Annotated in this window: 54 protein-coding genes, 2 pseudogenes and 3 other annotated features (1 of these 59 running past the window's edge); of the genes and pseudogenes, 5 read left to right on the top strand and 51 right to left on the bottom strand. The window is 41.9% G+C overall.

The window, feature by feature from the left end; translation table 11 throughout:
* Positions 1-568, bottom strand: partial view of an L-aspartate oxidase gene (gene nadB / locus ACSBQP_RS00280; RefSeq protein WP_427213899.1) — the beginning only. Its footprint begins 1004 nt before the window's first position; the window shows 568 of its 1572 coding nt (coding positions 1-568); the start codon lies at positions 566-568; the stop codon falls past the left edge of the window.
* A gap of 92 nt (positions 569-660) precedes the next feature.
* On the opposite strand from nadB, the gene ACSBQP_RS00275 reads away from it, so the two are divergent.
* Together ACSBQP_RS00275 and ACSBQP_RS00270 are read left to right on the top strand one after the other, a co-directional pair.
* On the top strand, positions 661-1809 hold the full coding sequence (locus ACSBQP_RS00275; protein WP_076822346.1) for an IscS subfamily cysteine desulfurase: 1149 nt from the start codon (positions 661-663) through the stop codon (positions 1807-1809).
* A gap of 2 nt (positions 1810-1811) precedes the next feature.
* Positions 1812-2351 carry a transcription repressor NadR gene (locus ACSBQP_RS00270; protein ID WP_017367723.1) on the top strand — a complete coding sequence of 180 codons (540 nt, stop codon included), beginning with the start codon at positions 1812-1814 and terminating at the stop codon, positions 2349-2351.
* Between the two features lie 24 nt (positions 2352-2375).
* Here ACSBQP_RS00270 and pheA read toward each other — a convergent pair whose 3' ends face one another.
* The 20 genes from pheA to ACSBQP_RS00170 form a co-directional block, all read right to left on the bottom strand.
* Positions 2376-3254 (bottom strand): prephenate dehydratase, encoded by an 879-nt coding sequence (gene pheA, locus ACSBQP_RS00265; RefSeq protein WP_017367724.1) that lies wholly within the window; start codon positions 3252-3254, stop codon positions 2376-2378.
* Between the two features lie 18 nt (positions 3255-3272).
* On the bottom strand, positions 3273-3716 hold the full coding sequence (locus ACSBQP_RS00260) for an ACT domain-containing protein (RefSeq protein WP_008342790.1): 444 nt from the start codon (positions 3714-3716) through the stop codon (positions 3273-3275).
* Positions 3717-3771: 55 nt separating this feature from the next.
* A complete protein-coding gene (gene obgE / locus ACSBQP_RS00255; protein WP_007501521.1) occupies positions 3772-5058 on the bottom strand; it encodes a GTPase ObgE in 1287 nt (428 codons plus the stop codon).
* A gap of 21 nt (positions 5059-5079) precedes the next feature.
* Positions 5080-5673, bottom strand: coding sequence for a sporulation initiation phosphotransferase B (locus tag ACSBQP_RS00250; RefSeq protein WP_007501522.1), 594 nt, complete (start codon positions 5671-5673; stop codon positions 5080-5082).
* Between the two features lie 277 nt (positions 5674-5950).
* Positions 5951-6235 (bottom strand): 50S ribosomal protein L27, encoded by a 285-nt coding sequence (gene rpmA / locus ACSBQP_RS00245; RefSeq protein ID WP_003216586.1) that lies wholly within the window; start codon positions 6233-6235, stop codon positions 5951-5953.
* A 12-nt stretch (positions 6236-6247) separates the two neighbouring features.
* Positions 6248-6586, bottom strand: a complete 339-nt coding sequence (locus tag ACSBQP_RS00240) for a ribosomal-processing cysteine protease Prp (RefSeq protein WP_007501524.1) — start codon at positions 6584-6586, stop codon at positions 6248-6250.
* 14 nt (positions 6587-6600) lie between these two features.
* Positions 6601-6909: a 50S ribosomal protein L21 gene (gene rplU, locus ACSBQP_RS00235; protein ID WP_003216781.1), complete on the bottom strand. Its 309-nt coding sequence runs from the start codon at positions 6907-6909 to the stop codon at positions 6601-6603.
* A 12-nt stretch (positions 6910-6921) separates the two neighbouring features.
* Positions 6922-6995: a sequence feature (ribosomal protein L21 leader region), on the bottom strand.
* A gap of 66 nt (positions 6996-7061) precedes the next feature.
* Complete coding sequence (locus ACSBQP_RS00230) at positions 7062-7931, bottom strand: M50 family metallopeptidase (protein WP_041506793.1); 870 nt, start codon at positions 7929-7931, stop codon at positions 7062-7064.
* On the bottom strand, positions 7924-8715 hold the full coding sequence (locus tag ACSBQP_RS00225) for a peptidoglycan DD-metalloendopeptidase family protein (protein WP_435028082.1): 792 nt from the start codon (positions 8713-8715) through the stop codon (positions 7924-7926). Before ACSBQP_RS00225 ends, ACSBQP_RS00230 begins: the two co-directional genes overlap by 8 nt.
* Before the next feature lie 109 nt (positions 8716-8824).
* The gene (minD, locus tag ACSBQP_RS00220; RefSeq protein ID WP_017358134.1) at positions 8825-9628 is read right to left on the bottom strand and encodes a septum site-determining protein MinD; all 804 of its coding nucleotides are present in this window, start codon (positions 9626-9628) and stop codon (positions 8825-8827) included.
* A 2-nt stretch (positions 9629-9630) separates the two neighbouring features.
* The gene (minC, locus tag ACSBQP_RS00215; protein ID WP_007501533.1) at positions 9631-10314 is read right to left on the bottom strand and encodes a septum site-determining protein MinC; all 684 of its coding nucleotides are present in this window, start codon (positions 10312-10314) and stop codon (positions 9631-9633) included.
* Between the two features lie 54 nt (positions 10315-10368).
* Complete coding sequence (gene mreD / locus ACSBQP_RS00210; RefSeq protein WP_048002775.1) at positions 10369-10887, bottom strand: rod shape-determining protein MreD; 519 nt, start codon at positions 10885-10887, stop codon at positions 10369-10371.
* Positions 10884-11783: a rod shape-determining protein MreC gene (gene mreC, locus ACSBQP_RS00205; RefSeq protein WP_007501536.1), complete on the bottom strand. Its 900-nt coding sequence runs from the start codon at positions 11781-11783 to the stop codon at positions 10884-10886. The genes mreD and mreC overlap by 4 nt, the downstream gene beginning before the upstream one ends.
* Positions 11784-11810: 27 nt before the next feature.
* Positions 11811-12830, bottom strand: coding sequence for a rod shape-determining protein (locus ACSBQP_RS00200; RefSeq protein ID WP_007501538.1), 1020 nt, complete (start codon positions 12828-12830; stop codon positions 11811-11813).
* A gap of 90 nt (positions 12831-12920) precedes the next feature.
* Positions 12921-13595 (bottom strand): RadC family protein, encoded by a 675-nt coding sequence (gene radC / locus ACSBQP_RS00195; protein WP_026050121.1) that lies wholly within the window; start codon positions 13593-13595, stop codon positions 12921-12923.
* 48 nt (positions 13596-13643) lie between these two features.
* Entirely contained in the window at positions 13644-14213 is a 570-nt protein-coding gene (locus ACSBQP_RS00190) for a Maf family protein (RefSeq protein ID WP_046527127.1), read from the bottom strand.
* A gap of 177 nt (positions 14214-14390) precedes the next feature.
* The gene (locus ACSBQP_RS00185; protein ID WP_046527137.1) at positions 14391-15407 is read right to left on the bottom strand and encodes an SPOR domain-containing protein; all 1017 of its coding nucleotides are present in this window, start codon (positions 15405-15407) and stop codon (positions 14391-14393) included.
* Between the two features lie 157 nt (positions 15408-15564).
* Entirely contained in the window at positions 15565-16296 is a 732-nt protein-coding gene (locus ACSBQP_RS00180; protein WP_050827521.1) for a prepilin peptidase, read from the bottom strand.
* Positions 16297-16448: 152 nt separating this feature from the next.
* Positions 16449-17750: a bifunctional folylpolyglutamate synthase/dihydrofolate synthase gene (locus ACSBQP_RS00175; protein ID WP_050827523.1), complete on the bottom strand. Its 1302-nt coding sequence runs from the start codon at positions 17748-17750 to the stop codon at positions 16449-16451.
* A gap of 65 nt (positions 17751-17815) precedes the next feature.
* Positions 17816-20458, bottom strand: coding sequence for a valine--tRNA ligase (locus ACSBQP_RS00170; protein ID WP_008342812.1), 2643 nt, complete (start codon positions 20456-20458; stop codon positions 17816-17818).
* Between the two features lie 59 nt (positions 20459-20517).
* Positions 20518-20747 (bottom strand) — a binding site (T-box leader).
* A 169-nt stretch (positions 20748-20916) separates the two neighbouring features.
* Between ACSBQP_RS00170 and ACSBQP_RS00165 the strand changes: the two genes are divergently transcribed.
* Positions 20917-21105, top strand: coding sequence for a hypothetical protein (locus ACSBQP_RS00165; RefSeq protein ID WP_003216497.1), 189 nt, complete (start codon positions 20917-20919; stop codon positions 21103-21105).
* A gap of 82 nt (positions 21106-21187) precedes the next feature.
* Here the strand turns inward: ACSBQP_RS00165 and ysxE are convergent, their stop codons facing one another.
* From ysxE to hemA, 8 genes and pseudogenes are all read right to left on the bottom strand, one after another.
* Complete coding sequence (ysxE, locus tag ACSBQP_RS00160; protein ID WP_008342818.1) at positions 21188-22219, bottom strand: spore coat protein YsxE; 1032 nt, start codon at positions 22217-22219, stop codon at positions 21188-21190.
* Between the two features lie 802 nt (positions 22220-23021).
* Positions 23022-23501: pseudogene (locus ACSBQP_RS00155) on the bottom strand (LysM peptidoglycan-binding domain-containing protein); the annotation flags it as partial.
* A gap of 331 nt (positions 23502-23832) precedes the next feature.
* A complete protein-coding gene (gene hemL / locus ACSBQP_RS00150; RefSeq protein ID WP_017358142.1) occupies positions 23833-25125 on the bottom strand; it encodes a glutamate-1-semialdehyde 2,1-aminomutase in 1293 nt (430 codons plus the stop codon).
* A 27-nt stretch (positions 25126-25152) separates the two neighbouring features.
* Entirely contained in the window at positions 25153-26124 is a 972-nt protein-coding gene (hemB, locus tag ACSBQP_RS00145) for a porphobilinogen synthase (RefSeq protein ID WP_007501555.1), read from the bottom strand.
* On the bottom strand, positions 26121-26912 hold the full coding sequence (locus ACSBQP_RS00140; RefSeq protein WP_008342826.1) for a uroporphyrinogen-III synthase: 792 nt from the start codon (positions 26910-26912) through the stop codon (positions 26121-26123). The genes hemB and ACSBQP_RS00140 overlap by 4 nt, the downstream gene beginning before the upstream one ends.
* Positions 26909-27844: a hydroxymethylbilane synthase gene (hemC, locus tag ACSBQP_RS00135; protein WP_008342828.1), complete on the bottom strand. Its 936-nt coding sequence runs from the start codon at positions 27842-27844 to the stop codon at positions 26909-26911. Before hemC ends, ACSBQP_RS00140 begins: the two co-directional genes overlap by 4 nt.
* A 37-nt stretch (positions 27845-27881) precedes the next feature.
* A complete protein-coding gene (locus ACSBQP_RS00130; RefSeq protein ID WP_435028081.1) occupies positions 27882-28712 on the bottom strand; it encodes a cytochrome c biogenesis protein in 831 nt (276 codons plus the stop codon).
* 7 nt (positions 28713-28719) lie between these two features.
* On the bottom strand, positions 28720-30087 hold the full coding sequence (hemA, locus tag ACSBQP_RS00125; protein WP_048003357.1) for a glutamyl-tRNA reductase: 1368 nt from the start codon (positions 30085-30087) through the stop codon (positions 28720-28722).
* Positions 30088-30327: 240 nt separating this feature from the next.
* On the opposite strand from hemA, the gene ACSBQP_RS00120 reads away from it, so the two are divergent.
* On the top strand, positions 30328-30813 hold the full coding sequence (locus ACSBQP_RS00120) for a hypothetical protein (protein WP_017358144.1): 486 nt from the start codon (positions 30328-30330) through the stop codon (positions 30811-30813).
* 43 nt (positions 30814-30856) lie between these two features.
* Here ACSBQP_RS00120 and yihA read toward each other — a convergent pair whose 3' ends face one another.
* The 14 genes from yihA to ilvE form a co-directional block, all read right to left on the bottom strand.
* Complete coding sequence (yihA, locus tag ACSBQP_RS00115; protein ID WP_007501562.1) at positions 30857-31444, bottom strand: ribosome biogenesis GTP-binding protein YihA/YsxC; 588 nt, start codon at positions 31442-31444, stop codon at positions 30857-30859.
* Complete coding sequence (gene lon, locus ACSBQP_RS00110; protein WP_007501564.1) at positions 31441-33765, bottom strand: endopeptidase La; 2325 nt, start codon at positions 33763-33765, stop codon at positions 31441-31443. The genes yihA and lon overlap by 4 nt, the downstream gene beginning before the upstream one ends.
* A gap of 171 nt (positions 33766-33936) precedes the next feature.
* Positions 33937-35598 (bottom strand): ATP-dependent protease LonB, encoded by a 1662-nt coding sequence (lonB, locus tag ACSBQP_RS00105; protein WP_007501566.1) that lies wholly within the window; start codon positions 35596-35598, stop codon positions 33937-33939.
* Positions 35599-35736: 138 nt separating this feature from the next.
* Entirely contained in the window at positions 35737-37002 is a 1266-nt protein-coding gene (gene clpX, locus ACSBQP_RS00100; RefSeq protein ID WP_017358145.1) for an ATP-dependent protease ATP-binding subunit ClpX, read from the bottom strand.
* Between the two features lie 251 nt (positions 37003-37253).
* Complete coding sequence (gene tig / locus ACSBQP_RS00095; protein WP_035701776.1) at positions 37254-38528, bottom strand: trigger factor; 1275 nt, start codon at positions 38526-38528, stop codon at positions 37254-37256.
* Positions 38529-38768: 240 nt separating this feature from the next.
* A complete protein-coding gene (gene ddcA, locus ACSBQP_RS00090; RefSeq protein WP_007501571.1) occupies positions 38769-39776 on the bottom strand; it encodes a DNA damage checkpoint antagonist DdcA in 1008 nt (335 codons plus the stop codon).
* 123 nt (positions 39777-39899) lie between these two features.
* Positions 39900-40499, bottom strand: a complete 600-nt coding sequence (leuD, locus tag ACSBQP_RS00085) for a 3-isopropylmalate dehydratase small subunit (RefSeq protein WP_008342843.1) — start codon at positions 40497-40499, stop codon at positions 39900-39902.
* A 15-nt stretch (positions 40500-40514) separates the two neighbouring features.
* Positions 40515-41930: a 3-isopropylmalate dehydratase large subunit gene (gene leuC / locus ACSBQP_RS00080; RefSeq protein WP_007501575.1), complete on the bottom strand. Its 1416-nt coding sequence runs from the start codon at positions 41928-41930 to the stop codon at positions 40515-40517.
* Positions 41931-41972: 42 nt separating this feature from the next.
* On the bottom strand, positions 41973-43070 hold the full coding sequence (gene leuB / locus ACSBQP_RS00075; RefSeq protein ID WP_435028078.1) for a 3-isopropylmalate dehydrogenase: 1098 nt from the start codon (positions 43068-43070) through the stop codon (positions 41973-41975).
* An 18-nt stretch (positions 43071-43088) separates the two neighbouring features.
* Entirely contained in the window at positions 43089-44642 is a 1554-nt protein-coding gene (locus ACSBQP_RS00070) for a 2-isopropylmalate synthase (RefSeq protein WP_008342850.1), read from the bottom strand.
* Entirely contained in the window at positions 44629-45657 is a 1029-nt protein-coding gene (gene ilvC / locus ACSBQP_RS00065) for a ketol-acid reductoisomerase (RefSeq protein WP_007501581.1), read from the bottom strand. Before ilvC ends, ACSBQP_RS00070 begins: the two co-directional genes overlap by 14 nt.
* Before the next feature lie 18 nt (positions 45658-45675).
* Positions 45676-46194: an acetolactate synthase small subunit gene (ilvN, locus tag ACSBQP_RS00060; RefSeq protein ID WP_007501584.1), complete on the bottom strand. Its 519-nt coding sequence runs from the start codon at positions 46192-46194 to the stop codon at positions 45676-45678.
* Positions 46191-47915, bottom strand: coding sequence for an acetolactate synthase large subunit (gene ilvB / locus ACSBQP_RS00055; protein WP_008342854.1), 1725 nt, complete (start codon positions 47913-47915; stop codon positions 46191-46193). Before ilvB ends, ilvN begins: the two co-directional genes overlap by 4 nt.
* Positions 47916-48037: 122 nt before the next feature.
* Positions 48038-48285 (bottom strand) — a binding site (T-box leader).
* An 8-nt stretch (positions 48286-48293) separates the two neighbouring features.
* Positions 48294-49208, bottom strand: coding sequence for a branched-chain-amino-acid transaminase (gene ilvE, locus ACSBQP_RS00050; protein WP_435028076.1), 915 nt, complete (start codon positions 49206-49208; stop codon positions 48294-48296).
* 432 nt (positions 49209-49640) lie between these two features.
* Here ilvE and ACSBQP_RS00045 point away from each other — a divergent pair, with 432 nt between their 5' ends.
* Complete coding sequence (locus tag ACSBQP_RS00045) at positions 49641-50684, top strand: lactonase family protein (RefSeq protein ID WP_268448764.1); 1044 nt, start codon at positions 49641-49643, stop codon at positions 50682-50684.
* Between the two features lie 16 nt (positions 50685-50700).
* Here ACSBQP_RS00045 and ACSBQP_RS00040 read toward each other — a convergent pair.
* The 8 genes and pseudogenes from ACSBQP_RS00040 to ACSBQP_RS00005 form a co-directional block, all read right to left on the bottom strand.
* Positions 50701-50894 (bottom strand): annotated as a pseudogene (locus ACSBQP_RS00040) (hypothetical protein).
* Positions 50872-51291, bottom strand: a complete 420-nt coding sequence (locus tag ACSBQP_RS00035; protein WP_008342863.1) for a YkvA family protein — start codon at positions 51289-51291, stop codon at positions 50872-50874. Before ACSBQP_RS00035 ends, ACSBQP_RS00040 begins: the two are co-directional and overlap by 23 nt.
* Positions 51292-51386: 95 nt before the next feature.
* Positions 51387-52553: a D-alanyl-lipoteichoic acid biosynthesis protein DltD gene (gene dltD / locus ACSBQP_RS00030; protein ID WP_144739842.1), complete on the bottom strand. Its 1167-nt coding sequence runs from the start codon at positions 52551-52553 to the stop codon at positions 51387-51389.
* Complete coding sequence (gene dltC / locus ACSBQP_RS00025) at positions 52553-52789, bottom strand: D-alanine--poly(phosphoribitol) ligase subunit 2 (RefSeq protein WP_003216498.1); 237 nt, start codon at positions 52787-52789, stop codon at positions 52553-52555. The genes dltD and dltC overlap by 1 nt, the downstream gene beginning before the upstream one ends.
* 21 nt (positions 52790-52810) lie before the next feature.
* Positions 52811-53995 (bottom strand): D-alanyl-lipoteichoic acid biosynthesis protein DltB, encoded by a 1185-nt coding sequence (gene dltB, locus ACSBQP_RS00020; protein ID WP_035391213.1) that lies wholly within the window; start codon positions 53993-53995, stop codon positions 52811-52813.
* Positions 53992-55497 carry a D-alanine--poly(phosphoribitol) ligase subunit DltA gene (gene dltA / locus ACSBQP_RS00015; protein WP_435028075.1) on the bottom strand — a complete coding sequence of 502 codons (1506 nt, stop codon included), beginning with the start codon at positions 55495-55497 and terminating at the stop codon, positions 53992-53994. The genes dltB and dltA overlap by 4 nt, the downstream gene beginning before the upstream one ends.
* A 14-nt stretch (positions 55498-55511) precedes the next feature.
* Positions 55512-55661, bottom strand: coding sequence for a teichoic acid D-Ala incorporation-associated protein DltX (locus ACSBQP_RS00010; RefSeq protein WP_024427820.1), 150 nt, complete (start codon positions 55659-55661; stop codon positions 55512-55514).
* 254 nt (positions 55662-55915) lie between these two features.
* Positions 55916-57193 (bottom strand): Kelch repeat-containing protein, encoded by a 1278-nt coding sequence (locus ACSBQP_RS00005; RefSeq protein ID WP_217816000.1) that lies wholly within the window; start codon positions 57191-57193, stop codon positions 55916-55918.
* Positions 57194-57671: the final 478 nt, after the last annotated feature.

The following is a 57671-nucleotide window of genomic DNA, read 5'->3' as shown; positions in this document are numbered from 1 at the left end:
AGCCGCCAGTGGATAATACAACTGCATCTGCGGTCATTGTATGTACATGACCTTTTTCGTCTTTCCACACGACACCGGTACATACCCCTTCATGAACCAATAGATCCATGACATGATGGTTTTCATATACATGAATGTGTGAGCCGAGCTTCCCTTTCAAAAACTGCACGAGGGTTTTTCCTGTTTGATCTCCCCCTGCATGCAGAATACGATGGGTCGTATGGGCTCCCTCTTTACCTAACTGCGGAATTCCCGTTTCATCTCGATCAAATGGGCAGCCCTCTTCTACGAGCTTCTTTACAAGATCTTTTCCATGACGGACGATCTCCTGTACAGTTTTGTCATCATTGTGACCACATCCCGCAGCTAAAGTGTCTTGCACATGCTGCTCGACAGAATCATGTGCGGAAAATGCTACAGCGATTCCCCCTTGTGCGAGCATGGAATTACTAGAGGAAAATTGTTTTTTTGTCATCATGATGACTTGGCAGTTCTCTGAGATCGTATTCACAAAGGAAAGAGCCGCAATGCCCGACCCCACCACAATGACTTTTTTGATAGATGACACAATTGCCCCTCCTATCATTTACACCTGTCTTGACACATATCATTACACAACACTACAATAAATACAAGAAAAAATTTTCACACAGGAGATGGATGGATTTGATTTATTTAGATTATGCAGCTTCTACACCTGTTTCTGAGGAATCACTGCATGTATTTCAGCAGTTGAGCAAAGAATGTTACGGAAATGCGAGCAGCCTGCATGATGCAGGAGGAAGAGCAAATGAAATCTTGGCTTACAGCAGACAATCACTTGCAGCGATTCTAGGGGGCGAACCTGATAGTATTTACTTTACAAGTGGCGGAACTGAATCCAATATCCTTGCGATTCAATCGATCATAAATGGGCTACCTCCACATAAACAGCATGTCATTACCACATCAGTAGAGCACCCTTCTGTTCATCATGCGGTCAATGCCTTGCAGCGTCTCGGTGTGAAGGTGACGGTCATAGAACCGAATCAAGAAGGAATTATCACAAAGGAGATTCTCAAACAGGCTCTATTGCCTGAAACCGGACTAGTATCCATCCAGCATGCCAACTCAGAAACTGGGATTATTCAGCCATTAGCTGAATTAGCAACGCTCTTAAAAGAAAGAGACATTCTTTTTCATACAGATGCAGTGCAAACATTCGGAAAAATGCATGTGTCGATTAAAGAACTAGGGGTTGATGCCCTCTCCATTTCGAGTCATAAAGTGTATGCACCTAAGGGCGCCGGTGCTGTCTATATGGGGGCACATGTCCCTTGGAAGCCTATATATCAAGATACTGTTCAGGAAAATGGTCTACGCCCAGGGACAGTGAACGTTCCATGCATCGGTGCTTTTGTAGCCGCAAGCGAGCAAATCATGCTGAAAATAGATCAACAGCAACAGCTAGATATTCAGCTTCGTGATTATTTTCTTCAGCAGCTAAAAAAACGGAAGCTGCCTGTCCGCATGCTGCAAGAAAGTGACCAGCGCCGCACGCTCCCTCATATTATTGGTTGTTTTTTTGAAGGGTTTGAAGGACAATATGTAATGTTAGCTTGTAATCGGCAGGGAATTTGTATATCTACTGGAAGTGCCTGCGCTTCTGGTTATCATCACCCTTCCCCTGCTGTAAAGGCATTACATGTATCAGATCGTGATGCCCTTCAATTCATTCGACTATCATTTGGACGAGGATCATCAAAGGATGACATCGATCTGCTTTTGCATACATTTGAAAGCTTGCAAAAGGAGAAGAAAGGAGCATAACCGTGGAACAAGAGAGAAAACTCATTGGCGAAGAAAGAAGAAACGCCATTTTAAAGTGGCTGAAAGAGACAGATACACCACTCACCGGAAGTTTTTTAGCTAAAAAAGCCGCTGTCTCACGACAAGTCATTGTACAAGATATTTCATTACTCAAAGCAAAAAACGAACCCATTATTGCCACAAGCCAAGGCTATGTGTATATGGCGCAGCATACACCGGAAACTGAAATTGAACAGATTATCGCTTGCAAGCACGATCCTCATCGTACAGAAGAGGAGCTGACACTGATTGTAGACTACGGTGTAACGGTGAAAGACGTGATCATTGAGCACCCTGTCTACGGGGAGCTGACGGCCTCTATTCGAGTGAGTACGCGCAAACAAGTGGCGGACTTCGTTCATCATATTTCTAATACGGGCGCCTCCTACTTATCAGAGCTGACAGACGGCGTACACTTACATACCCTTACTTCATACAGCCAAAAGCAGCTTGACCAAGCCATTCAAGCGCTTGATGACGCTGGATTTCTCATTAAAGACTAAAAAAATAGTGTCCCCTGTAGGACACTATTTTTCATTCGTTAATTCATATGTTTGATAGCTGCCGAGTAGTTTCACTTCACAGCCAATCGCTTCTAATTCTTGAATGGCGCCAGGGACAAGTACATCATCCATCTCTTTTTCGATATCAATGATAAATAAATAGTGTCCAAGGCCTGTTTTTGTCGGACGCGATTCAATTTTGGACAAATTGAGATTCCGCCATGAAAAAGCTGATAACACGCGGTGCAATGCACCTGACTGATCATCCTTTGGCAGGCTGACAACAATGGTCGTTTTTGGCTTTGAAGAAAAACCAGAATTCATTGGGAACGATGCCTTCGCCTCTTTATGTAAAATAACAAAGCGTGTATGATTGTGCGGATAATCATGAATGTCTTTTTTCGCAATCGTCAATCCGTACGTTTCTGCGGCGATTTCATTCGCAATCGCACCAACAGCTTCATCTGGATGCTCACTGATGTATTTCGCTGCATAGCCTGTTGATTCCACTGGCCGATGCGGAATATCAGGGAACTGCTTCTTCAAAAATTGATGACACTGCGCAATGGCGTGCGGATGTGACTGAATCACATCTAATGTCTCCCAGCTCTCCGCTCTCGATGGATGGACAAGCAGGTGCTGGCGAATCGGTGCTGTCATTTCGCCCACAATGGACAAAGCGTCCTCATGAATTAAATAATCAATCGTTAAGTTCACAGATCCTTCGAGTGCATTTTCAAGTGGAACGACCGCCAAATCTACTTCTCCCTTTGACACGGCATCCATACATTGCGGTATGGTTGCATAAGCCCGTTGCTCTGCATCTTTTGGAAAACAAGAACAGACAGCCAAATGAGTAAATGTGGCCTCTGGTCCAAAGTAACCTACCGTTAATTGCTTCATCTGCTATGATCTCTCCTTTTACGCCCCAGAACCTAGAATTTCAACTTTTTCGACAAATTCGAGTTTTCTTAATTGATTCATGACTGTATTGATATCATCTGCCATGCCGGCCGTACTGATCGACAGGGTGACATTCGCTCTTCCTTGCAGCGGAATCGTTTGGTGAATGGATAACACATTACAGCCAGAGTCAGCCACAATTTGCAGCAGCCTAGACAAAGCCCCAGACCGATCCTCCAGGTGGAAAAACAATGTGATGATCTGCTCTTTGACCATTGTATAAAATGGAAAAACAGCATCTCGATATTTATAAAAAGCACTGCGGCTTAAATCCGCTTTTTGAACAGCATCGGCAACTGAATCCGCTTTTTTGCGATCGAGAAGCTTTTTGACTTCAAGCGTTTTTCGCATCGCATCCGGAAGTACATCCTCTCTTACTAAATAGAACGTTTCTTCTTTCACCTGTTTTCTCCCCTTTTAAAAACGGGAGAGCCCATGAACTGGACCCTCCTTTTGATCAATCGATAAATTCAAATTCAAATTCAAGCAGACGAATGATGTCTCCATCTTTTGCACCACGTTCACGCAGGGCATCATCAACGCCCATTCCGCGCAGCTGTCTAGAGAATCGTTTCACTGACTCGTCTCTTGAGAAATCTGTCATCTTAAACAGTCGCTCAAGTGCTTTACCAGTTAAGACAAACGTACCATCAGGATCTCTTGAGATCTCAAATGCTGCTTCTCCTTCATCAAACTTGTACATCACACGGTTATCAGAGAGCTCTTCTTCATTGTAGAGCGGGAATTCCGGTGTTGTTTCAAGCTGATTGGCGATTTCAAATAAGAGCTCACGAAGCCCTTCTCTTGTGATCGCACTAATTGGGAACACTTTATAGTCATCTGTTAATTTTTCTTTAAATGCCGCTAGATTGTCAGCTGCATCCGGCATGTCCATTTTGTTCGCTACAATGATTTGCGGACGCTCTGTCAATCTCATATTGTATTGCTCAAGCTCTTCGTTAATCGTCACGTAATCTTCGTATGGGTCACGCCCCTCAAGTCCAGACATATCAATGACATGGACAATGACACGTGTACGTTCAATGTGGCGTAAAAATTGATGACCTAAGCCAACACCTTCGTGCGCTCCTTCGATCAGTCCTGGCAGATCCGCCATGACAAAGCTTCGGTTATCGTCTGTTTCAACCACTCCGAGGTTTGGCACAAGCGTTGTAAAATGATAATCCGCAATTTTTGGTTTCGCAGAAGAGACAATCGAAAGCAGCGTTGACTTCCCGACACTTGGGAAACCAACAAGTCCAACATCTGCAAGTACTTTTAATTCTAAGATGACGTCACGTTCTTTACCTGGCTCACCGTTTTCAGACAGCTGTGGTGCAGGGTTTGCTGGTGTTGCGAAGCGTGAATTTCCACGTCCGCCACGTCCACCTTTGGCAATCACAGCCCGCTGTCCATGCTCTGTCAAGTCAGCTAGTACTTGTTCCGTCTCAGCATCTGTCACAACTGTACCCGGCGGAACTTTAACAATCATTTCTTCCGCATTTCGGCCATGCTGGTTTTTACTCATTCCATGCTCACCGCGGTCCGCCTTGAAATGACGCTTATAACGAAAGTCCATTAACGTTCTGAGTCCTTCGTCTACTTCAAATACTACATCTGCACCATTTCCGCCGTCGCCGCCTGCTGGCCCGCCTTTTGGCACATATTTTTCACGACGGAACGCCACCATACCGTTTCCGCCGTCACCGCCTTTAACATACACTTTAACCTGATCTACAAACATAACTTCCTCCGTTTCTCTGCATCACATATCTCGTTCTTGCCTCAAACAAAGCTCAATCATGGACTCATGATTCGTCACATGAAATTGCGTTATACTCATACATGGATAGTTTGCGTCATGAAACGCATTTAACGCATCCAAACTTGTTAATTTTCCTTTGAAATCAAAATATAAGATCACATCATTCTCTTCATGATCCGTTTGGAAAGTGACCGTTAAATGATTTTCAGTTTTTTGGCAAACTGATTGATCGAATATCGAAAACAACTCCCGTGATACCGTTAGCAGCTGCGATTCATATGCTGATAAGTCTCGGGTTTCACCAAGCACTTCATATTCTAGGGTGATAAAATGCGACTCCCAATTAAAGGTTAGAAAGTAATAGGCCAATTGGGGAATTTTTAAATTTGAGAGTTTGGATTCATGCTGTGCTTCAATGACCATTTCTTCTATTATTTCAAACACTCGGTCATATTTTTCTAATGTCAAGTTGCCTTTGATTAACTGCAATTTATTCATCCAGTCGTGTCTTGAACGACTAAGCAGATGGATCAATTCATTCGTTAATGCAACGTGAGTTAATTTTTCGTTTTGTTTACTTGGTATCTCTTCCATTATCGCACTCCCAATCGTTTGGTCTCTCTTTTAGGAGTCTTATCATCAATATGTCTCCCTGAATTATAACAGAGAAGACAGCTTAGAAAAACACTAGTTATGTGAGGAAAGGTTGTTTTTTCTGATCGTATAGGAGAAAATGAGGCAAAGTCAGCAAACATTCTTTGATATTCTATGGAGTGCATCTTCTTTTATCATCTTCGGTACCACTTGTAAAAACGTAAAAGCTCCCTAAATAGTGAAAAAAACTCCAGTCAATGACCGGAGTTTTTAGCAATTATTGTGCCGCAGGATATACGCTCACTTTTTTACGGTCACGACCGAAACGTTCGAATTTAACCGTTCCGTCGATTTTAGCGAAAAGAGTGTCGTCGCCTCCGCGTCCAACGTTTTCACCTGGATAGATTTTCGTTCCACGTTGACGATAAAGGATAGAACCACCAGTTACGAATTGACCATCAGCACGTTTAGCGCCTAAACGTTTAGACTCAGAGTCACGTCCGTTCTTTGTAGAACCTACCCCTTTTTTAGATGCGAAAAATTGAAGATCTAATCTAAGCATGAAGTTCACCTCCTATTTTTTTGTAGATATTCTCACATAATCGTGATAATCTCGTTCAATTGTTTCTAAGGAAACGACCATGCCTTCTAAAAGCAACTGGGCTTTTTCAAAGGTGACTGGATCTGTATCAGCTGGCAGTTCAAAAGAGAAATACCCGCCTTCATCTCCAATATCAAGCAGTGGATCCATTCCTGTCAGTGCAATAATTGAATTGACTGACCCGAAAACAACAGCAGATACACCTGCACAAACGAGATCCTGACCTTTTTCAGCAAACTCGGCATGTCCAGTCATTTGAAAAGACGTAATGCTTTCATCTGCTGGCGACCGAGTAATGGTTGCTTTGATCATATCACTCACACGCCTTAAGCGTTGATTTTTTCGATAACAACTTTAGTGTAAGGTTGACGATGACCTTGTTTCTTGTGGTTGTTTTTCTTCGGTTTGTACTTGAACACAGTAATTTTCTTACCGCGACCTTGTTTTTCAACTTTAGCCGTTACTGTTGCTCCAGCAACTGAAGGGTTACCCACTTTGACAGTGTCTCCGCCGACAAACAATACGTTTTCGAAAGTAACTGTTTCACCTGCTTCAGCAGCTAGTTTTTCAACATAAACAGTTTGACCTTCTTCAACTTTTACTTGTTTACCACCAGTTTCGATAATTGCGTACATCTCTGCACCTCCTAATAAACTCAGACTCGCCGAATACAGGGGGCCAATAGGCACTTTACACCTGCTCCGCGCGGTTGTAGCACGGGTGCTACATATCCATAACATTAAAAAATATATCAAATTAGACGCTGAATGTCAATGTATTTTCACCATTAGTACGGTAAAAGAAGATCTTCCATGGAAGAGGTGGTTCTTCGATCTGAAAAATAAGCATGGAGCAATTCATTTTCATCGAGCTGGCTCATTTTCACACCATTCCGTTCGATAATAATGGGATGCTTACAGCCCCTTTGGAATCGCGCCATCACTTCATATATTTTCTCCTCAGCACCCGCTCTCAGTGGAATGAGTTTCTCTACCTTTTGCTCTTTTTTACCATAATAACGTTCTAGTAAAAAACGTACCCTGATATAATGCCGCTGCCGGTGTTCCATCACAAGCGAGTAGGCTAAAAAAGTGAGCAGGATCCAGCCGTTGAATTGCAGCGGAGCAAAACAGAGCAACCCTGCTGTCAAAAGACCGAAAAAAATGAGAGAGCCTTTTATTGCAAGGGCATGTGCCTGTTGAAAAGGGTAAAAAACAGATAAGAGCAAAAAGAATAATTTCCCGCCATCAAGTGGCCAAATGGGCAAAAGGTTCACTAGAAAAATCGCTACATTATAAAAAGTAAACATCGTAAAGACGTCATATGAGATAAGTGAGGCTTCCATGAGAAGCCAGGCGACGAGCTGGAGCGGGACATGCTGAAGCGGTCCGCATAAAATGACCGCCAGCTCTTCTTTTAGCGGACGGTTCCCGTGCTCTTCTACTTCTACCGCCCCGCCAAATGGCAGTAAAAAAATCCGCCGAATCCGCCAGTGATAATAACAAGCAGCCGCTGCATGTCCAAGCTCATGGACACAGACGATAATGAGCAGACAAAGCAGCGGCTTAATTTGACCTGATAGCATGGCAAATGCCATGACTATCCAAAGGAGCGGGTGAACATGGACCTTTGTCAGCATGAGCAGCCATCTATTCAAAGGTCATCACCTGAATGGGATCAATAAACTGTTCATTTTGCTTAATGGCAAAGTAATATGTCCCCTTGCCTTGTTCATCAAGCGCAATTTGACCAATTTTTTCCCCTTTATCGACAAAATCGTATAAAGCCACATCAGCTTCTTTTAGTTGGCCGTACCAGCTGTAGCTGTTATCTGCATGCTGCACCACGACGGTGAGCCCTGTATCACTTTTCTTTTTCACTTCTACGACATAGCCTTCTTTCATACTATCGATGGCTTCAGCAGATGTTTCAACTTTCACTCCGGCACCATTTTGCGTAAAGGATTCCTGCACTTTTCCAGAGGCAGGGACAGCCAGCTCTTGATTGGCTTGTACGTCCTTTTGCCCTTCTTTTCTATCGGTTAAAAAGGAAAGTGGGTTTCCGACAGTTTTCTCAAACCACCGGTTGGCGGCGGCAAATTGGAAATCTTGTTCAAACGTTTGACTGATCATCGGCTTCAGCTGCTGAAAAGGCCCCGCCTGCCCTTTAAATGAAATAGCGGCAATCAGTACAAGAGAGGCAGAAAGTAAACATTTAAGCACAAATGTATTTGAATGAAATAACGGATGGCGAAATTTTTTCGGCTGATGAGAATTTGACTCGTAGGAAGCCGAGCCAGAATGCTTTTCTTCTTCTGTCAACATGACCCATGGTGGAATATCATCTTTCTTCTTGAAAGCTGCCTTCTTAGGGGCAGCAGCTGGCTGCTTCATTTTACGGCGCTGCGCTATTTTCTTTCGATACTCGTCCACTCTTTTCATAAGATCACCCTTTACATACAAACAGTTTGTACATTTTATGTGGCGACATCATATGATATGCAACAAAAAGACCGATTCTCATCGAATCGGTCTCATCTCAAGTAAATCATTATGCTCTTACACCGAAAAATGCTTTCAGCTTTGCAAACATCCCTTTGTTTTCTTCTTCAAAGGATTGAAGAGGAACAGATTCACCTAGTACGCGGCGAGCAATATTGCGATACGCAATGGAAACTTTATTTTTAGCATCCATGACAATCGGTTCACCATTGTTTGAAGCCTTAATGACATCATCATCATCGGCTACAATGCCGAGAAGATCAATTGATAAATGATGGACAACTTCATCCACATCCATCGAATCGCCATTTTTCGCCATGTGTGTACGAATGCGGTTCACAATCAAACGAGGCGGTTCAATATCCTCTTGTTCCAGCAAGCCGATAATTCGGTCTGCATCTCTCACAGCTGAGATTTCAGGTGTCGTGACCACAATCGCTTTGTCAGCACCTGATACAGCATTTTTAAAGCCTTGCTCAATTCCAGCAGGGCAATCAATGACAACATAATCAAAGTCTTGTTTCAATGATTGAATTAATTCTTTGATCTGCTCCGGCTCTACCGCCGTTTTATCGCTTGTTTGAGCAGCAGGTAAAAGATACAAAAGATCCTCGAACCGCTTATCCTTCACAAGCGCTTGGTGAATCTTGCATCTTCCTTCTACTACATCGACTAGATCATAAATAATGCGGTTCTCAAGCCCCATCACGACATCTAAATTCCGAAGGCCGATGTCGGTATCAACTAGACACACTTTTTTTCCTTGAATTGCTAGTGCTGTGCCTAAGTTTGCAGATGTTGTTGTTTTGCCAACGCCGCCTTTTCCTGAGGTAATCACAATAGCCTCGCCCAATTTCACATTCCTCCCTCAAGCCTTGTCAGATTAGGTCTTATATGAGCCAATTGCTGCAGGCGTTCAATGATCATATTGCCATCTATATCTAAATAAGCACATTCCATTTCATTTCCATCTTCTTTTTGATCCGGTGCACGGTTAAACACCTGTGCGATGCGAAGCTGGGTTGGAATCATATGAGATGCTGCAATCACAGCTTGCTTGTTTCCATTACATCCAGCATGCGCTACACCTTTTAACGCACCGAGCACAAAAATATTCCCCCCTGCACGAATGGTTCCGCCAGGGTTGACATCTCCTATTAATAAGAGATCCCCTTCGACATAAAGCACCTGTCCAGAGCGTACAATTTTTGCTACAGAAGTAATCTCAGCCTCTGCTTTTAAACGTCTCGCCTCTTCAGTTGACATGACGTCACTTTCAATAGAGTGAATGACAAGATGTTCATTTTCAGACACCGCTTCAGTTAAACGCGCCTCTTGATCCTCTGTTAAATATCGAAAACCAAGTTTAATATGCACATTGACTTTATGTCCTTCTCTTCCGTCTGTATATTGCTCAAGTAATAGAACCTCTCGCAAGCCAGAAAGAAGGTCTTCAAACGAACAGTCATCATTTAACTGTAATGTTAATCCGTTTTTTGTACCTTTTATTGTCACATACTGCTGTTTTTGAGTTTTCAAGATGCTCACCTCAACAACATACTCATTTCGCCGTAATTGGACAAACTCCTGCTTTTATTCGTCGATCAGTCCTTGTTTCACATTGATGAAAAAGAGCCTAAGCGGCACAACAAGTATGAGAGACGCAGCAGTATTTAAAAGAATCGTTGGAATAAAGCGTTCGATGACATACGTATTAAAAGGCATAATATTTGGTTGAATCGTCGCTTGAACACCGTACACATAAAACTCCATCACTGCAACAGCAATCACCGACAGAAAGACAACGACTAACATATTCGTTTGGAGGACTTTGAAGGCTTTTGCTAACAAATAGCAGAGCGCACCAAAGCCAAACATATGAACACCAAGAATACCTGTATACGAAATATCATATAAAAGTCCAAAGACAAATCCATAAATCACACCATATTTTTGATTCACAAAAGCTGTCATAAATACAAGTGCGAGTAAGATGAAATGAGGTGCTAAAATTTGATTGTCTGAAACAAATGGGAGCTTCACTAAATCGACAAAAATACTGTCAAATACGAAAATAAACAACATGACGAAAGCAAGAAGGACACGTTTCACGAGCCTTCCTCCTTCGTTAATTGAGATGCATCTGCCGTACTTGTGCTGCGATTCACAACAATCACACGGTCTAAATTATTGAGTTCAGCAGCTGGTTCTACATAAATAATTTTTGTCAGTCCGTAATGGTCCGGCTCAATTTCACTTACCTTCCCAATCGTCAAGCCCTGCGGGAATACGCCCCCCGCTCCAGATGTTTCAACAAGATCTCCTTTTTTGACATCCCCATCAGCATCGGATTTTAAAATGTTCATTGTCAGCATTTTTTTCTTGCTGTCATAACCGTTAATAATTCCATTGAGTTCTTCTTTGCCCTTTTTCGCAAAAATTTTCGTTGAAATTCTATTATTTTGATCTGTAGAGCTTAGCAACCTTACAGTCGACGTAAAATTGTTGAGCTTATCACTTTCAATTTTCCCAATTAACGCACCGCTCTCATTGGTGACCGCCATATCTTTTTCAACGCCTTGTTTTTTTCCTTTATCAATCATGACAAAACTATCCCAAAGGGACGGGTTTCTCGCAATGACTGTTGAAAGAATGGGCGTGTAGTCACGAATAGAGTTCACATACCCGAGCTGCTTGCGAAGCTTTTTGTTCTCATCTTCTAGTTCTTGAAGTTTCGCCTCATATTGGGTTTGTCCATCAAGTTTTTTTCGAAGACGCTCGTTTTCATCATATGTGTTTTTTAAATCTTGTACGTTCCCATAAATACCGGCAATAAATTGTGATGGTTTATGAAAGACACCTTGAAAAAAGCCTGTCGTATCCCCCACTAATTTTTCCGGCCATGAAGCACCTCTGCCGCTTTTCACTGAAAAACCAATCATGGCCACCAGTACGATGACACAGACAAGGAGCAACATTAATCTTTTATTCATAAAAAACTGCGGCATGTCTTACACCTCTTTATTTACGCCCAATTATCGATTATCTTTAGATTTTCCTTTGAACAAGTGAATATGTTCTAGTGCTTTCCCTGTTCCGATCGCCACACAGTCAAGCGGATCTTCAGCAATAATGACCGGCATTTTTGTTTCATCACTAATGACTTTGTCAAGATTACGTAGCAATGCACCGCCGCCTGTTAATACAATTCCACGGTCCATAATATCTGCTGCCAGCTCAGGTGGCGTTTTTTCAAGTGTCATTTTGACCGCATCGACAATTGTTTCCACCGTATCGCGAAGCGCTTTTGCAATTTCTTCTGCCGTAATAGAGATCGTTTTTGGCAGACCTGTTAAAAGGTCACGGCCGCGAATGTCCATCTCATCATGTACGTCAGGCTGCGCAGAACCGATTTCCATTTTAATCGCTTCTGACGTGCGATCACCAATCATAAGATTATACGTTTTACGAATGTAGCTGCTGATCGCATCATCCATTTCGTCTCCTGCAACACGGATCGATTGAGATGTCACAATACCGCCAAGTGAGATAATGGCTACTTCTGTTGTACCGCCGCCAATATCTACAACCATGCTTCCAGTTGGCTCCCATACAGGAAGGTTAGCACCAATTGCCGCAGCAAATGGCTCTTCAATAGGGTATGCGTCACGAGCACCAGCTTGTCTTGTTGCATCAATGACTGCACGCTCTTCTACTGCTGTAATACCAGATGGTACACACACCATCACGTACGGTTTACGAGCAAAAAGCCCTTTACCTTTTAATGCTTGATTAATGTAATATTTCATCATTGTTGCTGTCGTCTCGTAGTCTGCAATGACTCCGTCTTTCATTGGGCGCAGTGCCACAACATTACCAGGTGTACGACCGATCATGTTTCTAGCGTCATTTCCAACCGCCACTATAGACTTCGTATCAGTTTCCAAAGCTACGACCGAAGGTTCTCTCACAACAATGCCTTTTCCTTTAATAAAAACAAGCGTATTCGCTGTTCCAAGATCTATTCCAAGGTCTTTTGTACCAATTCCAAACATATGTATGTATCTTCCTTTCTTAAACCAAAATTCCCTTTAGGGAAAAACTCATAAACTCTATTATATCGTAAAACATTGAAAAAAAAAGTGTTACAAATACCCTTTTTCCTTCAAACTCACAAATTTTTGATCACCGATCACTAGATGATCAAGCAGCTGTATTCCAATCAGCTTCCCACATTCAAAAAGTCGCTGTGTGACTTCAATATCTTCCCTGCTGGGCGTCGGATCTCCAGATGGATGGTTGTGCACACATATAAATGAAGCGGCCGAACGTTTAAAGGCCTCTTTAAAAATTTCGCGCGGGTGAACAATCGACGAATTTAGACTTCCGATAAACACAGTATGTTTATGAAGAACTTGATTTTTGGTATTGAGATAAAGACAAACGAAATTCTCCTGCGTCAAAAATCTCATATCTTCCATCACAAAATTCGCACCATCTTCCGGCGTGCGGATCACATAACGATTGTCCGTCGTTTGATGGTGTAATCTAGTGCCGAGTTCTAAAGCAGCTAAAAGAGAGATCGCCTTCGCTTTTCCAACTCCTCGAATCTTTGACAGTTCTTCAATCGAAGCTTCCTTCACAGAACGAAGACCACCAAATGTTTGTAAAAGTCTTGCGGACACTTGAAGAACTGATTCCTTTTTTGTGCCTGTTCTCAAAAGAATCGCGACAAGTTCATGGTTTGATAAGCTGCTTGGACCATATTTGACAAATCGTTCGCGCGGCTTTTCATCATGAGGAAAATGCTTCAGCAGCATAGGGAAATGATTCAAGATCTACACTCCTTTTTTGATTCCTTCCCGTCATCAAAAAGGGGTGATACCAAATGTTTCAAGCACTCTGACTGTTTTAGCAATAGGGAGTCCTACAACGGAAAAATAATCACCGTCTATTTTTTGTACAAACAGGGCACCTTTTCCTTGAATGCCGTAGCTTCCAGCTTTATCAAGAGGCTCACCTGTTTCAATATAGCGGTCTATTTCATCTTGTGTAAGTGGCCAAAATGTCACGTCTGTCTGTTCATAAAATGTTTCTTTTCTATTCTCTGATTGAATCGTGACACCAGTCAAGACTTGATGTGTCTTACCTGACAATAATTGAAGCATTGAGGCTGCATCTTCCTTGTCTTTTGGCTTTCCAAGACAGTTGCCATCAATTGCAACAATTGTATCTGCACCAATGATCACAGCTTTGGGATGTATTTTTTGAATATCATTTGCTTTTTGTTCTGCCAACCATTGGACGTTCTCAGCAGGAGAAAGGTTTCGATTTATTTCTTCTTTTAAATCACTTGCTTGAATGTCATAAGAAAACCCTGCTAAATCAAGCAATTCTTTTCTTCTAGGTGATTGAGATGCGAGTATTAACTGGTTCATGTTTGTTCATCCTTTCAGGGTTTAGCCTAAGAAGTAAGATACCCATTCATCCTATCAAATGAACATCTTACCGACAATTGACGAAAATGCCATTTTCATGTTCCTACATCATTATGTTGGAAGCAAAAGAAAAAAACTAGTCATTTTTTGACTAGTTTGGCTGTTAAAAACATGATTTTACGTATTTAGTTGATCTAATAGCGCTTGCTGAGATTTCCAGCCATTTTCAGCAGATGGGTCATTTAAAAGCTGTACAGCTTTCAGCAAACTGCTTTTAGCTGGTGCGTCGGTTGTTTTGGCATTTTCAAGCTCAGAAATCAACTGAGTGACTTCTTTTTGATCCACATCTTCTCCTGCAATCACCTTAGAGGATAAGACAGATGCCTTCTCTATTAAACCTGTCAGTTCATCTGGCACTTGAAACGAGAGCTCTTTTCCTCCCCATGCTTCAAAATGCTGATCGATCAATTTTTTCCCAACGGCACTTGTCATGCCCTGTTCTGTGGCAAGTCCGGCAATCACATAATATCCATCATCCATTGATACCTTTTTACCTGCATATCCAGCCTCTTTTAAACTGTCAACTAAGTCATCTGCTCCTTTTTCAGAAGAAAACTTTCCAGCCTGCACCACAAAGGTTGAAAAATGACCTGATGCACTTTTTTCACCTTCATTGTCCTTTGACGTATCTGCAAGATCAGCCGGTGGCGCATCTCCCCCAGCTTTCGCCGAAGGTCCGCTTCCAGATGCTGAGACGCTGATATGATCGCCTCCTGATGGATTGGCAGACCCATCTTTACTTAAACTTAATGCAAATACACCGAGGCCTGTCCCTAGAACGACTGCAAACACAATCGTAGTCATCACTCGTTTGAAGGGACCGCGGTTTTTACTGAACTTCTGGTCAAAAGAACCTTTTTTCTTTTGATAAGGTGTGACGACCTTTGGATCCGAATGGTAAATGTGATCAGCTGCATCGTCCCATTGAAAATCTTCTTCTTTCGGTTTGGACGGTTCCTCCTCGGAAGCGGCTGTCTCCTGTTCCGACTGCCTCTTTTCCTCCCAGTTCGAAAACGTCACTTGATCCTCTTGCTGTTTTTGAGGTTGATGCTCTTCTCCATGCAGCATTTCTTCCTTGCCATTAATATTGACCTTTAACCCTTGTTTTTTTGCCTGCCTTTTTTTCACTGTCATTCCCCGCTTTCTGACATTGTTTGTAAGAAAGACCTTTCTGTCCAATGAAATAGCGCGAATGTAACCCGTCCTTCTTTCTGTTTCACACTTTAACATAGCCAATAAAAAAAAGAACAAGACTTTTGTCGGCAGGTTCAAAAAGTGTTCGCCAATTTTCTCATCCAAAAAAATCGCGAATTGGGTTTAACAAATCACCACAAAAAAGATAAAGCCAGAAAGAACAAGCGATGGCAGGAACAAAAGGAAAGGGTTCATTTGCCTTGTAAGAAAACACCTTTGCGTAAACCATTCCCGTGACAGACGAAAGAAAAAGAATGATCAGAAATGGCTTAAATCCGAAGCAAAATGCAAGCACACCAAATAGTTTGACATCCGCTCCCCCCATACTATTTGGCTTGAAATGTTCTAAACTATAAAACAAAAGAAGACAAATAAGAAGGGATGCCGCTCCTTCCCACCAAATAAAAAGCGGTTCTTGCGTGCGGTATATGACGAAAAGAGGAAAAAAGAAGAGAAAGAGCTCGTTTGGTACTCTCATATAAAAAAGATCGCTCACGACAGCAATCACGAATAAACTACATAGACTCACAAGAAAAAGGCCCTCAAAAGAGAAACCAGCATGTCTATAAACGAGTAAAAAAAGGCCGCCTGTCAACAGCTCAACCAGTGGATAAAGCAAAGAGAGCCGGGTTCCACAATGCTTACATGACCCTTTCAATACAACATAAGAAACAAGCGGGAGCATGTCGTGAAAAGAAAGCGGCTCTTTACAAGCTCCGCAGTGTGAACGAGGAAAAAGAATAGACCGCTTCATTGGAAGCCTCTCACCAACTAGGTGAAGAAATGACCCCATGACCATGCCTGTGAAAAACATAAAAAAATCGATCAAATTAGGTGACTCCTTCCGGAAATAGAATAGACCGGATTGTACCATAGCGATTCACCTTTGATCACCTTGCGAAAAAGTGAATTTCCCCCTCTCCTACATATCAAAAGAAAAAAGACGCACACTGCATAGAAGCAATTTGCGTCTTTTCCTTACTATAAAATACGACTTCGTACATCTGAGATAAAATAAAGCGAACCTGTCACCAGAATCATTGCTGCAGGATCAGCGCTTTTTTTCTGAATGAACTCAAGCACTGCACGAGGGTCTTCATCAAACGATTTTGCTTCTAAATGACTGCAAGCATAAAGCTTTTCCGCTGATTCAGCTCTTGGAAAGTCAAAGGAAACAAAATGAATCGATGAACTAATCCTTTCAAGCTTTTCGATCATTTGTTTGTAAGGTTTATCTTTTAACGCACTAAAACAAACATGAACCTGTTTACTGGAAAAATGAGCTTGTACAGTTTCGATTAAACGGTCCATTCCTTCTTCGTTATGAGCACCATCTAAATAAACAAGAGGCTGATCTTGGATCTTTTCAAATCTTCCAGCCCACACCGCTTGCCGAATTCCTTCATACACTTGCTCATCTAGCACATGGATATATCCTTCTTGCTCCAGCCATTCGATCAGTAGAACGGCAAGGGAGGCGTTCTGCCTTTGATGCGTTCCGATTAACCCTGTCTCTAGCTGCGAGTACTCCCTTTTTGGGGTAGTGAATGTGAAGCGTTCACCTGTTTCAGTCGGCTGCTGGTCCTTAAAGGTACAAGTATCATGTAACGAGATAAACGGCGCATTCTTTTCTTCTGCTTTGTGTTGAATCACAGTAAGAGCTTCCGCTTGATGAACGGCCGTGATCATCGGAATCCCAGCTTTAATAATGCCAGCTTTTTCTGCTGCAATCTGATTAAGTGTGTCGCCTAAAATGGCCATATGATCGTGACCAATCGACGTAATTGCTGTTAAGATGGGCGCAGCCACATTTGTAGAATCAAGTCTTCCGCCAAGCCCTGTTTCCAAGAGGACAAAGTCTACTTGGTGCACATGGGCAAAATAAGCAAACGCACAGGCTGTAATGATCTCAAACTCTGTTGCTGCACCAAGCTCTGTATCATCTAATTCATCAACTAAAGGCTTGATGTCGTTCACCAAACTCAGCCACTCTTCGTCCAAAATCGGCTCCCCATTAACACTAATTCGTTCATTGAACGTTAAAATAAATGGAGAGGTGAAGGTTCCAACTGAATAGCCCGCTGACTGTAAAATGGATCGAGTAAATGCAATCGTTGATCCTTTTCCATTTGTTCCAGCCACATGCACTGCTTTTATTTTTTGTTCAGGATGGTCTAGTCTGTCCATCAGCCATTTCATTCGTTCAAGTCCCGGTTTGACACCGAAAGCGAGTCTGCTATGAATCCATTCAATGGCTTCATGATAGGTTGTAAACAATGTCATCTCTCATTTCATACGAAATTTTCAAAAAAGACGACTCCATTCCGTTAGGAGCCGTCTTTTCAACATTATGCTTTCAGCTCTTCAATACGCTTTTGAACAGCTTCGCGTTTTGCGACATAATCACGTTCTTTCGCACGCTCTTCTTCTACGACGCTTTCAGGCGCTTTTTTCATAAAGCCTTCATTGCCAAGCTTTTTCTGAACTCGTTCCACTTCTTTTGTCAGTTTATCAAGCTCTTTTTGCAGACGGGCAATTTCTTCGTCTAAATTGATTAAACCTTCAAGCGGCAGAATGAGTTCTGCTCCAGAAATAACAGCCGTCATCGCTTTATCACTAGCAGGAACATCCGTGCCAATTTCAAGCACACTTGGATTCGTAAAGCGTTCAATATATGAACGGTTCTTCTCTAAACGTTCCTGTACATCAGATGTGGATGCTTTGATATATAGCTCGACTTGTTTGCTCATTGGTGTGTTCACTTCACTGCGAATGTTACGAACAGAACGAATCAGTTCAACAAGCAGCTTCATGTCAGCAGAAGCTTGTTCGTTAGAAAGTTCCGGCTTCACTTCAGGCCATGCCGCTACAGTAATGGACTCACCTTCATGAGGTAGATGCTGCCAGATTTCTTCTGTTAAGAACGGCATAAACGGATGTAGAAGTCTCATCGTTTGATCTAATACATACGCAAGGATCGAACGAGTCGTTTTCTTCGCCGCTTCATCTTCTCCATAAAGCGGAAGTTTCGCCATTTCAATGTACCAATCACAGAAATCATCCCAAATGAAGTTGTATAAATGTCTGCCCACTTCACCAAATTCATACTTATCAGCAAGCTGTGTGACACTTTCAATCGTTTCATTTAGTCGTGTTAAAATCCATTGATCAGCAACTGATTTTTCTCCTGTCAAATCAAGCTCATCGTACGTTAAACCATCCATATTCATTAAAGCAAAACGGGATGCGTTCCAAATTTTGTTCGCAAAGTTCCAAGTGGATTCAACCTTTTCAAAGCTAAAACGCAAATCTTGACCTGGAGAGCTTCCAGTCGCTAAGAAATATCTCAATGAATCCGCTCCGTACTTGTCGATGACCTCCATTGGATCAATTCCGTTGCCAAGTGACTTACTCATTTTACGCCCTTGTTCATCGCGAATAAGACCATGAATGAGGACGTCTTTAAATGGTTTTTCTCCTGTGAATTCAAGACCTTGGAAGATCATACGAGATACCCAGAAGAAGATGATGTCATAGCCTGTTACAAGCAAATTGGTTGGGTAGTAGCGCTTGAAGTCTTCACTTTCTGCATCTGGCCAGCCCATTGTAGAGAAAGGCCAAAGCGCTGAACTAAACCATGTATCAAGTACATCGTTATCTTGCTCCCAGTTTTCAATATCTTCTGGCGCATCAAGTCCCACGTATACTTCCTTCGTTTCTTTATGATACCAAGCCGGAATGCGGTGTCCCCACCATAGCTGACGAGAAATACACCAGTCACGGATATTTTCCATCCAGTGTAAATACGTCTTTTCAAATCGGTCTGGAACAAATTGAACTTGCTCATCACCTTTTTGCAGATTGATGGCTTCATCTGCGAGCGGCTGCATTTTCACAAACCATTGTGTTGATAAATATGGCTCCACTACAGCGCCACTGCGCTCACTGTGACCAACTGAATGCATGTGGTCCTCAATTTTGAACAAAATGCCTTCTTCTTGAAGATCTTTCACAAGCTGTTTACGACATTCGAAGCGGTCCATTCCTTTGTATTGAAGTGCGTTTCCATTCATTGTGCCATCTTCATTCATCACAAGAATGCGCTCTAGGTTATGACGGTTTCCAAGCTCGAAGTCATTCGGGTCATGAGCCGGCGTAATTTTTACAGCTCCTGATCCAAATTCCATATCGACATAGTCATCCCCGACGATTGGAATCTCTCGGCCTGTAATTGGTAAAACAACTGTTTTCCCAATCAAATGCTGATAGCGTTCATCTTCAGGATGTACAGCGACTGCCGTATCTCCAAGCATCGTTTCAGGTCTTGTTGTCGCAATTTCAATCGAACCTGATCCATCTGCAAGCGGATATCTCAAGTGATAAAACGCACCTTGCACATCCTTGTAGATGACTTCAATATCAGAAAGGGCCGTTTTTGTTGCTGGGTCCCAGTTAATGATGTATTCTCCGCGATAGATCAATCCTTTTTCATACAATTGAACAAACACTTGGCGGACTGCTTTATTCAAGCCTTCATCTAATGTGAAACGCTCACGCGAATAGTCTAGACCTAGACCCATTTTCGCCCACTGGCTGCGAATAAAATCGGCATACTCTTCTTTCCACTTCCACGTTTCTTCTACAAATTTTTCACGTCCGAGATCATAGCGGCTCACACCTTCTTCGCGAAGCTTTGCCTCTACCTTTGCTTGTGTTGCAATACCCGCATGGTCCATTCCTGGCAGCCATAAAACATCATAGCCCTGCATCCGTTTCATACGAGTCACGATGTCTTGAAGGGTTGAATCCCAAGCATGCCCTAAGTGTAATTTTCCTGTCACGTTTGGTGGAGGAATGACGACTGTATATGGATCTTTCGTTTTGTCATTTTGTGCTTCGAAGAATTTCCCTTCAAGCCAGTACGTATAGCGGTCTTTTTCAATCGCATTTGGATCGTACTTTGTTGGCATTTCTTGATTATTTGTTTCCATTTGTGTTACCTCCACATTTTTTCGGCTGATGAAACATAAAAAAAGCCTTCTCATCCTTATAAAAGGACGAAAAAGCTTTTTCGCGGTACCACCTTTTTTCACGAAACACTTAGACGTGTCCCGTACTCTCTAAAGGATAACGGGGATCTCCCGAATTTCTCTACTACATGTTTCAAGAAATTAAGCTCACAGGCGACCTTCCAAACAAGTGCATCCTAGAAAACCTTTCAGCTATTGGTTTCCCTCTCTTTAGGGTCTTGCTCGTACTCTTCCTGATCCACGCTTACGATATATCACGTTCATCAGCTTATACTCATCTTTTATTAATATTACTAAATGCCTTTTGTTTTCGTCAATCATCTTTTCCGCTTTTCTTCTTCTTTATACAAATTGGGCAGGCACCCTTTGCCTCTTTGCCCATATGATAATAACAAAATAAAGAAGGAGGGCGTTTTATTTTGAAAAAGATCAATCCTTACACACTCCCCCCATGGCTTAGACAAATTCGGGCAGTTGCCTCCCAAGTCGTTCTCCCGATTGCCATATTTCAAGGCTTTCGTACGATCATTTTTCCCACAACATTTGACGTCCTCATCTTAGGAATTCTCATATTTCTCGCCTGTGCCTTTCATCTTGATTGGTTTTAAGAGAGCTGAATGTTGCAGGCTCACTCTTATGTATAGGTCATCCCTCGTTAGACATTTCATAGCGCAACAGCAAACAACCTCGTCACTCTTCTGATGACGAGGCATTTTGTTCTTCTTCAAGGCGTCTAGCCTGCTCAATTTCGTGTATTTTCATGACGGTCGGCTCAGAATTTTTCATTTGCCAATACGCCCTTAACAGCTCCTGACAACTTTCCATCTCATCCTGTCCGCCTGCTTCATAGGCTTTCACCGTATCAAACAAACCCTGCGGATAAGCGAGGTAGCTCAAGAACAAATGAATCTCTTCCTCACGAAGTTTATTTCCCTTTTGATACGTATAAAACAAAGATGTGCATTCAGGACAAGGAGTAGGGTAGGTTTTGAATGTGCGATAGTAAAAGGTCAAAAGGTCATAAATGGGGGCAGCCTTTTTAGACCGCTCAAAATTGGTGAAATGTCCTGTACCTACATCATTGTACAAAAAGTGATGGATTGACAGTTGCCCATGGTTTAACACAATACGTGTCGTCTCTTGGTCTTTCATTTCCTCATGCCAATCCTCTAAACGTTCAAGTGCAAATTCACTTGCAGACATCGCTTCTGAAAAATACATAGCAGCAGCCAGCTCAAATGGCGACATATACCATGTTTGTTCTGCCCGCTCGATAAATCGTTCATACATGTCTTTCTCTGTTTCCCATTTGCTTTTCATTTGAGTGTAGTGAGCCTCTATTTCCTGCTCAGTAATGTCCATCATAACTTCTGTTCGTTTATGAAGTCTTGCAATCTCTTGAAATAAATATTCATGTTTATCGTCCTGCTCTTCTCTCTTTTCATTCGTCAGCCATGGCATGAGATAATACGTGTACTGGCTTTCTCGATGATTAGAGAAAAAGGAACCGCTCTTCGTGCGATAAATCGGCACAAAGGAGCGATAGCCTTTTGATTCTAGTTCAAGCATTTGCTCTGTAAACTGCATGTGTCGATGGGGTTTTACTCGCTTTAGTGCAAATACGCCCTGCTTTGTATACACTCTAACGACTGCTGGACTGACAGGTTCGATATATTCAGCCTCAAGCCCATATTCGTATAGGACAGATTGGATTTCATCCACGTTCTCTCACCACATTTTCTCGGTCCATCATCTCATACTATGCATTGCTTTTTTGATATTCAGGAATATAAAGAATCTGCCCTTCTTCAAGCTCTGCATCCACCGACAATGAATTCGTTCGAAGGAGCTGCTGCACATTCAACTGATATCGCTCACAAATACGATCGACCGTATCTTCTTGCTGAACTATACATATTTTCATGCGAGAAAAATCTTCCTCCTCCTGCTTAGCGAACAGCTTCGTTAAATAAAGAGAATTCTCACTGCCAGACGCTTCTCTCTGGTCATGTTCAAACTCCTCAGCTTCTTGAGCTGATTCATACACCTTTGGTGCTTCACGTTCATATAATCGTTCGAACTGATAGCTGTCATCCCGCTCTTCCTGCGTCTGTTCCATCTGATAAGCAGGTGATTCAAAGGCTGGATAAGCTGGCGGCTCTTCTTCTTCCTTGCTCTCTACTTCAGGGTCTTTCCTCACTTCCACCTCAAAGAACGTATCATCCCGCTCCTCTTCTTCTAACAGCTTAGGCGGGTCAAAGAATGGCGGCTCTTGTACTTGAGCTTCTGGGAAGGAACGATACCCAAGCGCCACGGCTTCTTCTTCCTCATATTCCTCCTCTTCTTCTGCTTCTTCCACCATCACCGTCTCGATGTCTATTTCATCCTCTTCTTGTTCAGTTCGCGCTTCATGTTGCATAACGGCCTGCTGTTCTGCATTTTCTTCATGCTCTTCACGTGGCAGCATTTCTTGCTCTTCATACTCAGACTGCGCCTGATATTCATAAGTGACATCGCCATATTCCTCTTCAGCACGATGGACAAATTCATATGGCTCTTCTACAAGCGGTTCAGGCGTTCCTTCATCTAACAGACCTTCAATGGCCAAATCAGCCTGAATCGTGAGCAAACGGCTTTCTGTCAGCTGGTAATCAAATGCATCAATAAACACAAATACATCATTTAAATGACTAATTTTGTTCTTGGGGATCGTGATATCCACCGGAAATTGATGCAGCAGCTCAGCCGTTCCGTCCTCTCTTACCTTCACCTCATCAGCCTGCCTGTATGATGCATAGGAACTGGATTCACCCATTAGCTCCTCTTGATTTATGTTGTATTCTCCTGTTAGCTCGAGTGAACCTCTAATGGAAACATAATCATTCACTTCTTGAACGAGAATGTCAGGATCGAGAGAAATTGACAGCAACTCACTGACTTCCTGTCCGTTTTTGAAATAAATGGACTCTTCTACCGAAAACTGTAATCGATTGTTTTGAGACAAGTCGGTGTCCTCCTTTCATCTAATCCTTCAAAATAAAATTAGATGTCAATACAGGTGTATGAAAGAGGCGGTGAAAATATGATTGGTTTTATGCAAAGCAAAAAGCCGATATGTCTCCATATCGGCTCAGCGTGTAGACAAACCCTCGCATTCGGTGTCAGTCCTGCGCGCTGGTGCTCACGAATGTCAAATTCGCTCCGCTCCAGTACTCGTCCTTCCTAGACTGCAAAGGTTTTCTTTCACGCTGAAAAAAAGACAAAGGGCTAAAATAAAGTTCATTTTAACCCTTTGTCAACGATCTAAGCCGATATGTCTCCATATCGGCTTTTGGTTACTGAGCTAATTTTTGAAATACCTTTTCAACTGTCTCAATCGTATACTCGATGTCTTCATCCGTATGAGCAGTTGATAGGAACAGCCCTTCGAATTGTGAAGGTGGAAGGAAGATGCCGTGATCAGCCATTTCCTTGTAGAATTCAGCGAATAAAGCGAGGTCAGCTGTTTTCGCTGTATCGTAATTGACGACTTGTTCGTTTGTAAAGAAGAATCCAATCATGGAACCTGCACGGTTAAATGTTAATGGAATCCCATGTGCTATCGCCGCTTTTGAAATGCCTTCTTCCAAACGATCTCCTTTGCGTCTAAACTCTTCATAAGACTCAGGTGTCAGCTGTTTTAATGTTTCAAGACCTGCTGTCATCGCAAGCGGGTTACCGGATAACGTTCCTGCTTGATAAATCGGGCCGCTTGGCGCAATTTGTCTCATAATGTCCGCTCTACCGCCATAGGCACCAACTGGCAGACCGCCTCCGATGACTTTACCAAGACATGTCAGATCAGGCGTAATGCCAAAATAGCCTTGTGCACAATGATAATCCACACGGAAGCCTGTCATGACCTCATCAAAAATGAGTAAAGAGCCATATTGCTCAGTGATGTCTCTCAATCCTTGCAAGAAACCTTCCTGCGGAGGGACAACACCCATATTTCCTGCAACTGGTTCTACAATGACACCTGCAATGTCGTCTCCAAATTCTTCAAAAGCGACTTTGATGCTTTCTAAATCATTGTATGGAACGGTGATCGTATTGCTTGCTGTACCTTCAGGGACACCAGGGCTATCCGGAAGTCCAAGCGTTGCCACACCCGAACCAGCTTTAATAAGCAAAGAATCACCGTGGCCATGATAACAGCCTTCAAATTTCACAATTTTGTTTCTGCCTGTAAAACCACGTGCTAGACGAAGCGCACTCATCGTCGCCTCTGTTCCAGAGCTGACCATACGAATGACCTCAATAGAAGGAACTCGTTCTGATACAAGCTTAGCTAATTCATTTTCAACTAAAGTAGAAGCACCGAAGCTTGTACCATGTTCAGCTACTCGCTGAATACTTTCAACCACACGGTCATTTGTATGCCCTAAAATAAGCGGTCCCCATGATAAGACGTAATCAATATATTCATTTCCGTCAATATCGTATATTTTTGCGCCTTTGCCTCGTTCCATAAAAATCGGGTCTGTATTGACTGATTTAAATGCGCGTACAGGGCTGTTCACACCACCCGGCATTAACTGCTGCGCTTCTTTAAATGCTTGCTTTGACTTTTCATAGCTACGTCCCATTTCAACGTCCTCCTGTCTATCCGTTCTTTATTCTGAGAGCCATTTTGCTGCATCTTTTGCATGATACGTAATGATTAATTCTGCGCCTGCACGTTTCATGCTAGTCAGCATTTCAAGAACAAGCTCTTTTTCAGAAATCCACCCATTTTGAGCTGCTGCTTTGACCATTGCATACTCTCCGCTCACATTGTAAGCAACAACAGGAAGTGTAAATTCATTTTTCACATCACGCATGATATCTAAGTATGAAAGTGACGGCTTCACAATCAGGAAGTCAGCGCCTTCTTCTACATCAGACTGCGCTTCTCTCAGTGCTTCTAAGCGGTTTGCAGGGTCCATTTGATACGTTTTACGATCTCCAAACTGCGGTGTGCTATGCGCCGCATCACGAAACGGACCGTAAAAAGCACTTGCATATTTCACAGCATATGACATGACAGGCACATGAACAAAGCCGGCCTCATCAAGCGCCTCACGAATTGCGATAACAAAGCCATCCATCATGTTTGATGGAGCAATGATATCTGCACCTGCACGAGCCTGACTGACAGCGGTTTTCGCTAAGAGCTGAAGAGATTCATCATTTAAAATTTCTCCATCTTCAACGATTCCACAATGTCCGTGATCTGTATATTGGCATAAGCAAGTATCAGCAATGACCACAAGCTCAGGGAAATGCTTTTTGATTTCAAGCGTTGCTCTTTGAACAATCCCATGATCGTGATAAGCTTCACTGCCTACATGGTCTTTATGGTCTGGTACCCCAAAAACAATGATAGATTTAATCCCAAGGTCAACAAGCTCTTGGACTTCTTCTTTCACAAGATCAACTGAAATGTGATAGACACCCGGCATTGAAGGGACTTCTTTCCGGACATTCTCTCCCTCTACAAAAAAGATGGGATAAATGAAATCAGAGGGTCTTAAAAATGTTTCTCTTACCAATTCTCTCATTCCTGCGCTTGTACGCAATCTGCGGTGTCTGTTAAATTTCATCATTGGTTCAACTTCCTTTCAGATAAACGGCACATCAAATCAAGCATCCCGTCTATCGTATAAGTATCTGGGGTTTCAGAAGAAATCCCGTATTGAAGCAGCGCCTCTTGTGTAAGAGGACCGATGCTCACAAAACATGTGTCTGATGCAGCTAATCTATCGATATCAGCCTCCATGGCGTGCATAAAAGAATGAACAGTGGAGGAGCTAGTAAATGTAATAAAATCAAATGATTGCTCCATCATTGCCGACTTGAGTGCGATAATTCCGTCCTCATCCTTCACTGTTTCATATATAATCCACTCTTTTACGTCAATGCCAAGCGGAACGAGGGTATTCTTCACCACATCTCGTGACAGATGGCCTTTTGCTACAAAGACACATTCTTCTGGGTGTACATGTTCAATTAAAGCATCTGCCAGTTCTTCTGCTATAAATCGCTCTGGAACCACATCCACTTTTAGGCCGTGCTGCATCAGATAGGCAGATGTTTTTTCACCTACGGCCGCCACTTTCAAGTGGGATAAGCTTTGATGTAATTGATGCTTCTCTATATAACTAAGAAAAAAAGACGCACCATTTACACTCGTAAACACAAGCCAATGGCTTGCTTCTAAGTCTTCTAAAAATGCCTTCGCTTTTTCTTTTGTCAGCGTTGGCTCAAACCTGATAAGAGAGGTTAAAACAGCATGGCCGTTCAGCGCTTCAATTTTCTGCTGAAACGCACCCGCTTGACGTTCATTTCGAGTGACAAGCACCGTCTGTCCGTAAAGCGATTTGGCTATCGTCATTGGGAAGACAGATCCTTTTTCACCTTGTCGATCAAATCCTTTGCTCCCTTATCAGCCATGTGCTTCGCACATGCTGTTCCGATTGCCTCAGGGTCAGTACCTGTTACGGTTTCTCGAATAATCGTATGCCCATCCGCAGATGCCACAAGACCTGTCAATTCAATTTCATCACGCTCATTCATCGTTGCGTAACCAGCGATCGGCACTTGACAGCTTCCATCCATTTGCTTAAGGAAGGCTCTTTCAGCAAGGACCGTTTTCTTTGTATACTCATTTGTGAATTGAGCTAACAGCTGCAAGAGCTCTTCGTCATCTCCGCGGCATTCTATCGACAATGCGCCCTGCCCCACAGCAGGAAGGCAAGTATCAGGAGATAAAAATTCCGACACGACTTCTTGACTCCAACCCATTCTAGACAATCCGGCAGCCGCTAGAATAATCGCATCATATTCTTCATTTTTCAGTTTTTCGAGTCTCGTATCAATGTTTCCACGGATCCATTTAATCTCAAGATCTGGTCTCTCCTGAAGAAGCTGAGCACTGCGCCGTAAGCTGCTCGTTCCCACAATCGCTCCCTTTGGTAGTTCATGAAGACGGAGATGATCCTTTGAAATCAATGCATCCCGCACATCTTCACGCTCAGGAATACAGCCGATGACTAAACCTTCTGGAAGAGAAGCCGGCATATCTTTCATGCTGTGTACTGCCATATCGATGTCATGGTTCAGCATTGCCTGTTCAATTTCTTTAACAAACAGACCTTTTCCGCCAACCTTTGATAAGGTCACATCTAAAATTTGATCACCCTTTGTCACAATCTCTTTAATTTCAAAAGAATAAGAAGGGTTTAGTTCAGACAACTTTTGAATGACCCATTTTGTTTGTGTAATCGCAAGTTTGCTTCGTCTAGAACCTACTTTAATTGTACGCATTACGTCTTCCTCCCGACAATGCCCTTAAGACTCATCATTATTGAAACCAATGAAAGGTTGATAAGCTACCAAGCAGAAAATAATTGATCATCAGCACAAGAAATGAAGCGACATTCCAACGCGCCACGATTTTGCCCTGCATATTTCTCACCAGTCTAATGTATAAGTAAAAGCCGTATAAAAACAGCATAATAAACGAACCGAGCACCTTTGCATCTGTCCAGTACAACGTATCATACGAAATATATGCCCATATAATGCCAAGAATTAAACTAAGCAAGAGCATCGGTACGCCAATAATATTTAAGACATACGCCATGTGATCAAGCTTTGATAAGTCTTCAATTCTCAAAAGCCATTTTCCCCACTTTTTCTTTTTCAGCAAACGATATTGAAATAGATAGAGGAGTGAAAAAGCAAATGAAAGTGAAAAAGCGCCGTATGATAAAATGGCCATCGTAATATGAATGACGAGCAGCTCACTCGTCAGCTTTCCCGTCAGTTCGGCAGAATGAAGATCGGATGGTGTAAAGGTGTGAATCGCCATCATGGAAAAACCAATCACATTTGTAAAAAACACAATAAATTCAACACGTAATATTTTTGTCAAAACAAGTGACAATGTCACAAGCACCCACGTATAAAAATATAACCCCTCTGCTACATTCAACACAGGGAATCGGTCTGTTTCCATCATAATATAAAACATGTAGACTGTTTGCAGCAGCCAGACAATAGAAAGCAACCAGAAAGCCATTTTTCCAGCCTTCCGGTTGTGTTGAAGAAAATCTATGAAATAGAACAAGACACTGAGTGCATAGATCAAGATCGTCGCTTCGCCTAGTCTCGCTACAATGGATTCCATCATCGCCTAATCACTCACTGGCAACTGTAGCAAGGCCTTGTGCCATATTTGATTTGAACAGTTGAAATGCCCCTTGCTCCACCTGCATCGGCTCTGCCTTTTGCTCTTCATCTTCAACCTGTAAATCAAAGATTTCTTTAAAGAGTAAAAGCTTTTCCTCTGCATTCGGCTCCCCGGCAATTTCTTTGGCCTTTAAGATAGGATCTTTCAGCATTTGATTGATGATGCTTTTCGTATGTTTATTTAACAGCTTCATTTCACGATTTGTGAGGTTTGGAAGCTTTCGTTCGATGCTTTGCATCGTATCCGCTTGAATCGAGAGTGCTTTTTCTCTTAAAGCAGAAATCACAGGAACCACTCCGAGCGTATTAAGCCATTGTTTAAATTCCACAATTTCAGCTTCGATGAGAAGCTCCACCTCTTCAGCTACTGCACGGCGCTCTTTCAGGTTAGCTGCCACAATGCCCTCAAGGTCATCAATGTCATACAAAAAAGCACCTTCTACTTCAGAAATAGCTGGATCTAAATCACGCGGTACTGCAATATCCACCATGAATAGAGGTCTGCCTTTTCTATGTTTGTTCGCTTTTTCGACCATTTCTTTTGTAATCACAAATTGTTTAGCCCCAGTAGAGCTAATTAAAATATCCGCTTCAGATAATGTCTTTTCTAATTGATTCAAGCTCTTAGGCTCTCCTGAAAAACGGCCTGCCAGTTCTTTGGCCTTTTCGAACGTTCGATTGATGACTGTTACCTGACCAATCCCTTGACCTTGAAGGTTTTGAGCCGCCAGCTCGCCCATTTTACCCGCACCAAGAATAAGGACATGCTTATCAGAAAGACGTCCAAAGATTTTTTTGGCAAGTTCCACTGCCGCATAGCTGACAGATACAGCATTAGACGCAATATCTGTTTCCGCATGAGAGCGCTTCGCAACTGTTACCGCCTGCTTAAATAAATAATTGAAAACGGTACCAATGGTCTTCTCCTCTTGAGCAACTTTAAAGCTTGAGCGCACTTGACCGAGTATTTGTGTTTCACCAATGACCATAGAATCAAGTCCACAGGCAACCCGGAATAAATGCTCAACCGCTCCATCATTTTCATAAAACTTCAAATATGGAGAGACATCTTCTTTTTCTAAACCGAACCAATCTGCTAAAAATCTTTTTATATAAAACCGACCAGTATGAAGCTGATCTACAACTGCGTAGATCTCTGTTCGATTACATGTTGAGATGACGATATTCTCTAGAATGCTTTTTTCTTCTTTAAGCTTGGACATCGCTGTTCCGAGCTCGCTCGGTTCAAAGCTCAGCTGTTCCCGTATCTCAACAGGGGCTGTTTTATAATCTAAACCCACAACAAGAATATGCATAACTTCAGCTTGCACCCCCAACGCCCTGTCTAATTTATAATAATTACAATATAGAATTTATTATTTATAATGATTATAACATATATTCATTTTTAACTGGATAAAAATTGTGAACAGATTTCAAAAATGTTGTGATATAGTAGAAAAATGTTCGACATCGAATGCCATATCATCACTTCAAGCAATTTACCAGATTTGGCGCGTGCGGACAAATGATCTGCTTATAAGAAGGTGACATCTTTGAAGAAGAAATCTATTTTGCTGCCGCTCACTTTGCTGGCTGTAGCGCTATATGCCATTCTCTCAGGAGATCAATTTGACATTTGGAAAGATCAGGAGAAATGGTATACACTTGTACTGCTTTTTGGCCTTGCTTTCTTATATCAAGGAAAGAAGGAACAGGAAACCTCTCATGTGTTTATCGGTATGCTCATGACAGGCCTTGCGCTACACTTTATCCTTCAGCCGAAATTAGAACACTGGCCAGATACATTTACGATGATTGTGTTCATCATCGGCCTCGCACTTTTGATGAAATCATCACAGAAAAAGGAATATCGAATAGAAAGTGTTGTTCTCATTGCACTCGGTCTATTCCTTTATTTCTTTCAACAAATTACGAAGCAACTTAGCACACTTTCCATCCCTACTTCCGGTTTTGAATTGTACTGGCCATATGTATTGATTGCTGTCAGTCTCCTCTTATTATTTTTAAAAAGGAAATAACTTATACAATAAAAAGGCATCTGCACATAGCAGATGCCTTTTTTCAGCTGTTAATCTTCGCAAGGATCGCATTCCAGGCTTCATCTTTTCCCTTTTTTGTTTCAGAAGAGAAAAGGATTAATTCATCTGATGGATCGATGTCGAGTGTCTGTTTGACGACTTTCGCATGCTTTTCCCATTTGCCTTTTGGAATTTTATCGGCCTTTGTCGCAATAATGATCACAGGAACTCCATAGTATTTAAGGAATTCATACATGTTCACATCATCTGCGGATGGTTTATGACGCAGATCCACAATTTGGACGACTGCTTTTAACTCTTCACGCATTGTAATATACGTTTCGATCATTCTCCCCCATGCTTCGCGCTCTGTTTTTGATACTTTCGCAAAGCCATAACCGGGGACGTCCACAAAATGGAGCATATCATTAATAATATAAAAATTAAGCGTCTGGGTCTTTCCTGGTTTAGAAGACGTACGCGCTAAATTTTTCCGATTAATCAATGAGTTAATGAACGAGGACTTTCCAACATTTGATCGTCCAGCAAGTGCGATCTCAGGCAGTCCCCCGCTCGGGTACTGCTCTGGTTTCACCGCACTAATGACGATATCTGATTTTGTTACTTTCATCTTCCCTCTCCTACTAACGCTTTCTCAAGCACCTCATCTAAATGTGAAACCGGAATAAAAGTTAATCCTTCTCTCACACTTTCAGGAATATCATCAATATCCTTCTCATTGTCCTTTGGAAGAATAATCGTTTTCAGTCCTGCACGATGTGCGCCTAATGCTTTTTCTTTTAATCCGCCAATCGGAAGCACTCTTCCTCTTAACGTAATTTCTCCTGTCATGCCAACCTCTTTTGAAACAGGACGTCCTGTGAGTGCTGATACAAGAGCCGTCGCAATGGTAATACCAGCTGATGGCCCGTCCTTTGGAACCGCACCCTCTGGAACATGGATATGAATATCGTGCTTTTCATTAAATTGAGGATCAATGTTCAGTTCATCTGCTTTTGAACGGATATAACTGAATGCCGCCTGCGCAGATTCTCTCATGACATCACCGAGCTTACCTGTTAGCAAAAGCTTGCCTTTACCAGGCGAGAGTGAGACCTCGATGGACAAGGTGTCTCCGCCAACTGTGGTATATGCAAGGCCTGTGACAACGCCGACCTGATCGGTCGTTTCCGCCTGACCATAACGGTAAAGTCTTTTTCCGAGGAATTCAGATAAGTTCTTTTCCGTCACTGTGATGCGTTTGCGGTCTTCAGCCACAATTGCTCTTGCCGCTTTTCGGCAAATCGCCGCTAGCTGACGCTCTAACCCGCGGACTCCTGCTTCTCTCGTGTAATAGCGAATCATATCGTAAATCGCTGCTTCACGAAGCTGCAAGTTCCCTTTCTTTAATCCGTGCTCCTTTAGCTGCTTCGGCAGAAGGTGATCTTTCACAATTTCTGCTTTTTCAACTTCCGTATACCCTGCAATCGTGATAATCTCCATTCTATCACGAAGTGGACCCGGAATGGTTGCTAAATTGTTGGCAGTTGCGATAAATAAGACTTGAGACAAATCAAATGTCTCTTCAATATAATGATCGCTAAAATTATGATTTTGCTCTGGATCTAACACTTCAAGCATCGCAGAAGACGGATCTCCCCTAAAGTCAGAAGACATTTTATCAATTTCATCTAAAAGAAAGACCGGATTCATTGTGCCCGCCTTGCTCATCCCGCGAATGATACGGCCCGGCATCGCACCTACATAGGTTCTTCGATGACCACGGATCTCAGATTCATCACGTACACCGCCAAGAGAGATACGGATAAACTTTCGATCAAGTGATTTAGCAATGGATTTTGCAAGTGACGTCTTCCCTACCCCAGGAGGTCCTGCCAAGCAAAGAATCGGTCCCTTTAATGAATTTGTTAGTTTTTGAACAGCAAGATATTCGAGTACCCGCTCTTTTACTTTTTCAAGCCCGTGGTGCTCGTCATCTAAAATTTCGCTTGCAAGCTTTAAATCTAGACGATCTTCTGTATAAGTGCCCCACGGCAGATTGATCAGCCAATCAATATAATTGCGAATGACAGAACTCTCAGCAGAGCTTGAAGGGATTTTTTCATAACGGTTCAGTTCTTTTAAAGCCGTTTCACGAACGGAATCTGGCATGCCGGACTCTTCAATTTTAGCCATAAGCGTACTGACTTCGCCTGTTTTCCCCTCTTTGTCTCCAAGCTCTTTTTGAATAGCTTTCATTTGTTCGCGCAAATAATATTCTTTTTGCGTTCGCTCCATTGAACGTTTGACACGCTGGCCAATTTTCTTTTCAATCTCTAGCACTTCTTTTTCATTGTGAATGAGACTGATGACCCGATTCAACCGTTTTTTGACATCGACTGTTTCCAGCACTTCTTGCTTGTCTTTTAATTTCAAAGGAAGGTGGGAAGCGACGATATCCGCCATTCTTCCAGGTTCTTCAATATCCGTCACCGTTGCATATGTTTCAGCTGAGATTTTTTTTGAAATTTTTATGTACTGATCAAAGTGATCTAACAAAGTGCGCATGAGTGCTTCTGCTTCTGCGTCCTTTAATTCTTCTTCTGTCAACTCTTTAATATCGACTGACGTATAGTCTTCTAGCTCCATGTAGGATTCGATCTGCGCTCGATTTAAGCCTTCGACGAGCACACGGATCGTTCCATTTGGCAGCTTCAGCATTTGTTTAATTTTTGTGTAGGTGCCGACTTTGAAAATTTCCTCTTCACCTGGTTCATCTATTGAAATTTCCCGCTGTGTTGCTAGAAAAATCATATGATCGTTCATCATGGCCTGTTCTAATGCTTGAACAGACTTTTCGCGCCCAACGTCCAAATGCAAGACCATTGTTGGATAAACAAGCAAGCCTCGCAGTGGAAGGAGCGGAACATTCTTTTTGATTTCATCTGCCATGTTGATAGACACCTCCGTCACTAGTATGAATCATTATAATATACCTGTTTCAGTCTTGTACAATGTAAAAGACTTGAGAAATGATGATCTTACCGTAGTATACCCTTTCTTTTTATCTTGAAAAAGAAAAAAAGATCTATTTCACTAAAAAATCCCCATATGAGATGGGGATTAAACAGATTTCCTTTTCATTTCTTCTTCTAGTCCATCTTTCTTCTCATCTGGCGGATTGACCAAACACTGATCCAGCACTTCTTGGAAATGCTTCACAGGCACAATCGTAACCCCTTCAATCTCTTTTAAGATCGACTGCTGATTGTCATAAGGGATGATCACTGTTTTGACACCCGCTTGTTTGGCTGCCTTGATTTTTGGTATGACACCGCCAATCGGCTTCACCTGACCTTGTAATCCAATCTCACCGGTCATCGCCGTTAAATGATCAATCGGAATTTGATGAATGGCTGAGAAAATGGCTGTGGCCATCGCAATTCCAGCAGACGGCCCATCAATCGGGGCACCAGCCGGAAAATTAATGTGGATATCATATTCATTTGTTCGTATGCCTAAGTTTCGAAGCACGGTTAAGACATTTTCAACTGAGCCCTTCGCCATACTTTTCCGTCTGATTGATTTCGACTGATTGCCGATGCTTTCTTCTTCCGCAATACCAGTAATATTGATACTGCCTTTTTCAAGCGCTTTACAAATGTTCACTTCAATTTCAAGCAGAGCCCCGCTATTCGGTCCATACACGGCAAGACCATTTACTACTCCTACCTTTGGCTTTTCCGGTACTTTTTGTTCATATCTTGGTGTCAGCTGGCTTGAATGAATGACCCATTCTACATCGGCGATCGTAATATCTTTTCGGTTTTCAGTGACAGCCATACCTGCGGCGATCTGTACCATGTTGACCGCTTCACGTCCATTTTTCACATAAGATGTTAACAGGTTCAGTCCTTCGTCACTTAATTCCTTCTGTATTTTCTCGACTGCTTTAGCTGCAACAATTTTCAGCTCATGCTGATCCAAATCCTTGAAGAAAATCTCCAAACATCTTGATCGAATAGCCGGCGGAATTTCGTCCGGTGTTCTTGTTGTAGCGCCAATCAGTCGAAAATCAGCGGGCAACCCATTTTGAAAAATATCATGGATGTGATTCGGTATTTGCGTATTTTCTTCACTGTAATAAGCACTGTCTAAAAACACTTTTCGATCTTCTAGCACTTTGAGCATTTTGTTCATTTGAATCGGATGCAGTTCTCCAATTTCATCGATAAAGAGAACGCCGCCATGAGCATGTGTGACCGCTCCTTGTTTCGGCTGCGGAATGCCGGCCTGTCCCATGGCCCCTGCTCCTTGATAAATGGGATCATGTACAGAACCAATCAAGGGGTCTGCGATGCCTCGTTCATCAAATCTTGCCGTTGTGGCATCAAGCTCAACAAATACTGCATCTTTTTTAAATGGTGAATCAGCGTGACGCTTCGCCTCTTCCATCACTAGACGGGCAGCAGCTGTTTTTCCAACACCAGGCGGCCCGTAGACGATGACATGTTGCGGGTTCGGTCCACACAGGGCAGCTTTAAGTGCACGTATACCGTCTTCCTGCCCTACAATATCTTGAAACCCCTTTGGCCGGACTCTCTCTGATAAAGGTTCACTCAGTTTAATGGATCGCATCTTTCTGAGTGCTTCCATTTCTTTTTTTGATTCTTTATCGATCGTCACCTTTTGTGTGCGCTGATTTTTCAGTAAGTTCCAAAAGTACAACCCGATGACGATACCAAAGAACAGTTGTATGAATAATACGATTCCTGTCCAGCTCAATCGGTGCTCCCTCCTTCATCTATCGTTATGTATTGGTTTCTGTCTGCTAGTATTTCCTAGAGCTGGACGGAATAAACACAACTTCCACGATAAATAAAAAACTCCTGAATCAAAAGATTCAGGAGTCATCAAACGGGCTTATGCTGATGTTTTTGTATCTTTATTCACGACTGTACCGTCTTTTAAGACAAGGCGAGGCGGCTCACCATCAGCAACCGTTTCACCAGTAATGACACATTTCTCAATATCATCACGAGATGGAAGATCAAACATCACATCAAGCATGATGCCTTCAATGATGGAGCGAAGACCACGAGCTCCTGTTTTACGCTCAATTGCTTTTTTCGCAATTTCGCTAAGAGCATCTTCTTCAAACTCAAGCTCAACATCATCAAGCTCAAGCATTTTTGTATATTGCTTAACGAGCGCATTTTTAGGCTTCGTCAAGATTTCTACAAGTGCTTTTTCATCTAACGGCTCTAGGCTTGCAATAACCGGAAGACGACCGATGAATTCTGGGATTAAACCGAAGCGAAGTAAGTCTTCTGGCAGAACTTTTGATAGAAGGACTTCTTTTTCAAGATCTTCAATTTTATTTTCCGCACCGAATCCAATGACTTTTTGACCTAGGCGGCGTTTGATGATTTGCTCAATGCCGTCAAAGGCTCCACCACAAATGAAGAGGATATTTGTTGTATCAATTTGAATGAATTCTTGATGAGGATGCTTACGTCCACCTTGAGGCGGTACACTAGCGACTGTTCCTTCAAGAATTTTCAAAAGGGCTTGCTGTACACCTTCCCCAGATACATCACGAGTGATAGAAGGGTTTTCTGATTTTCTTGCTACTTTATCGATCTCATCGATGTAGATAATGCCTTTTTCAGCTTTTTCTACATCATAATCTGCTGCTTGGATCAGCTTTAGTAAAATATTCTCTACGTCTTCCCCAACGTAACCTGCTTCTGTTAAAGACGTCGCATCTGCAATCGCAAATGGAACATTTAAAATACGTGCAAGCGTTTGAGCAAGTAATGTTTTACCGCTTCCTGTAGGTCCAATCATAGAAATGTTACTTTTCGAAAGCTCAACATCATCAATCTTACTGTTGGAATTAATCCGCTTGTAATGGTTATAAACCGCTACAGCTAAGGATTTCTTCGCATTCTCTTGTCCGATGACATATTCATCAAGAATTTCCCGGATTTCATGAGGTTTCGGAACATCCTTGAATTCAACTTCTTCCTCAGTACCGAGCTCTTCTTCAACTATTTCCGTGCAAAGCTCGATACATTCATCACATATATATACGCCAGGTCCTGCGACCAGTTTACGCACTTGATCTTGCGTTTTTCCGCAAAACGAGCATTTTAATTGACCTTTTTCCTCGTTGAATTTAAACATTCTTTCACCCCTTATTCTTCTTCACTTGCCTGTAGCTAACAGTCAGCTACCCTTCTGGGTCCAGTATGTATGCATTTTACCATACTTTCCTAAAAGACGGTAATGATGTGTTTGTAACACTGCACATTGAGATATGTATGACAGAAAGATGCGACTTACACTATCGTTTCCAAAAGAAGCGATGATAAGTCAAAAATTGTACAAAACAAGGCACGAGTCACTCGCGCCCTGTTTTATTATTATGCACCATATTAACGGTTTTCTACAAGAAAATCAATTGCTTTACGAACTTTTAAATCTTCTTTCATTGCTTCAGTAGAACCGATCGCTTGTTTGATATTTTCAACTGGCATGTTGTATGCTTCAGCCATTTTTGAAAGTTCTTCTTCCACTTCTTCATCAGACACTTGTAGGTCTTCTGCAGCAGCAATTGCTTCAAGAGTAAGATTAGATTTTACGCGTTTAGCAGCATCTTCTTTCATTTGCTCTTTTAGCGCCTCTTCATCTTGTCCAGAGAACTGGAAGTAAAGCTCAAGGTTCATCCCTTGCATTTGAAGACGTTGTTCGAATTCTTTCATCATGCGGTCTAGCTCAGTGTCAACCATCGCTTGAGGAACGTCAACTTCCGCATTTTCAGAAGCTTTTGCTACTAGCTCTTCACGAAGTTTGCCTTCTGCTTCGTTTTCTTTTGCTTCTTCAAGACGTTTCTTCGTTTTTTCAGTTAATTCAGCAATCGTTTCAACTTCTTCATCAACATCTTTAGCGAACTCATCGTCAAGTGCTGGAAGTTCTTTTGCTTTGATTTCATGAATTTTTACTTTGAATACAGCTGGTTTACCTGCAAGGTCTTCAGCATGATATTCTTCTGGGAATGTCACTTCAACGTCTTTTTCTGCACCTGCTTCAAGACCAACCAATTGCTCTTCGAAACCAGGGATGAATGAACCAGAACCTACTTCAAGAGAGTAGTTCTCAGCTTTTCCGCCTTCGAATGCTTCTCCATCAACGAATCCTTCGAAATCTAGAACAACTGTATCGCCGTTTTCGATTGCGCCTTCTTCTTTGACAACAAGCTCAGCTTGACGGTTTTGCATAGCTTTTAACTCTTCTTGGACATCTTCATCAGATACAGATGTGTCGTCTTTTTCTACGTTAAGACCTTTGTAGTCACCAAGTTTTACTTCTGGCTTCACTGTTACTTTTGCAGTGAAGATTAAGCTTTCGCCTTTTTCGATTTTCTCAACATCAATTTCAGGGCGGTCAACCGGCTCGATACCAGCTTCGTCGATTGCTTTCGGATATTCAACTGGAAGAAGAATATCTAGTGCATCTTGATAAAGAGATTCTACTCCAAAACGCTGCTCGAAAAGACCACGTGGTACTTTCCCTTTACGGAATCCAGGGATTGATACTTGCTTAACTACTTTCTTAAATGCATCATCAAGTGCTTTGTTAAATGTTTCAGCGTCAACTTCTACTGTTAAGACACCTTCGTTACCTTCTTGTTTTTCCCATTTTACTGACATGTGTGTTTCCCTCCAAAAATCTATTCAGATTGTGCGTTGTTACATTCTAAAGCATCATAAAGACTTCGTCCAATCAAAAACCACGCACTCCGCTAAAGAAGCGGTCTTATGTATACAACATTTGACTTGATTATACATAACGTCTTTCAACCGTTGGAATCTTACAACCGCACGATATATGCACAAATACAACCATTATATTATAACATAACAAGTCCGTCTTTCAACTAAATCGACAAATTACAAATAAGAAATTTCTTCAATATCTTTCAGCATTGTACAAGCTTCTCTCAGCTCTCGTTCGTTAAAATCATACAATAAATGCAATTCTTCGAGGTCAATCTCGATTCCATGCATTTCATAGCCGACTTTATGAAGTGCCGCAGCCCAAAGACTCGGATCCGTATATTTAGGAAGAAATGGATATAGCACAAATAAGTGACGGCGCCATAACTCTTCAACTCCTTGGTAAAGGGTTGGGTTCTCATTACCGAGTGTGTCATCGAGCTTTCGAAGGACTTGCTGAAGCAGTGGCATTTGCTCTGGCTTGACAGCCTCAGAAGGAACAAGCGTTAAAGAATCACCGAACTTCGTCACATGAACCGGCTTTGCCACATCATGATCTGACAGAAGTTGCAGGATCAATGATTTGACCAAAGGGTTTCCATCAGGCTTTTGTAGGATCGTATTTAATAGACCCATATGCGGCGTGATGTTTCGGTCTTTCAGCGAATGGATGAACTGCACCTGCTCTTCTGGCCGCTCGAGCATTTCATCTATATTGATTTCTCCGCTGCCTTCCTCGTCTTCGTCTAAAATCTCTTCTGGTGATTCAATCATCTTTCTGCTAAATTCAAGCAGCTTATAAAAATGCTCCGCACTTTCTGCTGGAAGGTGATTTTCTTCAAGGACAGCCTCAATTGTTTGTTTGACTTCCTCGTACTCTTTCAGCTGAATTAAGATGGTCATATATACTTGAAGCACAGTGAAATAGTGTCCATATCCTTCATGTAGCATCTTTTCACAGACTCGCTTTGCATCCTGCAGCTCACCAAGCTCTAGAAAACAAATCGCCATACCGAGATGAATATCGGATTCTTCATCGTCATCATACGATTTCGCTTCTGAAAATAAGTGAAGCGCCTCTTGATACTGTTTATCTTTTAATGCTGCCATTCCTTTTTCAATCAGTCTTTCTTTCAGACCAGGAAACAAAATGACATTATCTTTCTTCTTGTCATGTTTCATGCTTACGTTCCTTTCGGGCGCATATTTTTTATCAGTTTACCAACGAAGGTTAGTAAACACAAGTAACGAGAGGTTTTCATGCAAAAAAGAAGCCGTCACACCACGGGGACGGCTTCTCGTTGTTTATGCACGCAGCCAGCTGCTACGTTTCTCTTCAAATGCTTGAATCTCATCTTCTAGTAACAATGTTAATGAAATCTCATCATAGCCATTCAGGAGCATTTCTCTCCAGTGTGGATCTACATCGAAAGGAGTAACATTCCCTTCATGGTCTTGAATCTGTTGTTTTTCCAGATCAACTGTCATTTCATATCCTTTGTTTTCATATGATGCAGCAAACGTTTTCCACACATCATAATCAAGGCGGATTGGAAGCATCCCGTTTTTAAAACAGTTTTGATGAAAAATATCGGCGAAAGATGGGGCAATGACAATTTTGAAACCATAATCATCAAGTGCCCAAGGCGCATGTTCCCTTGATGATCCGCAGCCAAAGTTTTCGCCTGCGATCAAAATAGAGGCTCCTTCATAAATCGGCTGATTGAGTTCAAAATCTGGATTCGGACTGCCATCTGCTAAATATCGCCAGTCGAAGAAGGCAAATCGGCCATATCCTGTTCGTTCGATTCTTTTCAAAAACTGTTTCGGAATGATTTGATCTGTATCTACATTTATACGGTTAAGCACAGCGGCTTTTCCTTTATGAGTGACTAAAGGCTCCATCTATGACACAACTCCTTACACGACTGTTTTCTCTTGATTAAACTTCCTGACATCGACAAATCGGCCATGTATGGCAGCCATTGCAGCCATTGCCGGGCTGACAAGATGCGTTCTTGCACCCTTCCCTTGACGTCCCTCAAAGTTACGGTTTGATGTAGATGCACAGCGTTCACCTTCTGGGACCACATCGTTATTCATACTGAGGCACATACTACAGCCAGATTCTCTCCATTCAAATCCTGCTTCTAGGAAAATTTCATGAAGACCTTCTTCTTCTGCTTGCAGTTTGACACTTTGTGAGCCAGGAACCACAATCGCTCTGACATGATCAGCTACTTTTTGTCCTTCAATCATAGAAGCGGCTTGGCGTAAATCAGTCATTCTTGAGTTCGTACATGAGCCAATAAACACATGCTCAATCGTAATATCTTCAATACGCTGATGCGGGTGAACCCCCATGTATTCATAAGCACGTTTTGCTTCTTTTTGGTCATCTTCTTGTGCAAAATCTTCAGGTCCTGGAATTGCCGCATCCACAGGGAGCACCATTCCTGGGTTAATTCCCCACGTGACCATTGGTGAAATATGATTTCCATCTAAAACAATGGTTTTATCATAGGTCGCACCCGGATCTGTTCTTAGTTCTTTCCATTCTTTGATCGCTGCTTCAAAATCTTCACCCTGCGGTGCGTATTTGCGTCCGCGGCAATATTCAAAGGTCACTTCATCAGGTGCGATCAATCCTGCTCTTGCGCCTGCTTCAATTGACATATTACAAACGGTCATCCGCTCATCCATTGACATGTTTCTGAATACTTCCCCAGTGTATTCAATGACATAACCTGAACCGAACTTCACGCCATGTGCGCCAATGACTGCTAAAATGACATCTTTGGCTGTTACCCCTTTTTGAAGCGTTCCGTCTACTCTAATTTCTAGTGTCTTCGGACGCTGCTGCCAAAGTGTTTGTGTGGAAAGCACATGCTCAACCTCACTTGTGCCAATCCCAAAGGCAAGTGCACCAAATGCGCCATGAGTAGATGTATGACTATCTCCACACACGATTGTTTTCCCCGGAAGTGTTAAACCAAGCTCTGGTCCAACGACATGAACGATTCCTTGGTCTACACTGTGAAGGTCAGCTAGACGGACCCCGAATTCAGCACAGTTGCGCTCTAGAGCACTCACTTGCTTCTTCGCAATCTCATCTTTGATCACAAATCGATTCACAGTCGGAATGTTGTGATCCATCGTCGCAAATGTGTTTTGTGGTCTTCGCACCTTGCGCCCTTTTTGTCTTAATCCTTCAAATGCTTGAGGTGACGTCACCTCATGCACCAAGTGCAGATCAATATATAAAAGGTCTGGTTTTCCCTCGCCATTTTTGACAACATGCTGATCCCATATTTTTTCGATGATTGTTCGAGGCATAACCCTTTTTCCTCCCTCTACCTAATTCAACAAGATTTCTATTTATACAATTGTTTTCGTACGTTGTTTGAGTGCATCTACAACGGCTTTCGTGATATCATCAGTCGTTTCATACGTTCCCTCTTTTGATGCTAGGTCCTTTGTTCGTTTGCCAGAGGCAAGAACGGCTTCCACAGCTGCTTCAATTGCAGCCGCTTCTTCTTCTAAAGCAAAGGATGTTCTAAGCAAGCTGGCTGCTGACAATATAGTAGCCAGAGGGTTTGCGACATTTTGCCCCGCAATATCGGGTGCTGAACCATGAATCGGCTCATATAAATGAAGGCCGGTGCTTGATAAACTAGCAGATGGCAGCATGCCGAGTGAGCCAGTAATCATAGATGCTTCGTCACTTAAAATGTCACCAAACATATTCTCTGTCACGATGACATCAAATTGAGCGGGCTTATAAATCAGCTGCATCGCGGCATTATCGACGAGCATGTGCTCATATGCGACATCTGGATATTGGGGTGCAACTTCTACTACCGCATCCCGCCATAGTTTACTCGAAGCGAGAACATTTGCTTTATCCACAGACGTTACTTTTTTCCGTCTCGTTAATGCCATGTCGAACGCTTCTTTTAATACACGAACAATCTCTTCCTTTGTATAAAGAAGTGTATCAACCGCAGCTTCTTTTCCTTCATCATCCGTGTAGCGCTCACTTGGTTCGCCAAAGTAGAGGCCTCCAGTTAATTCACGAACGATGACGAAATCTACTCCGCTAATGTGATCTTGTTTTAACGGTGAAGCCTCACTCAAGCTATTAAATACTTTGACAGGGCGGATGTTCGCAAATAAGTCCAGCTGCTTGCGAATGGAGAGCAAGCCTTTTTCTGGGCGAAGTTCTGGCGGGTTTTGATCCCACTTTGGTCCGCCAACAGCTCCTAATAAAATCGCATCTGCGCTTTTGCACACTTCTACTGTTTCTTTAGGGAGCGGATTGTTTTTTTCATCTATCGCTATACCGCCAATGAGAGCTGTTTCAAATTCAAATTCGTGTTGAAATTGAGCCGCTGTCTCTTTCAGGACAGCGACGGCTGATGTGACGACTTCCGGTCCGATTCCATCGCCGGGCAAAAGTGCAATTTTCTTTTTCATGAGTCCCTTCCTCCTTTCTTATGAGATGGCGTGATGTTTCTCAATTTCTATTAGGTTTGATTTAAAGATTAAATGTCTATTCACTGCATTGACGTAAGCTTTAGCCGATGCTTCCAGCACATCTTGCGCTACACCGCGTCCTGCTGTTTCTTTTCCTTCTATTGAAACAGTGACATATACTTCCGCTAGTGCGTCTCTGCCTTTTCCATTGGATTGAATACGATAATCTAGCAAATGAATTCTTTCCTCCATACAGCGCTCAAGCGTGTTGTACACAGCTTCTACACTGCCTGCACCTGTAGCTGCTTCTTGAATGACTTCCTGCGTTTCTTGATTTTTAAGAGAGACTGTCGCTGTCGGCATTTGCTCTGTCCCATAATGAACTTGAAGACTTTCAAATTCATAGCCGATTTTACGGTCTGCTACTTTTTCTTCTAATATAATAGAGATTAAATCATCATCTGTGATTTCTTTCTTCTTCTCTGTTAAGTTCTTAAAAGTTTCGAAGAACTTATTGATTTCTTCTTCAGTCAATTTAAAGCCGAGTGTTTTTAAGCGGTCTTTAAACGCGTGTCTTCCGGAGTGTTTACCAAGGACAAGCACATCTGTTGTGACGCCTACAAGCTCTGGAGAGATAATTTCATAGGTTGTTTTTTCTTTGAGGAATCCATCTTGGTGAATACCTGATTCATGGGCAAATGCATTGTTTCCAACGACTGCTTTATTACGCGGTACAATCATACCTGAGTATTTGCTCACTACATCACTTGTGCGCTTAATTTCATTCAACTGAATGGTTGATTCGACTTGGTAAAAGTCTTTGCGAATATGAAGGGCAACTGCAATTTCTTCTAAAGCAGCATTTCCTGCGCGCTCTCCAATACCGTTGACAGCTGTTTCAATTTGATCTGCTCCATTTTCAATGGCAGCAAGTGAGTTCGCTACAGCCATTCCTAAATCATCATGACAGTGTGCTGACAAGATGACTTGATCGATATTTGGAACGTGTTCCTTCATATATTTAAAGATATTTCCGTACTCTTTTGGTGCTAGGTATCCAACAGTGTCAGGTAAGTTAATGACACTTGCGCCTGCGTCGATCACTTTTTCTACAATTTCTGCTAGGAAAGAAAGATCTGTCCGGCATGCATCTTCTGCTGACCACTGAACAACTGGGAAGCGCTCTTTTGCGTATTTCACCATTGAAACAGCTTGTTCAACCACTTCTTCACGTGTTTTCTTTAGTTTATGCTTGAGGTGAATGTCAGAAGTCGCAATAAAGACGTGTATTCTTGGTTGAGCTCCATCTTTTAATGCGTCCCATGCAGCATCAATGTCTCCTTTCACACATCGTGCAAGTCCTGCAACTGAACAGTTCTTAATCGTTCTTGCAATTTCTTGTACGCCTAAGAAATCCCCTCGGGATGAAGCGGGAAAACCCGCTTCAATGATATTAACCCCAAGGCGCTCAAGCTGCTTTGCAATGATTAGCTTTTCTTGTGCATTTAAGTTCACTCCTGGTGATTGCTCTCCATCTCGAAGTGTTGTGTCAAAAAAATTAATTTTTCGCACCGACGCTCACCGCTTCCTTTTTCTTTCCTTGTTTAACGAAAGGCATCATTTCACGAAGCTTTCTTCCGACGATTTCAATTTGGTGCTCATTTTCATTTGCATTGATCGCATTGAAACGTGGACGATTCACTTGGTTTTCAACAATCCATTCTTTCGCGAATGTTCCGTTTTGGATGTCAGTCAAGACTGCTTTCATTGATTCTTTTACTTTTGCATCCACAACGCGTGGTCCTGATACGAAGTCACCCCACTGCGCTGTATCAGAGATTGAATATCTCATACCTTCTAATCCTTCTTCATACATAAGGTCAACGATCAATTTCAGTTCATGCAGACACTCGAAGTATGCAAGCTCTGGCTGATAACCAGCTTCTGTTAATGTTTCAAAACCTGCTTTTACTAATGAAGTAAGACCTCCACAAAGAACTGCCTGCTCACCGAATAGATCCGTTTCTGTTTCTTCTTTAAATGTTGTTTCAAGAACGCCCGCTCTTGCTCCGCCGATTGCTTTTGCATAAGCAAGTGCTTTGTCTTTCGCTTGACCTGATACATCTTGATAGATAGCAAATAGTGCAGGTACACCAGCGCCTTGCTCATATGTTCTTCTTACAAGATGTCCTGGACCTTTTGGAGCCACAAGATACACATCTACGTCACTTGGAGGAACAATTTGATGGAAGTGAACGTTGAATCCGTGTGCGAATACAAGTGAATTCCCTGCTTCTAATTGATCTTTGATTTCTTCATCATATACTTTCTTTTGCTGCTCATCTGGAAGTAATACCATGACGACATCTGCTTGTGCTGCTGCTTCTTTTACTGTGAATACTTGATGACCGTCTTCTTGTGCTTTTGTATAAGATCCGCCTTTTCTTACGCCGACAATGACATCTACGCCGCTCTCTTTTAAGTTCAATGCATGTGCATGACCTTGTGATCCGTAACCAATGATAGCTACCTTTTGACCGTTTAATACGTTTTCTTGAATATCACCGTTATAATATACTTTTACCATTTGACTCTCTCCTTTTGTTTAGACAATTGAAATTGTTTTATTTGTTTGCGGCTTTTGCTGATTATCTCTCGCAAAGGCCGTGGTGCCAGTTCTGGCGACTTCTTTAATGCCGTATGGCTTAAGTAATTCAATGAGTGCTTCAATTTTTGAAGACTCACCTGTCACCTGAATGACGACACTTTCTCTGCTCACATCTACAATAGAAGCCCTAAAAGGTTCAATGACCCCCGTGATCTCCATTCTAGATGCTGGTGCAGATACGACTTTTATCAAAGCCAGCTCTCGCTGAACGATTGATTGGTTTGTAATGTCTGTTACTTTCAGAACATCGATTTGTTTGTTCAGCTGTTTTGTCAGCTGTTCGATGTCTTTCTCCTGGTCTACATGGACGACGAACGTGATGCGTGATACATCTTGAATCTCAGAATGGCCGACCGTAATGCTTTCAATATTGTAGTGTCTTTTGGTAAAAAGGCCTGTGATTCTGTTCAGTACGCCTGATCGATTTAATACAGTCAACACAATAATTCTTTTCAAGGTTTCACCCCCACCATCTCATGAAGTCCTTTCCCCGGTGCTACCATCGGGAATACTTTTTCATCTCTCGCTACATTGACATCGATGAAAACAGGCTCTCTAGAGGTTAAGGCTTCTTCGAGTTTTTCTTGCGCCTCTTCGTCTGATGAGATTCTGATCCCTTTAATGCCATAAGCTTCAGATAATTTCACGAAGTCTGGCTGCTCTGAAAATTTAGAATGTGAGTAGCGTTCTTCGTAAAAAATTTCTTGCCATTGTCTTACCATTCCAAGACTGTGATTATTGAGAACAATCACTTTCACCGGAAGGTTCAGCTCACGGATAACAGCAAGTTCTTGCAGGGTCATTTGGAAACCTCCGTCTCCTAAAATCGCCACAACCGTTGCCTCTTGATCAGCTAGCTGCGCGCCAATCGCTGCCGGTAAACCAAATCCCATTGTGCCAAGCCCACCAGATGTCACCCATTTATCGGCATTTTCAAATGGATAGAACTGTGCAGCCCACATTTGGTGCTGCCCAACATCGGTTGCCACAATGGCTTCACCTTTTGTAAATTGATGAATGTATTCGATCAGCTTTTGAGGCTTAAAGCCTTCAGCTTCGTTTTCGACATACCAGAGTGGATATTCTTCCTTCCACTGATTTAGCTGGCTCTTCCACTCGTCTGATTCACCTTGTTTCCCGTCCTGTTTGATCAGTTCTTGAAGCACTAGCTTACTATCACCAACAACCGGGATATGAGTGTGAATGTTTTTACCAATTTCCGCTGGGTCGATGTCAATATGAGCCACCTTCGCATGCTTTGCAAAATGATTGAGGTTGCCGGTTACCCTGTCATCAAATCTAGCGCCGATTGAAATGAGTAAGTCACATTGATGAAGTGCCATGTTCGCTGCATATGTGCCGTGCATACCCGCCATTCCTAGGAAAAGAGGATGCTTTGCCGGGAATCCGCCAAGTCCAAGCAATGTATGAGCGACAGGGATTTGCTGCTGCTCTACATATTGCCTTAATTCTTCCGACGCTTTGCCATGAAGAACGCCAGCTCCTGCAAGAATAACTGGTTTCTTTGCTCTGCTTACAGCTTCTACTAACTTGCGAATTTGCAAATAATTCGGCTCAATTTTCGGCTGATAACCTGGCAAATCGATTGGCTGATCGTATTCAAATGTCCCTTCAATGCCAGCGACATCTTTTGGAATATCAATCAAGACTGGACCAGGTCTGCCGGTTGTTGCGATGTGAAATGCCTCTTTAATGACACCTGGTAACTCTTCTGGGCGTCTCACTTGATAGCTGTGTTTTGTGATTGGCATTGTGATACCAAGTACATCTGCTTCTTGGAAAGCATCTGATCCAATGACTGAGGTTGCCACCTGTCCAGTGAAGATAACCATAGGTAGTGAATCAATCATCGCATCTGCAATTCCTGTGACTAGGTTGGTTGCCCCCGGTCCTGATGTGGCAATAACAACGCCCGGTTTACCAGATACTCTTGCGTATCCCTCCGCTGCGTGAATCGCTCCTTGTTCATGTCTTGGCAGGACATGAAATAAACCAGAATCGTAAATTTTATCGTAGATCGGTAAAACGGCTCCGCCAGGATAACCAAAAATGACTTCTACTTTTTCTCTTTTGAGTGCTTCAATTAACATGAGTGCACCGTTCATCGTTTGTGGTGCATTTGATTTTTCCGTCTCCATTTGTACATTTGTCCCCATTTGATTTCCTCCTCTTTGTCTTGCTTCAGTCAAGTCCTTTCACCCTTTTCCATTCAAGATAGAGATATGAGACCATATAAAAAAGCCTTCTCACCCCACAATGACACTACTTTTCACTAGGTCAAAGGGGCGAAAAAGCTTTGTTTTTCGCGGTACCACCCTTGTTCACGGCAAATCATGCTGCCGTCTCATGGACATCTTTCATCCATTTTGGTAACGAGTGATGCAATGTCACTCGGTCTGCCCTACTATCATTTCAAGCAGACACTCAGAGGTGAGTTCACTTTAGAAAGTAACACCGGTTTCCAGCTAGCACCGGCTCTCTGTAGATACTGACTCTAAAGCTACTAGTCCTCTTCAACGTTTATCGATATCTATTTAACTTGCGTGAATGTTCTCATCGGTAAAGACTATTTTTTCTCCTTCTTCAACGACTCGCTTGCGGAATTGTTCAAGAAGTTTGTTTGTGTGGAACCCTGGTTTTCCTTCGCCAATGATACGACCGTCAACTTTTACAACAGCGATGACTTCGGCAGCGGTTCCTGTCAGGAAGACTTCTTCAGCTGTATACACATCATGTCTTGTGAAAGGTTCTTCTTTCACTTCGTAGCCTAAGTCTTCTGCGATTTCCATGATGGCATTTCTTGTGATGCCTTCAAGAGCGCCGATATAACCTGGCGGTGTATAGAGCTTACCTTTTTTATAAATAAACACATTGTCTGCAGAACCTTCTGCCACGTACCCTTGATCGTTCAGCATCAACGCTTCACTCACACCGGCCATATGGGCTTCGATTCGGACAAGAATGTTATTCAAATAGTTTAATGATTTCACTTTTGGACTTAGTACGTCAGGACGATTTCGCCTTGTCGGTACTGTCACAATATCAATACCTGTTTCATATAGGTGCTTTGGAAAGATGGCCAGCGGCTCTACAATGATCACTGTGTTGGCTCTCCCACAGTTGTTTGGATCTAAGCCAAGATCACCGGCTCCTCTTGAGACAACAAGGCGGATATAGGCATCTTTTAGGCCGTTCCTTTCAACTGTATGAATCATTTTTTCAGTGAGCTCCTCAAGTGAATATGGAATGTTCAGCATAATGGATCTAGCGGAATCATACAGGCGGTCTAAATGTTCTTTCATTCGAAAGATATTTCCGTTATATACACGTATTCCTTCGAACACACCGTCACCATATAAGAAGCCATGATCATAAACTGAAATTTTCGCATCCTCTTTTTTCACGAGTTCATCGTTTAAAAAGATCCACTGTTCCTTTTGGTCTTCCATCTTCAGTGAGCACCCTCTCTTTCAAACAAAAAGTAGTTGAATTTTCAGACACTTTATATTGAAGTGTCTCACGCTTACTCTGCGTGTCTGTTTGCTTTTGTTGAACCCATCTTACGCCGCTTTCCATACAGTGTCAACAGCATTTTTAAAATTATTAGACAATTTAGACTAATCAAAATAAAATGTATACGCTTACACCTTTGCTAGACAAGGAATGAAAAAACTTAAAATTTTTTGTATTTTTTCTTCAATTTATTTACTCTACATGAACGGTTTTCTTTTGAACAAGCTTTTGTAATATTTTTTCACACGGTTTTTGAAGAATATTGTGAGATTTCATTGCGTTTGTTTTTTCCTTCATCATGCCTTTCTAAAGCGTTTTCCTATGAATTTGTGATAGAATGAGAGCATCTAATAGAAGGAGGGCAATACATGGCTAACATCAGAGGTTATATCGGAACGTATACAAAAGGTGACAGCAAAGGAATCTATTCTTTTACTTTAAATACGGACAAGCAGCAGATTGAACAAGTAGAAGTGGCTGCAGAACTTGAAAATCCTACATATTTAACTGTCTCAGATTCTCAAAAGTTTGTGTATGCTGTTGTGAAAGAAGGAGCACAGGGCGGTCTTGCTGCGTATCAAATTGATGCCGACACCGGCGCACTTCGTTTCATCAACCAAGAGCTTGCCGATGGGGCTTCTCCTTGTCACGTCAGCGTGGACAGCCAAACGAAAACAGCGTTTACAGCAAACTATCATAAAGGAACAGCAGAGATGTACGAAATTGATGCTGAAAACGGCTCAGTGATCCGCACGCTGTCACAGGCGCAGCATGAAGGCACTGGACCAAACGAAGACCGTCAAGAAAAACCGCACACTCACTTTATGGGTTTGACACCTGATGAACAATTTGCAGTAGCTGTTGACCTTGGCACAGACGGAATTTATACGTATAAGAAAGAAAACGGCAAACTTGAGCTTGCCCATACATTTGAAACAAAACCAGGAAGCGGCCCTCGTCATATCACATTCCACCCAACGAAACCTGTGGCCTATGTCATGACAGAGCTCAGCTCAGAGGTCATTGTACTTCGTTACTTTGAAGATGGTCATTTCGAAGAAATCCAAACGATTGCAACCATTCCTAATGACTTCACAGAGAATAATCAAGGTAGCGCCATTCATGTGTCTTCTGACGGTCACTTTGTGTATGCAGGAAATCGTGGACATGACAGCATTGCCATTTTCAAAGCAGATGATGACGGCAAACTAAGCCTTGTCGACATTGCTTCATCTGAAGGAAATTGGCCTAGAGACTTTGTCCTTGATCCAACAGAAGAATTTCTCGTCGGCTCAAACCAAGAATCTAGCAACCTTGTGTTATACAAACGTGACAAAGAAACGGGACGACTCACTGTCTTACAATCAGACATCACCGTTCCGCATCCGGTTTGCGTGAAATTTTTAGGATAATGAAAAAAGCCTCCGGTTAGGAGGCATTAGATTGTTGACAAAGGGCTAAAATGAACTTTATTTTAGCCCTTTGTCTTTTTTTCAGCGTAGTTGAAAATCCTTGAAGTCTAGGAAGAACGAGCACCGGACTGACAAAGAATGCGAGGGTTTGTCAATACGCTGAAGCCTCCGTTTAAGAGGCTTTTCTTTAAGCAGAAGGCATACCGCCATCTTCAAGCTTTTGATCAATGAAAGACGTATCGCTTTTTTCACCGAACCATTTTCCCAGCCTGTCTTTTGCTTTTCCTTTGACATCGTCATCAATGTACATTGCGACTTGAAGCAGAGCAAATGTGATGGCGCCTAGATCATCTGTGTAGCCGATCCCCACCAATGTATCAGGGATCAGGTCAATCGGAAGGATAAAGTACCCTAGCGCCCCAATGATGAGGGTCTTCGCTTTAACCGGTACTTCGGGTTTTTGCAATGTATAATAAAGTAATAGCACAGCATAGACAAGAGAAACTCCAGCTTTTTGTGCCGTCTTTTTTAACTTTTCCCAAAAGGCATGATCATTAAAATGCTTCTTTGAACGCTTTAATAGTTCTTTTTTCTCAGAACGATTCATCGTATCGCCTCCATATTCAGCATAGCCCTTCCACCCTATTTATACAAGAAATCCACTCATTCGACAAACAAAAAGCAGCAGAAAGCTGCTGCAATCTACTGCTCTTTGTAAAACTTTTCGATCGCCTTATCGATGTATACCCATCCTTTATACGACACATGAATCGTATCCTTAAAGAAATATGGGTCATACTCATGCGAAGTCAAATCTGCGACTTCATACCCATTATCTCGAATTTGACGATTGATTTTTTGATAATAATCTGTACGTCCCTCTTTCGGAAAACCAGTGTAATCATACCATTTTCCGTTGACGGGAATCGTCACGAATAAAGGCTTCGCCCCTGCCTGTTTTAAAATATCCAGCATGATCTGGAAATCTTTATATTCAGGTGATTCTGCATAAGAATTGTCGCGACGAGAATCCTTCATCTTTTTCATGATCGGCTTCAGCTTGCGGTCAAACAGTCTCTGATCAATATAAAACGGGTTGTCCCCTGCTTTTTCAGATCCTAAGACGCTCGCTTCTTTTTCAAGCTCAGTCCATGTTTTCCCTTTCACTGAAGGAGACGGACGAAGCTTGCGCTCATGCCCAGACCCGATCGTATAATACATGTCTTTCTTTTGAAGCATGCCATAATACATTTTTGCAATAGGAGAAATCGCGCCATAAGCGAATTTGTTCCCAGAAAGCTCTGCTTTAAAAAGCTCTGTGATGACCATGTCGTTCTTTACTGCCTTAAACTTCATGATTCTTTTGATGAGCTTTTTTTTCACATCTGGATCAATTTCTTTATTATAAGCAAGATCAAGCGCCTGAAGCGCTGAATAGTTAGGAGCAAAGTGATTCTCGTCTGATCCCCCTTTGACAAACCACTGCGGGGACACGATAAACACAAGCTTTTTCCCTTTTAATTCATCCATATGCGCTGCAAAGTTCATGGCATGAATTAATGATTGCGATCCACCTTTTCCAACAAGATAAGGTGTAAACCCTTGAGGATTTTCATGAAAGAAATTCGAAGGGTGATATGGATCAAAACGTGATAGTTCAGAAGATCCATAGATCGGCAAATAAGTTGGATCTTTTAGCATTTCATCTTGTAAATAAAGCCCTTGGAACATCCCTGGATCTAATTCTGTGGCTGACTTTTGTAATTTGTCTTTTGGGATCAGATGTGAGAGCCATGCATTTGGTACAAGAAGAACACCAATGAATAGAACAGCCGCTAAAATAAGCGGCCCAAAAAAACGCTTTTTCATTACTTCATCTCTGCCAGCTGCTCAGCAATGTGATTCGGTGTATCCCACACATCACGATCAAACTCTGTAATCGGAACAGTAATTCCAAGTTGACTTTCAATTGCCATAAGTAGTTCTACTGTACCAAATGAATCTAGAAGACCTTCGTCAAAAATTGCAATCTCTGGATTTTCTTTCACAACGTCGTCCTGACAAACCTCTGCAATAATACCGTATACTTGATTTTTAAATTCCATAATTTTCTACTCCCTTAATCATTAATGATGAAATGGTTTTCCTGAAAAAATATAAAATCCGAAACAAATCACATGGAATGTAATAATGATCGACACAACCATTGTGACCTTATTATCCGGCCACCACTTGTGCTTTTTATTCCACTTCTCAAATAAATTGTAACCGGACATCACAACTGCATGGTATAGTCCGTAAATAATGTATTGAAGGGCGAGACCATGCCAAGCACCCATCAATAGAAAGAGGACAAAGTACCCAATATTTGATACAGCCATCCGGTTCTTGATCCACTTCTTCTTTGTCATAAAGAACACAAATCTCATAAACACATAATCTCTGAACCAAAAGGATAGCGACATGTGCCAGCGATTCCAGAAGTCTTTAATATTACGGCTGATAAACGGTTTATTAAAGTTTTCTGGTGATTTAATGCCCATGATATAACTCACACCTACAGCAAATGCTGTATATCCAGCAAAGTCAAAGAACAAATACATACTGTACGCATACATATACGTTAACTGTTGAACAAAGTGACTGCTGCTAATGTGATGAATATTCATGAGAATATACGTGTGAATGAGATAACCAATAATGAACTTATATAAGAACCCGATAAAAATTTTATGAATCCCTGCATATAGAAGGTCACTGTACGCTTCTTTTTCAGGCGGTGTATCCATATCCTTTTCAAACCGGCGGTAACGATCGATTGGACCTGATGAAATCGTCGGGAAAAAGACGATGAAATAAACCAAACGGTGAATCGGGATTTTCTTTTTAATCAAGCCGTCTCTTGTCTCGATAATTAACTGAACACCTTTAAATGTTAAGTACGAGATCCCCAAAAAGCTCAGCCAGTTCATTGGCGGCGGTTGATGCGGCTGATGAGTTAAAAAGAACGGTAAAATCTTTGATAGCACAAGCGGCAAAATCGATGCCACCACTGCCATATAGAAGACAGACGCACGGTTCGCCTTCAGCCGGTACGCAAGGTATAGGCGGATGATCAAGACTTGCCACACTGTAAACAGGAACAGCAGCAAAGCGCCATGTGCATCCTTTGAGAAAATAAGCGCAAGTGCCACAACCGTTGCAAACATGTTGTAGCCCTGCATTCTTTTGCCGCGAAGACCAAGAATCATCGTCGGCAAAAGAAGAATACCAATTAGAATGAAGAAAAAGAATGAACTAAACGGAATCATAGAAGAACCTCTTTCGCGATTCTTTTACGGTCAACCTTCCCGTTTGGCGTCATGTACAACTGCTCAAGATAGACAAACTTTCTTGGAATCATGTACGCAGGCAGTGAATCCGCCATTTCTTTCTTAATCGCACTTGTCAGCTGATATTCTTTTTCAAAGGAATGTTCAGTTGGGACAATGGCTGCAATTAAGTACTCCACATGCCCGTTTGGCTGGAATGGCACAATCACACAAGCATTGACATACGTTGTCTCGCTCACATGATATTCAATTTCTTCAAGCTCCATCCGGTATCCATGTAGCTTAATTTGATAGTCCAGACGACCGTGGCACGTAATCAAACCATCCTGCGCCACACCTGCATCACCTGTGCGGTAAGCAGGACGTCCTTCGTATTCAAAGAACACTTTATCCGTTAAGGCTTGTTCACCTAAGTAGCCTTTTGTGACGCTTGGCCCCACGATGACAATTTCCCCTTTTTCCCCATCAGGGAGTGTCTTGCCTTCTTCATCTAAAATGACGATATCTGTATCCGGTTTGGCATAACCCACTGGTAAAGAATCGTGCTGATCAAGAATCTCCTGCGTGACTTCAATCGATGTAATCGCAACAGTTGCTTCAGTTGGACCATACGTATTAAAGACCTGCGCCTTTGGAAAACGCTCAAGGAGTGCACTTGCTACAGCTACAGGAAGCGCCTCACCGCAGAACAAGAAAACTTTCAACTCTGGTAAAAGCTCCCCTGTAAAGGAAGGATCCATTAAGCACATTTGGACAAAGGAAGGTGTGGATGTCCATACTTCAACGTCAGATTGACCAAGCGCTGCAAACATATCCTTTGGCTTATTCACAAGATCTTTCACTAAACAGTAAAGCGTGCCGCCTGATTGAAGCGCTGGATAGAGATCCATCACTGATAAGTCAAAAGAAAACGGTGCTTGATTTAAGAACGTGCGCCCCTCGCCGATTGGGAAATCGCGGCACATCCACTCTGTAAAGCTTTCTAAATTATTGGCTGTTACCTGAACGCCTTTCGGTTTTCCTGTACTGCCAGACGTATAAATAATGTAGAAAACATCATCTTGTTGAACCCACTGCGTGGACGGCGGTGCTTCTTTTTCAAGTGCTAAAAGCGATGCCGCACTCTTCACTTCAATGTGTTCTTCTACACCTGGTACAGCCTGCTCATTTGCACAAATCAATAGACTGGCTTTTGAGCTTTCAATGATTGAGACGATGCGCTCGACAGGTATTGAGATGTCGACCGGAATATAAGGTCTGCCTGATTTCACAGTACCTAAGAAAGAAATCAGCATCTCTGGCTCCATATGACCGTAGACAATGACAGGTGCACTGTCAGTTGCGACTGTATCAATCGCACCAGCCATTTGGTCTGATAGACGCCAAAGCTCATCATATGTGATCGAAGCATGTTGAGAAACAAATGCTGGCTGTGTCGGTTTCGTTTGTTGGTATTCATGAATCGTGTGTAATAGTTTCATAGTTTAATCTCCAATTAAAAATCGTTGTAAATGAATGATCCCGTATTTGCTGTATGGAATCCGTAAATAAAGAACAATAATAGCAAAATAAGTAAGTAAAAGCTTGTATATCCTATCCATTTTACAGACTTATTTTCTGATAGCTTTTTGAATAGCATATTGATAACCTCTTTTCTTTTGACACTTATAAAGACGCATGGATCATCAAAAGAGTTTCATATCAAAACATAAAAATTTTAAGAATTGATGAAAAAAAGATGTCCAAAGTATGAACGTGTCTTCGGGCAAAGCTGTCTTATTGTAACAAAGATTTAATGTAATTGAAATGAAATGGAAGCTTAAATTTGCCTTAAAATTGGTGAAAACTGTCGAACAAACGCAAAAGCCACCTAGTTTGACTAGATGGCTTTGATGTTATTTACTTTTTATATTTATTCACTTCGAACATGAGAATGTTGTTGAATACCACATAGTCCTTTTTACTTTCAAAAGGACCTTTGTTGTTGTCATGCTCGTCAATTTCATAAAACCCTGGACCTTCGCCAGCATCACGTTTTTTGTACCAGGATAGAAAGGCGTTGACTTCTTTCATTGAAAGGTCATACTCTTTTTGCAAACCATTGACCATTGTGATGATGAGAAGAGCATCGCCGTCTTCATTAGCAACATCATCATCTTTATTACCTTGTTCAATGTCAGTCGATGAATCTTCGTTTAGTTCTTTTAAACTTTTAAGTGAAATTGCATAGGTTGGTTTAAAATCTTTACTCGCTCTGTTTGTTCTATTTGGATTATTAGTCCCTCCTATTACATAAAGTATGTTGTTAACTACTACAGTATTAGCTCCAATAAGTTTACTAGGTAATAATTGAGATACCGAACTAACTGTTTGTTTTTTAGGATCGAATACTTGCATTTTGTTTGTGATCGTACTATTAGAAGTTTCTCCCCCAATTAAAAGTAATTTATCTTGAAAGACAATTGAAGCTGAGTTTCTTACAGCATATTGCAATTTAGTTATTTCAGACCACGCTGATGTTTTAATATCGTATTCATAGACTTCTTTGTAGTAATTACTATAATAATATCCTCCAGCGATATAAATTTTCTCACCAATAACACCAGAAGTTACACTGTGCATAGCTTTTGGAAAATGGGTTTTTTCTTCCCATTTTTTTGTATCAGGATCATATTCATAAAAATTTTGCTTTTTATTTTCAGAGTAACTAACTACATATATCTTGTTGTTGATTACATTGGCAGAAGTCGTATTCTCCCAATTTTCTTTTTTAGGAAAATCAGTTGTTTCTTCCCACGTATCTTTTTCAGTATCATACACTTCCACTTTTTTAACAGTTCCAGATGTACTTCTTCCTGCAATAATATAAACCTTTTTATCAATTACTGCTACAGAAGCTCCAATTCTCGGTGTTGGCATATCAGACTTAACTTCCCAAGAATCTTTGTCTGGGTTATAAGCATATGTTTGCGCCTGAGGTCTCCCCGCCACATCTCCTCCGCCAAAAATATAAATTTTCCCATCTACAACAGCTGAACTAGAAAATACCCTTTCCTCTGGTAATTGAGCCTTCTCTACCCAACTGTCATTGATTGTTTCTGCTTTAACATCTTGTTTTGATGAAAAAAATCCTATTCCAATGATAATCGCAATCAATAAATAATAATACTTCTTCAAATCAAATCCATCCTTTCATATTTTATACTTAATAAATATCGGTATAATTTGAAGCATTTTCATTTCTTTTTATTATCAATTATGAAATAGGCGTTAAAATTTCTAGTAGTAATACAATAACCCATAATTTTTTTGGACTTTACTACGTTTGGCTGTTTACTCATTTATTAGATATGATCTTTTATTTTGTTTTTCACCTTATAGAATCCCTCTACTTAAATATTTGCAATGAGCAAGTTAGGCTCAAGTGAAAACTCAAATTTATTGTAAGGTTTCAAGCTTAATAGCTTTATGTAACCATTTAGGAAAATGCACTTTCTACCGCATTTTTTAGCTCATCAGTAAACAACAAGAAACCCATGTTTTTCTACAATCTTTTTTATTTTCACCATCATTATGATAGATGAGATTGAAGGAAAAACATGAAAAAGACCTCCCACACACCTAGCCTAGCTTTGCTAGGTGTGTGGCAATCTTC

Source organism: Bacillus sp. G402 (assembly GCF_051172515.1).
Lineage (GTDB): Bacteria > Bacillota > Bacilli > Bacillales > Bacillaceae > Bacillus > Bacillus altitudinis.
This window is presented reverse-complemented; position numbering and strand designations above follow the sequence as displayed.

Bases quoted from the DNA above. Each gene is read 5' to 3' on its own strand.
- rpmA (WP_003216586.1), bottom strand. From the start codon at position 6,235: ATGCTTAGATTAGATCTTCAATTTTTCGCATCTAAAAAAGGGGTAGGT.
- ACSBQP_RS00175 (WP_050827523.1), bottom strand. From the start codon at position 17,750: ATGACATTGTTTACAACCTATCATGAAGCCATTGAATGGATTCATAGC.
- radC (WP_026050121.1), bottom strand. From the start codon at position 13,595: ATGCTGCTGAAGCATTTTCCTCATGATGAAAAGCCGCGCGAACGATTT.
- yihA (WP_007501562.1), bottom strand. From the start codon at position 31,444: ATGAAAGTAACAAAATCAGATATCGTCATTAGTGCGGTGAAACCAGAG.
- hemB (WP_007501555.1), bottom strand. From the start codon at position 26,124: ATGATGAAATTTAACAGACACCGCAGATTGCGTACAAGCGCAGGAATG.
- hemL (WP_017358142.1), bottom strand. From the start codon at position 25,125: ATGGGACGTAGCTATGAAAAGTCAAAGCAAGCATTTAAAGAAGCGCAG.
- rplU (WP_003216781.1), bottom strand. From the start codon at position 6,909: ATGTACGCAATTATCGAAACTGGTGGTAAACAAGTAAAAGTTGAAGAA.
- dltB (WP_035391213.1), bottom strand. From the start codon at position 53,995: ATGATTCCGTTTAGTTCATTCTTTTTCTTCATTCTAATTGGTATTCTT.
- hemA (WP_048003357.1), bottom strand. From the start codon at position 30,087: ATGCATATTCTTGTTGTGGGTTTAGATTATAAAACAGCCCCTGTTGAG.
- dltA (WP_435028075.1), bottom strand. From the start codon at position 55,497: ATGAAACTATTACACACGATTCATGAATACCAACAAACGAAACCGACA.
- ilvC (WP_007501581.1), bottom strand. From the start codon at position 45,657: ATGGTAAAAGTATATTATAACGGTGATATTCAAGAAAACGTATTAAAC.
- ACSBQP_RS00140 (WP_008342826.1), bottom strand. From the start codon at position 26,912: ATGACGATAGCCAAATCGCTTTACGGACAGACGGTGCTTGTCACTCGA.
- ddcA (WP_007501571.1), bottom strand. From the start codon at position 39,776: ATGAAACATGACAAGAAGAAAGATAATGTCATTTTGTTTCCTGGTCTG.
- dltC (WP_003216498.1), bottom strand. From the start codon at position 52,789: ATGGAATTTAAAAATCAAGTATACGGTATTATTGCAGAGGTTTGTCAG.
- pheA (WP_017367724.1), bottom strand. From the start codon at position 3,254: ATGAAGCAATTAACGGTAGGTTACTTTGGACCAGAGGCCACATTTACT.
- ACSBQP_RS00185 (WP_046527137.1), bottom strand. From the start codon at position 15,407: ATGACAGTGAAAAAAAGGCAGGCAAAAAAACAAGGGTTAAAGGTCAAT.
- mreC (WP_007501536.1), bottom strand. From the start codon at position 11,783: ATGCCGCAGTTTTTTATGAATAAAAGATTAATGTTGCTCCTTGTCTGT.
- clpX (WP_017358145.1), bottom strand. From the start codon at position 37,002: ATGTTTAAATTCAACGAGGAAAAAGGTCAATTAAAATGCTCGTTTTGC.
- obgE (WP_007501521.1), bottom strand. From the start codon at position 5,058: ATGTTTGTAGATCAGGTTAAAGTGTATGTTAAAGGCGGTGACGGCGGA.
- ACSBQP_RS00200 (WP_007501538.1), bottom strand. From the start codon at position 12,830: ATGTTTGGAATTGGTACAAAAGACCTTGGAATAGATCTTGGAACAGCG.
- hemC (WP_008342828.1), bottom strand. From the start codon at position 27,844: ATGCGTACAATTAAAGTAGGTTCTAGACGAAGCAAACTTGCGATTACA.
- lon (WP_007501564.1), bottom strand. From the start codon at position 33,765: ATGGCAGATGAAATCAAAAAGAATGTTCCGCTCCTTCCACTGCGAGGC.
- ilvB (WP_008342854.1), bottom strand. From the start codon at position 47,915: ATGGGGACAAATGTACAAATGGAGACGGAAAAATCAAATGCACCACAA.
- tig (WP_035701776.1), bottom strand. From the start codon at position 38,528: ATGTCAGTAAAATGGGAAAAACAAGAAGGTAACGAAGGTGTCTTAACA.
- ACSBQP_RS00250 (WP_007501522.1), bottom strand. From the start codon at position 5,673: ATGGAAGAGATACCAAGTAAACAAAACGAAAAATTAACTCACGTTGCA.
- ACSBQP_RS00170 (WP_008342812.1), bottom strand. From the start codon at position 20,458: ATGGAAACAAATAATCAAGAAATGCCAACAAAGTACGATCCAAATGCG.
- ACSBQP_RS00190 (WP_046527127.1), bottom strand. From the start codon at position 14,213: ATGAACCAGTTAATACTCGCATCTCAATCACCTAGAAGAAAAGAATTG.
- ACSBQP_RS00225 (WP_435028082.1), bottom strand. From the start codon at position 8,715: ATGAAAAGAGTGGACGAGTATCGAAAGAAAATAGCGCAGCGCCGTAAA.
- ACSBQP_RS00275 (WP_076822346.1), top strand. From the start codon at position 661: ATGGATTTGATTTATTTAGATTATGCAGCTTCTACACCTGTTTCTGAG.
- ACSBQP_RS00240 (WP_007501524.1), bottom strand. From the start codon at position 6,586: ATGATCAAAGCAACCATTACTCGGTCGCCAGCAGATGAAAGCATTACG.
- ACSBQP_RS00130 (WP_435028081.1), bottom strand. From the start codon at position 28,712: ATGATGGAATCCATTGTAGCGAGACTAGGCGAAGCGACGATCTTGATC.
- ACSBQP_RS00045 (WP_268448764.1), top strand. From the start codon at position 49,641: ATGGCTAACATCAGAGGTTATATCGGAACGTATACAAAAGGTGACAGC.
- leuD (WP_008342843.1), bottom strand. From the start codon at position 40,499: ATGGAGCCTTTAGTCACTCATAAAGGAAAAGCCGCTGTGCTTAACCGT.
- ilvE (WP_435028076.1), bottom strand. From the start codon at position 49,208: ATGGAAGACCAAAAGGAACAGTGGATCTTTTTAAACGATGAACTCGTG.
- leuB (WP_435028078.1), bottom strand. From the start codon at position 43,070: ATGAAAAAGAAAATTGCACTTTTGCCCGGCGATGGAATCGGACCGGAA.
- dltD (WP_144739842.1), bottom strand. From the start codon at position 52,553: ATGAAAAAGCGTTTTTTTGGGCCGCTTATTTTAGCGGCTGTTCTATTC.
- leuC (WP_007501575.1), bottom strand. From the start codon at position 41,930: ATGCCTCGAACAATCATCGAAAAAATATGGGATCAGCATGTTGTCAAA.
- ACSBQP_RS00035 (WP_008342863.1), bottom strand. From the start codon at position 51,291: ATGAATCGTTCTGAGAAAAAAGAACTATTAAAGCGTTCAAAGAAGCAT.